At 56.7% G+C, this 42,916-nt stretch carries 38 protein-coding genes (1 of these 38 running past the window's edge); 9 read left to right on the plus strand and 29 right to left on the minus strand.

All coding sequences use genetic code 11. The annotated features are described in order from the left end of the window. The 11 genes from PEH01S_RS14395 to citZ form a co-directional block, all read right to left on the minus strand. On the minus strand, positions 1–277 hold the beginning of the coding sequence (locus PEH01S_RS14395) for an aldose 1-epimerase (RefSeq protein WP_164827841.1). 779 nt of this gene lie to the left of the window's left edge; only the first 277 of its 1,056 coding nucleotides appear in the window; its start codon is at positions 275–277; its stop codon lies off the left edge, out of view. Positions 278–279: 2 nt separating this feature from the next. Next, complete coding sequence (locus tag PEH01S_RS14400) at positions 280–1,062, minus strand: enoyl-CoA hydratase/isomerase family protein (protein ID WP_127486230.1); 783 nt, start codon at positions 1,060–1,062, stop codon at positions 280–282. 18 nt (positions 1,063–1,080) lie between these two features. Continuing rightward, positions 1,081–1,890 carry an SDR family NAD(P)-dependent oxidoreductase gene (locus PEH01S_RS14405; RefSeq protein WP_127486232.1) on the minus strand — a complete coding sequence of 270 codons (810 nt, stop codon included), beginning with the start codon at positions 1,888–1,890 and terminating at the stop codon, positions 1,081–1,083. A 113-nt stretch (positions 1,891–2,003) separates the two neighbouring features. After that, positions 2,004–3,599, minus strand: coding sequence for a response regulator (locus tag PEH01S_RS14410; RefSeq protein WP_127486234.1), 1,596 nt, complete (start codon positions 3,597–3,599; stop codon positions 2,004–2,006). After that, positions 3,592–5,379 (minus strand): sensor histidine kinase, encoded by a 1,788-nt coding sequence (locus tag PEH01S_RS14415; RefSeq protein ID WP_127486236.1) that lies wholly within the window; start codon positions 5,377–5,379, stop codon positions 3,592–3,594. Before PEH01S_RS14415 ends, PEH01S_RS14410 begins: the two co-directional genes overlap by 8 nt. Before the next feature lie 47 nt (positions 5,380–5,426). Then, positions 5,427–6,257 (minus strand): carbohydrate ABC transporter permease, encoded by an 831-nt coding sequence (locus PEH01S_RS14420; RefSeq protein ID WP_127486238.1) that lies wholly within the window; start codon positions 6,255–6,257, stop codon positions 5,427–5,429. 12 nt (positions 6,258–6,269) lie between these two features. Next, entirely contained in the window at positions 6,270–7,148 is an 879-nt protein-coding gene (locus PEH01S_RS14425) for a carbohydrate ABC transporter permease (protein WP_025852673.1), read from the minus strand. A 92-nt stretch (positions 7,149–7,240) separates the two neighbouring features. Further along, the gene (locus PEH01S_RS14430; RefSeq protein ID WP_025852674.1) at positions 7,241–8,527 is read right to left on the minus strand and encodes an ABC transporter substrate-binding protein; all 1,287 of its coding nucleotides are present in this window, start codon (positions 8,525–8,527) and stop codon (positions 7,241–7,243) included. Positions 8,528–8,750: 223 nt separating this feature from the next. Then, the gene (gene mdh, locus PEH01S_RS14435) at positions 8,751–9,692 is read right to left on the minus strand and encodes a malate dehydrogenase (protein ID WP_025852675.1); all 942 of its coding nucleotides are present in this window, start codon (positions 9,690–9,692) and stop codon (positions 8,751–8,753) included. Positions 9,693–9,857: 165 nt separating this feature from the next. Next, positions 9,858–11,153: an NADP-dependent isocitrate dehydrogenase gene (gene icd / locus PEH01S_RS14440; RefSeq protein ID WP_025852676.1), complete on the minus strand. Its 1,296-nt coding sequence runs from the start codon at positions 11,151–11,153 to the stop codon at positions 9,858–9,860. Between the two features lie 193 nt (positions 11,154–11,346). Further along, positions 11,347–12,459, minus strand: coding sequence for a citrate synthase (citZ, locus tag PEH01S_RS14445; RefSeq protein ID WP_025852677.1), 1,113 nt, complete (start codon positions 12,457–12,459; stop codon positions 11,347–11,349). Between the two features lie 403 nt (positions 12,460–12,862). Here citZ and PEH01S_RS14450 point away from each other — a divergent pair, with 403 nt between their 5' ends. Beyond that, entirely contained in the window at positions 12,863–14,404 is a 1,542-nt protein-coding gene (locus PEH01S_RS14450) for a Ppx/GppA phosphatase family protein (RefSeq protein WP_025852678.1), read from the plus strand. Here the strand turns inward: PEH01S_RS14450 and ppk1 are convergent. The 12 genes from ppk1 to PEH01S_RS14510 form a co-directional block, all read right to left on the minus strand. After that, the gene (gene ppk1 / locus PEH01S_RS14455; protein ID WP_127486240.1) at positions 14,370–16,463 is read right to left on the minus strand and encodes a polyphosphate kinase 1; all 2,094 of its coding nucleotides are present in this window, start codon (positions 16,461–16,463) and stop codon (positions 14,370–14,372) included. The genes PEH01S_RS14450 and ppk1 overlap by 35 nt on opposite strands. A 248-nt stretch (positions 16,464–16,711) precedes the next feature. Beyond that, a complete protein-coding gene (gene prpB / locus PEH01S_RS14460; protein WP_025852680.1) occupies positions 16,712–17,620 on the minus strand; it encodes a methylisocitrate lyase in 909 nt (302 codons plus the stop codon). Positions 17,621–17,659: 39 nt separating this feature from the next. Then, positions 17,660–19,120 carry a bifunctional 2-methylcitrate dehydratase/aconitate hydratase gene (locus tag PEH01S_RS14465; RefSeq protein WP_281281463.1) on the minus strand — a complete coding sequence of 487 codons (1,461 nt, stop codon included), beginning with the start codon at positions 19,118–19,120 and terminating at the stop codon, positions 17,660–17,662. Between the two features lie 25 nt (positions 19,121–19,145). Further along, on the minus strand, positions 19,146–20,276 hold the full coding sequence (gene mmgD / locus PEH01S_RS14470; RefSeq protein WP_127486242.1) for a citrate synthase: 1,131 nt from the start codon (positions 20,274–20,276) through the stop codon (positions 19,146–19,148). A 131-nt stretch (positions 20,277–20,407) separates the two neighbouring features. After that, a complete protein-coding gene (locus tag PEH01S_RS14475; RefSeq protein ID WP_127486244.1) occupies positions 20,408–21,283 on the minus strand; it encodes a LysR substrate-binding domain-containing protein in 876 nt (291 codons plus the stop codon). A gap of 158 nt (positions 21,284–21,441) precedes the next feature. Then, positions 21,442–21,843, minus strand: coding sequence for an acyl-CoA thioesterase (locus PEH01S_RS14480; RefSeq protein ID WP_127486246.1), 402 nt, complete (start codon positions 21,841–21,843; stop codon positions 21,442–21,444). Positions 21,844–21,982: 139 nt separating this feature from the next. Next, on the minus strand, positions 21,983–23,740 hold the full coding sequence (pyk, locus tag PEH01S_RS14485; RefSeq protein ID WP_127486248.1) for a pyruvate kinase: 1,758 nt from the start codon (positions 23,738–23,740) through the stop codon (positions 21,983–21,985). Continuing rightward, the gene (locus PEH01S_RS14490; RefSeq protein WP_127486250.1) at positions 23,733–24,707 is read right to left on the minus strand and encodes an acetyl-CoA carboxylase carboxyltransferase subunit alpha; all 975 of its coding nucleotides are present in this window, start codon (positions 24,705–24,707) and stop codon (positions 23,733–23,735) included. Before PEH01S_RS14490 ends, pyk begins: the two co-directional genes overlap by 8 nt. Next, positions 24,700–25,623: an acetyl-CoA carboxylase, carboxyltransferase subunit beta gene (gene accD / locus PEH01S_RS14495; RefSeq protein ID WP_025852686.1), complete on the minus strand. Its 924-nt coding sequence runs from the start codon at positions 25,621–25,623 to the stop codon at positions 24,700–24,702. The genes PEH01S_RS14490 and accD overlap by 8 nt, the downstream gene beginning before the upstream one ends. A gap of 32 nt (positions 25,624–25,655) precedes the next feature. Then, positions 25,656–25,847: a hypothetical protein gene (locus PEH01S_RS14500; RefSeq protein ID WP_010496159.1), complete on the minus strand. Its 192-nt coding sequence runs from the start codon at positions 25,845–25,847 to the stop codon at positions 25,656–25,658. 134 nt (positions 25,848–25,981) lie between these two features. After that, positions 25,982–26,470: a phosphatidylglycerophosphatase A family protein gene (locus PEH01S_RS14505; RefSeq protein WP_127486252.1), complete on the minus strand. Its 489-nt coding sequence runs from the start codon at positions 26,468–26,470 to the stop codon at positions 25,982–25,984. A gap of 106 nt (positions 26,471–26,576) precedes the next feature. Continuing rightward, complete coding sequence (locus tag PEH01S_RS14510; RefSeq protein ID WP_127486254.1) at positions 26,577–30,248, minus strand: DNA polymerase III subunit alpha; 3,672 nt, start codon at positions 30,246–30,248, stop codon at positions 26,577–26,579. Between the two features lie 142 nt (positions 30,249–30,390). On the opposite strand from PEH01S_RS14510, the gene PEH01S_RS14515 reads away from it, so the two are divergent. From PEH01S_RS14515 to PEH01S_RS14525, 3 genes are all read left to right on the plus strand, one after another. Continuing rightward, on the plus strand, positions 30,391–30,723 hold the full coding sequence (locus tag PEH01S_RS14515; protein ID WP_025852692.1) for a YtrH family sporulation protein: 333 nt from the start codon (positions 30,391–30,393) through the stop codon (positions 30,721–30,723). Then, positions 30,720–31,229, plus strand: coding sequence for a hypothetical protein (locus PEH01S_RS14520; RefSeq protein ID WP_127486256.1), 510 nt, complete (start codon positions 30,720–30,722; stop codon positions 31,227–31,229). Before PEH01S_RS14515 ends, PEH01S_RS14520 begins: the two co-directional genes overlap by 4 nt. Before the next feature lie 78 nt (positions 31,230–31,307). Beyond that, on the plus strand, positions 31,308–31,595 hold the full coding sequence (locus PEH01S_RS14525; protein WP_025852695.1) for a YtpI family protein: 288 nt from the start codon (positions 31,308–31,310) through the stop codon (positions 31,593–31,595). A 160-nt stretch (positions 31,596–31,755) separates the two neighbouring features. On the opposite strand, the gene PEH01S_RS14530 is transcribed toward PEH01S_RS14525, so the two are convergent. Further along, positions 31,756–33,102: a DRTGG domain-containing protein gene (locus PEH01S_RS14530; RefSeq protein ID WP_025852697.1), complete on the minus strand. Its 1,347-nt coding sequence runs from the start codon at positions 33,100–33,102 to the stop codon at positions 31,756–31,758. Positions 33,103–33,251: 149 nt separating this feature from the next. Here PEH01S_RS14530 and PEH01S_RS14535 point away from each other — a divergent pair, with 149 nt between their 5' ends. Next, positions 33,252–33,584 carry a hypothetical protein gene (locus tag PEH01S_RS14535; RefSeq protein WP_025852699.1) on the plus strand — a complete coding sequence of 111 codons (333 nt, stop codon included), beginning with the start codon at positions 33,252–33,254 and terminating at the stop codon, positions 33,582–33,584. Between the two features lie 85 nt (positions 33,585–33,669). Here PEH01S_RS14535 and PEH01S_RS14540 read toward each other — a convergent pair whose 3' ends face one another. Together PEH01S_RS14540 and PEH01S_RS14545 are read right to left on the minus strand one after the other, a co-directional pair. After that, entirely contained in the window at positions 33,670–33,951 is a 282-nt protein-coding gene (locus PEH01S_RS14540; RefSeq protein ID WP_025852700.1) for a hypothetical protein, read from the minus strand. 82 nt (positions 33,952–34,033) lie between these two features. Beyond that, complete coding sequence (locus PEH01S_RS14545; protein ID WP_127486258.1) at positions 34,034–35,173, minus strand: acyltransferase; 1,140 nt, start codon at positions 35,171–35,173, stop codon at positions 34,034–34,036. Between the two features lie 180 nt (positions 35,174–35,353). Between PEH01S_RS14545 and PEH01S_RS14550 the strand changes: the two genes are divergently transcribed. Together PEH01S_RS14550 and PEH01S_RS14555 are read left to right on the plus strand one after the other, a co-directional pair. Further along, positions 35,354–36,127, plus strand: a complete 774-nt coding sequence (locus PEH01S_RS14550) for a DeoR/GlpR family DNA-binding transcription regulator (protein ID WP_025852702.1) — start codon at positions 35,354–35,356, stop codon at positions 36,125–36,127. Then, a complete protein-coding gene (locus PEH01S_RS14555) occupies positions 36,124–36,939 on the plus strand; it encodes an HAD-IIB family hydrolase (protein WP_127486260.1) in 816 nt (271 codons plus the stop codon). Before PEH01S_RS14550 ends, PEH01S_RS14555 begins: the two co-directional genes overlap by 4 nt. Here PEH01S_RS14555 and PEH01S_RS14560 read toward each other — a convergent pair. Genes PEH01S_RS14560 through PEH01S_RS14570 form a run of 3 tightly spaced genes read right to left on the minus strand, consistent with a single transcriptional unit; the run spans position 36,936 to position 40,584 of the window. Then, positions 36,936–38,072: a Ger(x)C family spore germination protein gene (locus tag PEH01S_RS14560; protein WP_164827843.1), complete on the minus strand. Its 1,137-nt coding sequence runs from the start codon at positions 38,070–38,072 to the stop codon at positions 36,936–36,938. The genes PEH01S_RS14555 and PEH01S_RS14560 overlap by 4 nt on opposite strands. Next, on the minus strand, positions 38,069–39,172 hold the full coding sequence (locus tag PEH01S_RS14565; protein ID WP_127486265.1) for a GerAB/ArcD/ProY family transporter: 1,104 nt from the start codon (positions 39,170–39,172) through the stop codon (positions 38,069–38,071). The genes PEH01S_RS14560 and PEH01S_RS14565 overlap by 4 nt, the downstream gene beginning before the upstream one ends. Then, positions 39,169–40,584: a spore germination protein gene (locus PEH01S_RS14570; RefSeq protein WP_025852706.1), complete on the minus strand. Its 1,416-nt coding sequence runs from the start codon at positions 40,582–40,584 to the stop codon at positions 39,169–39,171. The genes PEH01S_RS14565 and PEH01S_RS14570 overlap by 4 nt, the downstream gene beginning before the upstream one ends. 227 nt (positions 40,585–40,811) lie before the next feature. On the opposite strand from PEH01S_RS14570, the gene PEH01S_RS14575 reads away from it, so the two are divergent. Continuing rightward, the gene (locus PEH01S_RS14575; protein ID WP_127486267.1) at positions 40,812–42,182 is read left to right on the plus strand and encodes a YheC/YheD family endospore coat-associated protein; all 1,371 of its coding nucleotides are present in this window, start codon (positions 40,812–40,814) and stop codon (positions 42,180–42,182) included. A 124-nt stretch (positions 42,183–42,306) separates the two neighbouring features. Then, on the plus strand, positions 42,307–42,916 hold a 610-nt coding region (locus PEH01S_RS14580), incomplete at its 3' end, for a YheC/YheD family protein (protein ID WP_218032702.1).

Here is a 42,916-nt window from a genome sequence, read left to right on the forward strand (position 1 = left end):
GCACGCCGTATTCGGCCGAGTACTCGGCCAGCATGGACAAATGCGGCGGCCCCTCGATCGTCTCATGTCCCTCCAAACGGCAGCGAATCAGATTGCAGCCGATCCCGGGAATAATAAAGGCTTCGCTGCCGGTCCGGTCATCGGACAAAATAACGTGTTCCCTGCCATCGCGCCATTCGCTGCAGACTCTATACCGCACAGGCGCCCCCCTCCCCTTTTCCTGCTCCTGCTTCAAGTCCCGGCATCCCGTCTGCCGGAAGACGCCTTGCGGCTTCACCGCTACCGTCCCCGGAATTGCGGCGGCCGCTTCGCTACGAACGCAGCGATGCCCTCTTTCGCATCCTCGCTGTGAAACAGGCTGGCGAGGTAGGCGCGGTCATACGCCTGCGCCGTCTCCAGACTGGCGTCGCGGCCTTCGTTGATCAGCTTCTTTAGCGCCTGTACGGCAAGCGGCGCTTGAGCGGCAATATCCTGCGCAAGCTTAAGCGCCGTCTCCAGCAGAGCTTCCGGCTCCGTCACCTGATGGACAAACTGCATGATCCGGCCCTCGGCCGCGGTGACGAACTGGCCCGTCATCGTCAGCTCCTTGGCGGCATACGGCCCGATCGCCCGGGCGATCTTCTGAATGCCGCCGCCTCCGGGCACAAGCCCCAGCTTGACTTCCGGCAAGCCGAACTTCGCTTTCTCCGAAGCGACGATAAGATCGCAAGCCAGCGCCAGCTCGAAGCCGCCGCCGAGCGCATATCCGTTCACCGCAGCAATCACGGGCTTGCCGCAACTTTCAATGGATCGGTACATCTCGCGTCCCTGGTCCTGAAAGGCAAAAAACTGACCCATATCGAAGCCGTTATACCCTTCGATGTCCGCTCCCGCCATGAACGCTTTGCCCGTGCCGGTCAGAACGACCGCACGCGCCTGATCCTGCCTGTGAAGCCAGCCGAAGCAATCCGTCAGCTCCGCCATCATTTCGCGGTTCATCGCATTCAGCTTCTCTTCCCGCCGGATCGTGACGGTGAAGACGCGATCCTGCTCCGCCACCTGCAAATACGTATATGAACGCATCCTGACTCCCCCTCCGTTCTACTCGCCACGGCTCGTTTGCCCGCCGTCCGCCACGAACGTTTGCCCGGTAATGAATGAGGCTCCGTCGCTACACAGGAACAGCACAAGATCGGCGATTTCCTCCGGGCGGCCGAACCGGCCGATCGGGTGAGCCCGATTCCACGTGTCGATGAGCGCCTGCGGATCGTCCGTTTCTTCGAAAATCTTCTCGTTCATCGGCGTCATAATCGTGCCCGGCGCAACCGCATTGATCCGAATGCCCCGGGGCGCATATTCGACGGCCATTTGCCTCGTCATAGCCACAATGCCGCCTTTCGAAGCCGCATAGCCGGCCCAGCCGAGAAAGCCATTGATCGCCTGGGTTGAAGCGCAGTTGACGATCGTCCCTCTTCCTTGCTCCAGCATATATGGCAGCGCATGCTTGCAGCCCCGGAACACTCCGCCGAGATTGACGTTTATCACCCGCTGCCAATCCTCCTCGCTCAGCTCGGCGGCTGCCCCGGGAACCGCCACTCCGGCATTGTTGTATACCGCATCGAGGCGACCCTTCCATGTATAAGCCGTCTCCATCAGATTGCGCACATCGGCGTCGACGCCGACATCCGCTTGCACGAACCGCGCTTCCAGCCCCTCGGCCGCAAGCCGGTTTTCGAGCGCCTTTCCCTTCTCTTCCGCCAGATCGGCGATGACGACCGCCGCTCCCGCTTCCGCGAACCCGCGGACCGCCGCCTCGCCGATTCCCATGGAACCGCCGGTGACGACCACCGTCTGACCGCTATAATCGAAACGCACCGCTTGCGCCAATTGAAACCGCTTCCTTTCCGTCATTGGATACGTGGCAGCCGCCTGCGGCTGACAGGTTAAGCATAACGAATTTCCGCGGACGGCATAACGGGGCTGCTTTTACTTTTCTTCCACTCTTCTGACCACCTTGCCGACTTCTACAGGTTCCGGTACTCGGCCGGCGTCAATCCGGTCAAATCCTTGAATATTTTGTTGAAATATTTGACATCCCCATAGCCGACCGCTTCGCTGATCTCGTACACCTTCAAATGCGTATTCTTCAACAGCTGCTTCGCTTTCTCAATCCGCAGCTGCATCAAATATTTCGTAAATATTTGCCCGACCTCGTCCTTGAACAGCCTGCTCAAATACGAAGGATTCACAAAAAAACGCTCCGCCAGCGTCTGCAGCGAAAGGTCTTCCCGGTAGTGCTCCTCCAGGTACGCCAGCATATCGCGAATCAGCTTGCTCATCTTCGTCTTGCGGCTCCCCGCCGCTTGAGCCGCCTGCCGCAGCACGCTCGTCACGCACGATTGAACCTCGTCGATCGTATCGTACGCGGACACCTTGGCAAGCCACTCCTCCTTCGTGCTCCCGAGCAGCGTGCCGTCTGAGTCTCCATCGTCTATGGACTCAAAGGCCATCTGAATCAACAGGAGCAGCACATGCTCCACCTGACGCACCGGTATTTTCTTCCGTCGGATTTCCCCGAACAACCCGTCGAGCAACGCATACAGCTCCTCCTCGTTTCCAGCAGCAACGCAGTGAAGCAGCCGCTGCTGAAGCTCGCGCTGAAACAACTGCCGGTCTTCTTCGTCATGCACCTGCCGGAAAAAATAAGCTTGGTCGACGCCGTGGTACATTTTCATCTTGAGCGATTTCAACGCTTCCATACTGGCGGCGAACACGTCATTCTCCGTATGATGGCGCTCGCTGATGCCTACCGTTACGGTCACCTTGAGGAAGCTGCGGATGCTGCTGCGGATCGAATGGAGCAGCTCGTCCGGCTCATCCCCGCCTGCTTCCGCCCTGCACCAGATCACGGTCCGATCCGCCGCGGCGAACAGCAGAAACGGGCGTCCGCTGTTTTTGAGATATTCCTCCGCGATGTTCCGGATGCCGAACTGCAGCAGCTCGATTTCCCGCTGCTTGTAGCGTTCCTGCAGCAAATACAGCTGATCGATCTCCATGAGGATGACGACGTAGCTGTCCGCAATGCTTGCAATATCCAGTTCGAGCTCCCTGCACTTCTGGCGGATGATTCCCGGGTCCGTCGTCCGGCCCATAAACCAATTCGCCAAAAACTGCTCGCGAAGCGCGCGCAAGCCCTGCTTCAGCATGGACTGCTCCATCGCGGCGCGGTACCGTGCCGCCTGCTGCTCGCTGCGTGCGCGGGACAGCTTCAGGAACAGCTGCATCAGTTCGTCGTCATGCACGGGCTTAAGCAGATAATCGTACGCTCCGAGCCGCATGGCGGTCCGCACATAGTCGAAATCGTCGAAGCCGGTCAGCATCACGGTTTCGATATCGGGTGCGCATTCCTTCACCTTGGCGAGCAGCGTCAAGCCGTCCATGACCGGCATGCGGATGTCCGTCAGCAAAAAGTCGATCTTCTCCTTGCGGATCAACTCCAGCGCTTCCGCCCCGTTCACGGCTTCGAAAATGCGCGTAATCCCGCATTCTTCCCAATGCGTCGACTTCGACAGCACTTCGCGCATCCAGCCTTCGTCTTCGGCTATAAGCAAGCTAAACATCCGCGCCCCCTCCTGATGTCCAAGGCAGCACGACCTCGACGGTCGTTCCTTTCCCCTCCTGGCTGTACAAGGCCAGGCCGTAGGCTTCGCCGTAATAATGTCTGATCCGCTGATTCACATTGCTGAGCGCAAAATATTCCGTCGACGGCCCTCCAGCCGACAGCTGCTTGCGAATCTGCTCCAGCCGCTTCTCGTTCATGCCGAGGCCGTCGTCGCTGACCGCAAACACCATGTTGTCCTCAAGACGGTAGCCGGTGATGCCGATGTGGCCTTTCGCGTTTTTCATTTCCAGCCCGTGAATGATCGCATTCTCGACGAGCGGCTGGAGCAGCAGCTTGAGCACCTTCTGCTCCATAAGCTCATCCTCCACGTCGATCGTCACGTCGAACTTGTCGCGGTAACGAATTTTTTGAATCTGCAAATAATAATCGAGATGTTCGATCATTTCCTTGACAGTAATCCAGTCGTCGCCCTTCAAGCTGTGCCGGAAAAAATGGGACAGCGCATAGGCCATCTCCGTCACCTCCCGGACGCCGTTCAGCTTCGCGATGGAATAGATCGAGTTGAGCGTGTTGTACAGAAAATGCGGATTCATCCGGGACTGCATCAGCTTCAACTCGAACTCCTGTTTGAGCAGCTTCTCGTGGTATAAATTTTTGACCAGCTGCTGAATGTTCCGAATCATGATGTTGAAGCCTTCGAACAAAATGCCGAACTCGTCCTTGCGCTTCTCGCGGATCTGATACGTGAAGTCGGCATGGCCGGCGGACAGCCTCATCGCCTTGAGCAGCCGGAACATCGGGTTATAGATGCTCCGCATAAAGCCGTAAGCAATAAGCAGACCGGCGGCTACCGCGATCCCCCCAACCAGTAAAATCTCATTGCGCAGCAGAACGATTTCCTTCATCCAATCTTCCCGCGGCACGAAGGTGACATACTTGAACCCGGTCGCATCCGACGTATGAAACACGACCAAATGCGGCCTGCCCGTCAGCATCGCGGCGAAACGCCCTTCCCGTTCGTTGACGATGCGGTCCAAATGCTCCAGCGCAGCCGGCCGCTCGCCGAAACCGACGGGAAGGAGCCCCTGCCCTTCCTCCGAAGCTTGAATAAGGCTGCGCCCGTCCGCCGTCAGCACCAGCGTTTGGAGGCCTTTGTCATTTCGGTTCACCTGCTTCAAATAGTCGGCAATCGTGTTTTCGTTCACATGAATAAAGAGGGTCGTGCGTCCGGTCGCGGAAGGCTCCAGCGGAATCGGATACGTCAAATAGCGGACCGGTGAAGTGATATAGGTCGAAGCCGGCCATTTGTCCACATACCAGCCTTGCGGCCCGTCCCCGATCATCCGTTCCATATGCAAGACCTCTTCGCTCGGATACAGAAAAATATTTTTCTCCGAGGTCAGCAGCAGCCGGTTCACCGGATTGTACAGACTGATGGAATACACCGAATGTCCGGCGGTTCGGATGGAGCTGAGATCCTTCAGCATTTGCATGACATTGGAGAGATCGTCATAATTTTCAATCCGTATCGTTCGCTGCAACCAATCCCGGCGGGCGCTGTCGACCAGAAAGGGCGTTGCGGCATACCGGGACTGCTCCAGCACGCTCTCAATGCTTTTTTCCACAAGCGACAAGCTCGCCGAGACCGATTCGCTGACCTTGTCTTCAATCAGAGCGGTCGCGCTGCGAAAGGTGAAATAAGAAACGGTCATTAACGGCAAGACGATAAGGATCAGGAAGTAAACGATGAGCCTGAAACGCAAACTGTGAAAGATCATGAAGCCGCCCCCTCGCTAGTTGTCCCACGTACTTCCCTTCCTTCGTTTTACCCTTTGGTCGCTCCTTCCGTCAACCCGGCCACCAGCTGCCGTTGAATAAACAGAAACAGCACAAACACCGGAATGGAAATCAGCAGGGAGGCCGCCATCATCGTCCCCCAATTCGTCTCGTACTGCCCTTTGAAATCCATGATGCCGACGGGCAGCGTGCGGAATTCCTGCTTCGTCATGAAGACCAGAGCGAACAGAAATTCCTGCCACGTAATCAGGAATACGTATGCCGCCGTAGCGCCTATGCCCGGCCTAAGCAGCGGTACGATTACATGGAAAAAGGCTTTGATCCGCGAAGCTCCTTCCATCATCGCCGCTTCTTCCATATCGTGTGGAATGCCGAGCAGGAAGCTGCGCAGCAGCCAGATCGCAACCGGTACCGTAAACGCCAAGTAAGCCAGCACAAGCCCCGCATACGAATTGAGCAGGTGAAGACTGCCCACAAGCTTGTAAAGCGGAACGACAATCGCGCTGATGCAGAACATCTGACTAACCAGAATCATGTTCAGCAGCAGCTTTCTGCCCGGGAACTCCAGCCTTGTGAAGCCGTAGGCCGCCAGAACGGCGATCACAATGACCAGCACGCACGTGATCACCGAGACAGCCAGACTGTTCAAGAAATACGTAATAAAATTCCCGTAATTTAGTGCCGCCTTGAAGTTGTCGAGGGTAAAATGCTCGGGAATCCAAGTGGTCGGCACGGTAAACATTTCGTCGGCCGGTTTGAGCGACGTCGACAGCATCTGCATAAACGGAAACAAGACGAAAAACAACAGCAGCGCTATCGCAATCGCGTACCCCGCCCCAAAAGCGATCCGTTGGGTCATTCTGCACTCCTCCTAAGTTCTCGATTCGTTTTTGTTCATTTGCCGGATGAGGGCGAGACTGATCAGCAGAACGAACAGGAAGCTGATGACGGCGATGCGGGATGCCTCGCCGAAGTTGAAATTGCGGAAGCTCAATTCATAAATATACGTAGGCGCGATATGCGTCGAACGGATCGGTCCCCCGCCGGTCAGCACATAGATCATTTCGAAATAATTGAACGTCCAGATAAAAACGAGCAGCACGACGGTTTTAAGCACGCCGGATATCGAAGGGATCGTCACGTACAGAAACTGCTGAAACCTGCCCGCGCCGTCGATCCGGGCCGCCTCATACTGGTCCTGGGGGACGCTCTGCAGTGCGGCCAGCAGCATCAGCATGGGGAAAGGAAATCCTTTCCATATCGCTGCCAAAATAACCGACCACATCGCCAGCTCCGGCGTTCCGAGCCAGTCGATAGCCGTCGGCCCGAAGCCCAGCTTGGCGATCAGCGAATTCATGAAGCCGAATTGCGCGTCGTAGATCAGCCGCCACGTCAGCGCGGCCACGACGCCGGGAAGCACCCAGGGCAGCAGCACAAGCGAACGGACAAGCCCGCGAAGCGGAAAAGCTTGGTTCAACAGCACCGCCGCCACGAGCCCGATCAAGACTTGAAATGCGGCGACACACACCGTCCAGACGACGGAATGCTTCGTCACGTTCCACAGTTCTCCGTCTGTCCACGAGGCGATATAGCCGGAAAGCCCGACAAATTGAGGCTGACCGTGCGACAGATCCGTATCCATCAATGACAATTGGAACGTATAAGCAAGCGGAATAAACAACAGGACGAGCAGTAATAGGATGGCTGGACCGGTTAAGGCGTATCCCCATAATGTGGATTGCGTTCTCATGACTCTCCTCCCGAGTAAGAAAAGGGAAGCACCGTGAATGCCGAATCCCCGCTTCCACAGTGCTTTCCTTGGATTTGCTCTTTTCAGCGATGTTATTTATTCAGAAGCTTGTTGATTTTCGCCGCCGCTTCGTCGAGGGCATCTTTCGCGTTCATTTTGCCGCTCATCACTTTCTGTGTCGCCTGCAGCTGTGCATCGGCGATTTCCGGATAATTGGCGACGTTCGGACGATAGGTTGCCGTTGTCAATTGGTTGAAGATGACGTCGGGATACTTGCGCTTCTGGTCCAAATAAGCTTTGGCCGCTTGCTTGTTGGCCGGCGTCAGCATCGTAATCTGCTTCTGGTTCTCGACATTGGTCGAATACTTAATGAATTCCCAAGCCAGGTCTTTGCTTTTGGATTTCGCATTGATCGCCAGATTGAAGCCGCCGAACGTGCCGACCGATTCGCCGCCTTCCGGCTTCGGCAGATTGGCTACGCCGTAATTCATATTAGGCGCCCGGGTTGCGATTGTATCCTGTCCCCATTCTCCATACATGGCCATGGCGGTTTGTCCGCTCGTGAACAGCGTCATCGCATCTTCTTCGTTCTTGCCTACGCTGCCTGGCGGGCTAATCGCGTTCATATTCGCCCAGAACTCCAGCGCCTTGACCCCTGCATCGCTATTGATCAAAATATTTTTCCCGGATTCATCCAGCAGCTTTCCGCCCGCTGCAACCGTGAAGCCGTCCACCATACATTGAACGGATTCGCTGCTTCCCGCCCAGTTGGAGGTTCCGTACTTGCCGTCTCGCGTCAGCTTCTTCCCGTACGTCAAAAACTCTTCCCAGGTGACCGGAGGCTTCTCCGGGTCCAACCCGGCGGCTTTAAACATATCTTTATTGTAATAGAGCACGCCCCAGACACCCACATCGAATGGTACCGCATACATTTTGTTTTTGAATGAACCGGCTTCCCATGCGCCCTTAAAGTAGTCGTCCGCTTTGATGTCGGACTTCTGTAAATAATCGTCGATGGGAATGACATAGTTGGCCGCGGCGTACTGCGCCACCCAGATCTGGTCAAGGAGCAGAATGTCCGGGCCTTCGCCGCCGGCGACCGCCGCAAGCATCCGGTCCTTCAGCTGCAGGTATGGAAACGTCGTAATTTCCACTTCCGCATTGAACTTCTCCTCGAACGATTTGGCCGCTTTCTTCTGGGCCTCTTGAATATTAACGTCAGCCTGCTGCAGCGTCCATATCGACAGCTTCTGCCTCTTCCCCGCCTCAGGCGCCGAACCGCCGGCAGCCGGAGCGCCGTTCTGGTCTTTTCCCCCGCAGCCGGAAACGAGAATTGCCGTCGTCGCCATGACCAATGCCGCTTTGCTCAGATGTCTCAAGGAATCGTCCTCCCCTTTTTCTCAATTATCGGCTCATCTCTCCGACTTGCTTATAGTATAGTCTGCCGCTCCGGCCGGGCGTATCCGTCCCGTTTTACATTTCTTCAATGATTTTGACTTTATGTAAGCGCTAGCTTTTCGTTCTTTCCTGAAAATAATAAAAAAGACCAGCTTCGGCCTTTTGGGGCAAAAACTGGTCTTTTTTTAACAAAATGATATGCGATTAACCCGTAACGACTTTGATGACGTTGCGTACGGATTCTGCGGATTTGTCCAGTGCCGCTTTCTCTTCCGGAAGCAGCTCCAACTCGAATACTTTCTCGATGCCGTCGCCGCCAAGCAGCGTCGGTACGCCCATGAACAGGTTGTCATAGCCGTATTCGCCTTGGAGCAACGCGATGGAAGGCAGAACGCGTTTTTTGTCTTTCAAGATCGCTTCCGTCATTTGCACGAGGGAAGCGGCCGGTGCGTAATAAGCGGAGCCGTTGCCCAGCAGGTTCACGATCTCGCCGCCGCCGGTACGCGTACGTTTCACGATGGCTTCAATACGGTCAGCCGGAATGAGCTTCTCGATCGGAATGCCCCCAACGTTGGAGTAACGAACGAGCGGAACCATGTCATCGCCATGCCCTCCGAGCACGAAGCCGCGCACGTCTTCCACGGAAACGTTCAGCTCTTGCGCGATGAACGTGCAGTAACGTGCCGTATCCAGCACGCCGGATTGGCCGATAACGCGGTTTTTCGGGAAGCCGAGCGTTTGGTAAGCGACATAGGTCATCGCGTCGACCGGGTTGCTCAGGATGATGACGATCGACTGCGGACTCGTTCTCTTGATGTTTTCGCAAACGGATTTCACGATGCCTGCGTTCGTGTTCACGAGGTCGTCGCGGCTCATGCCCGGTTTGCGGGCAATCCCTGCCGTGATAATCACGATGTCGGAACCGCTGGTCTCGTCATAGTTGGACGTGCCGACAATGTTCGCGTCGAACCCTTGCACCGGGGAAGCCTCGAGCATATCCAGCGCTTTCCCTTTGGTCGGGTTTTCCAGTTGAGGGATGTCCAGCAATACGACGTCGCCGAGTTCTTTTTGCGCCAGCATCAGCGCTGTTGTCGCACCTGTGAAGCCTGCGCCGACAACCGTAATTTTTTTACGTTGGATTGCCATAATCAATTCCTCCCATTGGTTTGTGCCCTATCGCACCTTAATTTTATGATTCAATTTTAGGAATTAGCATATGACTTAGGCTTAATCTTTATTTGCAACGCATGGAAGCGTGTCTGCGGGCGCCTGCTTCAGCTGGCCGCTCGCAGACCAACGCGTTCCAACGGATTAGAAATGCTTGATGATCTCGTCGGCAAACGCGGAGCATTTCACTTCGGTTGCGCCTTCCATCAGACGGGCGAAGTCGTAAGTTACCGTTTTGTTGTTGATCGCCGTTTCCATTCCTTTGTAGATCAGGTCAGCCGCTTCCAGCCAGCCCAGGTGTTCCAGCATCATAACGCCGGACAAAATAACGGAGCCCGGGTTTACCACGTCAAGACCTGCATATTTAGGTGCCGTACCATGCGTTGCTTCGAAGATCGCATGACCGGTTACGTAGTTAATATTTGCACCTGGAGCGATACCGATACCGCCGACTTGAGCAGCCAGAGCATCGGACAGGTAGTCGCCGTTCAGGTTGAGCGTAGCGATGACGTCGAAGTCCGTCGGACGGGTAAGCACTTGCTGCAGTGCGATGTCGGCAATCGCGTCTTTTACGATGATTTTGCCGGCCGCTTCCGCATCTTTTTGCGCTTTGTTCGCCGCGTCAACGCCTTGCTCTTCTTTAATTTTGTCGTATTGAGCCCAAGTGAACGTTTTGTCGCCAAACTCTTGCTCGGCGAGCTCATAGCCCCAGTTTTTGAACGCGCCCTCGGTGAACTTCATGATGTTCCCTTTATGTACCAGGGTCACGCTCTTACGGTTATGCTTGATCGCATATTCGATAGCGGCGCGGATCAGACGCTTCGAGCCTTCGGAGGATACCGGCTTGATTCCGATGCCGGACGTTTCCGGGAAGCGGATCTTCTTCACGCCCATTTCGTTTTGCAGGAACTCGATCACTTTTTTCACTTCGGCCGAACCGGATGCCCATTCGATACCGGCATAGATGTCCTCGGTATTTTCGCGGAAAATGACCATGTCCACCAGCTCCGGACGTTTCACCGGGGAAGGTACGCCTTTGAAGTAGCGAACCGGGCGGGAGCACACGTACAGATCCAGCTCTTGGCGAAGCGCAACGTTCAAGGAGCGGATACCGCCGCCGATTGGCGTCGTCAGAGGTCCTTTGATCGCTACGATGTATTCGCGGATTGCCGTCAGCGTATCGTTCGGCAGCCAGTTATTGTATTTGTTGAAGGCTTTCTCGCCGGCAAACACTTCGTACCATGCGATTTTTTTCTCGCCTTTGTACGCTTTCTCTACCGCTGCATCCAATACGCGCTTGGAAGCCGCCCAAATGTCGGGACCTGTGCCGTCGCCTTCGATGAACGGAATGATCGGATTGTTCGGAACGTTCAGTTTGCCGTTTGTGATGGTGATGCGTTCGCCTTCCGTCGGAAGTGCATATTGTTCGAATTGTGCCATGAATAGGTAAGCCTCCTTGGATTGGTTTGGAGCCGCGGCAATGCAAGCTCCGTGGAATAGGGATGTGATGATGTCAAAAAGATACGGGAGCAGCGGCGTCCGTCCCCTTCTCAGGAGACCGGTAACGCCGCAGCCACCCGTAGGATAGCTGCTCTTTTATTGCTTCCCGCAGGTGCGGGCATCCCAAGCCGGATTAGCGCTGCTCGATCGGAACGAAGGCTTGATGCGACGGTCCCGTGTATTCGGCGCGCGGACGAATGAGGCGGTTATTGTCGAATTGCTCGAGAATGTGCGCCGTCCATCCGGACGTACGGCTGATCGCGAAGATCGGCGTGAACAAGTCGCGCGGAATCTCGAGCGACGTGTAGACGGAAGCGGAGTAAAAGTCTACATTCGGCTTCAGCCCTTTTTGGCCGGTTACGATGTCTTCGATTTGAATGGACATGTTGTACCAGTTCATGTTGCCGGTAATTTTACCGAGCTCCTGGGACATTTTTTGGAGATGCTTCGCGCGCGGGTCGCCGTTTTTATAAACGCGATGGCCGAAGCCCATAATTTTCTCCTTGTTGGCCAGCTTATCGTTGATATAGCTGGTCACGTTATCGGCCGTGCCGATTTCTTCGAGCATCGCCATCACCGCTTCGTTGGCGCCGCCGTGCAGCGGTCCTTTGAGCGCGCCGATCGCGGACGTCACGCCCGAGTAAATATCGGACAGCGTCGCTACGGTTACGCGCGCAGCGAACGTCGAAGCGTTCAGCTCGTGGTCGGCATGAAGCACCAGAGCTTTGTCCAAAGCTTGGATCGCGATCGCTTCCGGCTGTTTGCCCGTAAGCATATACAGGAAATTCTCGGCAATCGAAGCACAGGATTTCGGCGCGATCGGCTCTTGTCCTTGGCGGATGCGAGCGAATGCCGCTACGATCGTCGGCAGCTGCGCTTGCAGCTTGATCGCTTTGCGGAGGTTCGATTCCGGAGTCATATCATTCGCCTCGGCATCGTACAGCGCCAAGCTGGAAACCGCGGTACGAAGGGCGGCCATGGAATTGACGTCTTTCGGGTATAGCTTCATTTGCTCGATCACTTCGGCAGGAACCGAAGCGTTGTCGCTCAGATCTTTGGTTAATTGATCCAGTTCGGAGCGATTAGGAAGCTTGCCGTACCATAACAAGTATACGACCTCTTCGAACGTGGCGTTCTCTGCAAGGTCGTCGATATTGATGCCGCGATAGGTGAGCACACCGTCGATGATGGAGCTGATGGAGGACGTTGTGGCTACAATTCCTTCCAAACCTTTGGTAGCAGTCAAGATAATCTCTCCTTTTGCGTTCAAATTCACATAAGTCTACTATAAAGTATTTAGAAACTAAAGTGAACAAATTCAGACATAAAAGTTCATTATCAGCACAATAAACAGATGCTATCTGCGTGCCGTTCCTATGTACTCCTACCGACTCACTGCCTGCTGCTTACGGATTTGCCCAGTTTCATTATACTCATATTAACTCATAAAAAATCATGCTGAATCAATGTTTTTGCAGGCGAGGAATGAAAAAAGAACGTAACGACGATAAAATACAACCGTTCATCGAAGCGTATATTTGCAACTGTAAACTTATCCGGGCTTTCGCCGTTTTACGGGCTCAGTGGACTTCCCCTTGCCGTAACGGTACAATAAAATTAACTTTCACCCGTTAGCAGGAGGATCAGCCATGAACAACAGCCGGCGAATCGGCATCATTGACATCGGCTCCAACTCGATCCGGTTGGCCGTAAACGAACAGACGACGGGCGGAGCGTACCGCGTGATCGGCGAATTCAAGGAATCCGCGCGTTTAAGTCAGCGGATCCGCGCCGACGGGACGTTGGCTCCTGCGGATATCCAGGTGATCGTGCAGATCTTGTCGCATTTCAAGCGGATATGTCACGCTCACGAAGTGACCGAATACCGGGTAGCCGCCACGGCTGCCATCCGCAACGCCGCAAATTCTCAGGAGATTCTGGACACGCTGCGCCGCGAAAGCGGATTTCACGTCGAGCTGCTGTCCGGGGAAGACGAAGCCAGACTCGGCTTCTTGGGCATGATCCAAACGATGGATATTTCGGACGGCTTTCTTGTCGACATCGGCGGGGGAAGCACCGAGATTTCGCTGTTTCGCGACCGCACCTTGATCCGCAGCGTATCGTTTCCCTTCGGCGCAGTCAATACGACGCGCAAATTTGCGCCGAACGGCGAATTCCACGAAGAACAGCTGCGGGGCATCCGCCAGATGGTCGAGGACGCGATTGCCCGCGAGCCCTGGATTCGACAGGCACCGGGCCTGCCGCTTGTCGGGCTCGGAGGCGGCGTCCGGACGCTATGCAAAATCAATCAGCGCAGGCGCAAATATTCCTTGCCGCTTACGCATAATTATACGATCTCCGCCGCCGAAGTGGACGAGCTCGCCGCCTGGCTCCCTCTGCTGCCCGGAGAGAAGCGCAAAAAAATCGACGGTCTGTCCAAAGACCGCTACGATATTATCGTCCCGGGGCTGCTGATTCTGCAGACGATCTTTCAGGCAGCGGGCGCATCGCACTATGTCGTCAGCGGCGCGGGCCTGCGGGACGGCCTGTTTTTTGAAAGCTTTTATCCGGTCGACACGGAGCTGAAGCATATGGCGGAGCGAAGCGCGGACAACCTGCTCGCCCTTCATTCCACCGCCCCCCGGAGGCATCTATCGCATGTCAGCCGGACGGCCTTGAAGCTGTTCGACGCGTTGACGGAGGCGGGAAAGCACCGCTTCGATCCGCGCGTTCGTCTGTGCCTGATCATCGCGGCCAAGCTGTACCGGATCGGCGCTTCGCTCAGCTACTACCAGTATCCGAAGCATTCGTTCCATATGATTGCGCATACCCGCATCGACGGTCTCACTCACCGCGAAATTTTGATTTGCGCCTTGACCGCCTCGTACAAAACAAAAGCACGGACCCAGCAGGCCGTGCAGCATCACAAGGATATTTTAAAAAAAACCGACACCGACCTGATCGCTAAGCTCGGCACGCTGCTTAAGCTCGCCGTCGCCCTCGATATTAGCGAGACCCAAGCGCTGGAAGTGACGAACGCGTTCTCGGAAAGCAAAGCGCTGCATTTGCGGCTGAAAGCAAAGCACGACCCCTCTGCGGAATACAGAGAGGTCCTTGGACTGCAAAAAGAATTTAAAAATACGTGGGGACAGCAGCTCAAAGTTCACGAGTCGTCGTTTTCCACGAGCTGATGCGCATGGCTTCAAATTGACTGCGAAGCTGCGGCCCGCCTCCTTCCGAGCGGACATGCTCGTACATGCCGTTCGGTTGGAGCTGCCGAGCCTTCACGTTATCTTTCAGACTCAAGCGCAATATATTGATCAGCGACTGCTGGATGCTTTTGTCAAATACGGGACACATCAGCTCGACGCGCCGCGTCAGGTTCCGGGTCATCCAGTCCGCGCTGGCGATGTACACCTCCGGCTCCCCGCCGTTCTCGAAATAAAAAATCCGCGAGTGCTCCAAAAACCGGTCCACAATGCTGCGTACCGTGATCCGCTCGCTCAGTCCCGGAACGCCGGGCCGCAGGCAGCATACGCCGCGTACGATCAGATCGATCTCGACCCCCGCCTGCGAGGCTGCATACAGCTCATCGACCATCTGCTGGTTCGAGAGCGAGTTGAACTTGGCGATGATCCGCGCCGGCTTGCCTTCGGCGGCGTGCTTCGCTTCGCGGCGGATTTTCTCGAACAACTTATCCATCATGTCCGTAGGCGCTACCCCGAACGCTTTCCAATTGTGCGGCGCCGAATACCCGGTCACCTCATTGAACAGCGCGGAAGCGTCCTCCCCGATCTCCTTATGCGAAGTGAACAAGCCGACATCGGTATACAGTCTTGCCGTGTTGTCATTGTAATTCCCCGTTCCGACGTGCACGTACCGCCTCAGCCCATCCGCTTCCTGCCGGACGACCAGCGTAATTTTGGCATGTGTCTTCAGCCCTACGAGTCCGTATACGACATGGCACCCCGCCTGCTCCAGCTTGCGCGCCCAAGCGATGTTGCGCTCTTCGTCAAAACGCGCCTTCAGCTCCACCACGACCGTGACCTGCTTGCCGGACTCCGCCGCACGGGCAAGCCCTTGAATCAGCGGGGAATTGCCGCTGACCCGGTACAGCGTCATTTTGATGGCGAGCACTTGCGGATCATAAGCCGCTTGAAGCACAAAATCGGTGACGGCATCGAACGATTCGTAAGGGTGGTACACCAGCACATCCTGCTGCCGCAGCTTGGCGAACAGATCCTCGACATCATCCAGCTCGGAAGGATACACCGGTTGGATCGGGGCGTAGCGCAAATGATCGAAGCCCTGGAGCGACGACGCCATCTTCATAAAATAGGTCAGGTCCAGCGGCCCGTCGATTTCAAAAATGTTCTCTACAATCTCGAATTCCTCCGTCAGCTGCTCCAGCGCATACGGATGAATGCCTTTCTGCACCTCGAGGCGGACCGGCGTCCCCCAACGCCGTTTGCGGAGCTGGATTTCGATCTCCTCCAGCAAATCCTCCGCGCCTTCCTCATTCAGCGTCAAATCCGCGTTGCGCGTCAGGCGGAACGCATGAACCGAGATCGGAATATAGCCGCTGAACAGCGTATGTATGTGCTTTTCGATGAGATCTTCCATGAGAATGAATTCGCGTTTCTTGCTATTCGCTCTTCCCGGCACCGCAAGATAACGGCTTAAATTCGACGGCACCTGGAGGATGGCAAAATAAGGTTCGTCCTCCGGATCGTCGCCTTCCTTCATCAGCACGACCGCCAAATACAGAGCCTGGGTCCGCACCAGCGGAAAAGGCCGCGCCTGATCGACCGCCATCGGCGTCAGCACGGGAAAAACGATGTCGTGGTAATATTCGTCCATCGCTTTGCGCTGGGTTGCATTCAAATCGTCATATTCGGTAAAAATGATCCCTTCCCTGCCAAGCTGCCGGATCATATCCCGGTACGTCTTGTACTGCTCCGTTACCATTTTGGAAGAGCGCTTCATAATCCGTTTGAACAGTCCGGCGGGCGTGTAGCCGGTGAAATCCTTCTTCGTATGGCCTGCTTTGATCTGATCCTTGATCCCGGCCACGCGTACGCTCATAAACTCGTCTAAATTGGACGAAACGATCGATAAAAATTTGACGCGTTCGAGCAGCGGCGTCTCGGGGTCCTGAGCCTCCTCCAGCACACGCCAGTTAAACTCGACCCAGCTTAAATCGCGGTTCAGATAATGGTTGGCCGTCTCACGCGCGGCAGTGTCCTTCATAAGGCAGTAAACCCTCCATGGTCATTCACCGTTTAACTACATTTTTCTGCTTCTTTCATCGTAATTCGACAATGTTAAGCGAACGCGCTCTTTTTGTTAATTTTATGTAAACGCAAGGGAAAATACACCTAAATTTTCTCTTCGTGCGCATGCAAAAAGAGCTTTATCATTATACAACGAAAAGAGCTCCCGAAGGAACTGGTCTCTTCGGGAACTCTTCATGTAACAATAGTATGGAAATCACAACGTTATTCGGTTTGCGGCAGGACGGTTTTCGCTATTTTTCCGTCCAATTCCTCGTAATCGTAATATCGGATCGTATCGTACAGCTCTTTGCGGGTCTGCATATCCTTAAGCGATCCCGCTTGCGTGCCGGTCTGGCTGATTTCTGAAAATACGCGCTCATAGGCTTTGGCTGCCACACGCAGCGAGGTTACCGGATAAATGACCATATTGAAGCCCCAAGCCTCGAATTGCTCCGCCGTATAATACGGCGTTTTACCGAACTCCGTCATATTGGCCAGCAGCGGCGCGTCGATGGAGGCGCGGAACCGTTTGAATTCCTGCTCGCTTTCCAGCGCCTCCGGAAAAATCCCGTCCGCTCCCGCCGCCACATAATGCTTGGCCCGGTCAACCGCCGCTGCGAAGCCTTCTACGCTTTTGGCATCCGTGCGGGCAATGACGACGAGCGTCGGGCTGATTTCCTTGATCGTCTTGATTTTTTGCATCATTTCTTCGGTCGAAACGAGCTTTTTGCCGTTCAAGTGGCCGCATTTCTTCGGCATTTCCTGGTCCTCGATCTGGACGGCGGCAGCTTTGGCTTCGACCATTTCCTTGGCCGTCCGGGCCGCATTCAAGATGCCGCCGAAGCCGGTATCGATATCGACCAGCAGCGGAAGCATCGAGGCGCGGACGAGCTCGCGGGCCCGGTCCGCAACTTCATTCGAATAGACCAGCCCGAGGTCCGGCAAGCCCCGGCTTGCCGTATAGGCGGCGCCCGACAAATAAAGCGCCTCGAAGCCGAGCTGCCTGGCTATTCGGGCTGCCATCCCGTCGTGCGTGCCCGGAATTTTGAGAATCGGGCCGGCTTCCATCCGTTTCCGAAAAGCGGCCGCCAGCTCCCGTTGGTCCTTCTCTTGCTCCATCAACCAAGCCATCGTAATCCTCCCGGGAAGTCATATTCCGCAGCCTTGACGCTAAATAACGTACAGATTCATATATTCGTTTACCGGCATGTGCTCCAACCGACCCAAGTCAAGCGACCGTTCGAGGATTTGCGCCGCTTTTTGCTTCGGAAATCTGGTCAGCAGATTGGCTTCGAATTTGTCGATCACCTTCGGCAGTCCTTCAGCCCGCCGTCTGCGGTGACCGATCGGGTATTCGCACTCCACGTTCGCTGTCTCCGTTCCGTCCGTGAACCGGATTTGGATCGCATTGGCAATCGACCGTTTATCCGGATCGAGGTAATCCCGGCTGTATTGCGGATTCTCCGTGACGACCATCTTATCCCGAAGCGCATCGATTCTCGGGTCGGCAGCCGCCTCATCCTCATAATGCTCCGCCGTCAACTCGCCATGCAGCAAGCCTGCCGCCACCATGTATTGAAGGCAGTGGTCCCGGTCGGCCGGGTTATGCAGCGGGCCTTTCTTATCGATGATGCGGATCGCCGATTCATGCGTCGTGATCGTAATCCGATCGATTTCGTCCAACCGGTCCTTGACCTGCGGGTGCAAAGCAAACGCACATTCGACGGCGGTCTGGGCGTGGAACTCGGCCGGAAAGGAAATTTTAAACAATACGTTCTCCATCACGTAAGAGCCGAGCGGACGCGCAAGCTTCAGCGGCTTGCCTTGGAACAAGACGTCCTGGAAGCCCCAGGTTTTGGCCGAAAGCGCGGTCGCGTATCCCATTTCGCCGTTAACGGCCATAAGAGCCAGACGGACCGCACGGCTGGTCGCGTCCCCGGCTGCCCACGATTTGCGCGATCCCGTATTCGGCGCGTGCCGGTACGTGCGCAAGCAGCCGCCGTCCAGCCAAGCGTTGGAAAGCGCGTTGATCACCTCGTCCCTGGTACCGCCCAGCATCGCCGTGACGATAGCCGTTGAAGCAATCTTCACCAGCAGCACGTGATCCAGGCCGACCCGGTTGAAGCTGTTTTCGAGTGCAAGCACCCCTTGAATTTCATGCGCCTTCACGGCGGCGTCCAGCACGTCCCGCATCCGCAGAGGGGCTTTGCCTTCCGCGATGCGGACGCGGCTGAGATAGTCGGCTACCGCCAAAATGCCGCCCAGATTGTCCGAAGGGTGGCCCCATTCGGCGGCCAGCCACGTATCGTTGTAATCGAGCCAGCGGATCATGCACCCGATATTGAACGCCCCATGCACGGGATCGAGCTCATAGCGGGTTCCCGGCACCCGGCAGCCATAAGGCACGGTGACGCCCGGCACGACCGGCCCCAGATGCTTCACGCATTCCGGAAAGCGCAGCGCCAAAATAGCCGTGCCCAGCGAGTCCAATACGACGTGCTGTGCAATGCGCCGGGCTTCCGGACTTTGGACTTCGTATTCAAGCGCGTAATCCGCGATGTCAATCAACAGTTGATCCGCAGCGGATGCGGCTCGTCCTTGTTCATAGGCCATGGATGGGTTTGCTGCCATGTCGATGTTTCCTCCTATTACCGGGTTATGAGCCGACCGAGGCCGAATGGGGATGCAGACCGCGCGGCCCCTTGTACAGGACACGGGGACGGAAAAGCCGGTTGTTCGCATGCTGCTCCATCACATGCGCGCAGACGCCGACCGTCCTGGCGGCGAGAAAGACCGGGGTGAACAGGTCGATCGGAATGCCCAGCAAATAATAAACCGGCGCGGCGTAGTAATCGAGGTTCGGATACAACCCTTTTTCGCGATTCATCACCTCTTCGCCGATGACGCACATGCGGTACAGCTTCTCTTCGTTTTTGGCGGCCGCAAGCAGGGCCAGCGCTTCTTTCATCAGCATCGCGCGCGGGTCCGGCTTCTTCATGTACACCCGGTGACCAAACCCCATAATGCGTTCCTTGCGGGTCAATTTGCCGAGGATCAGCGGCTCCATTCTGTCCTCATCCCCCGCTTCCAGCAGCATCTTCATGACCGCTTCGTTCGCTCCGCCATGCAGCGTTCCCTTCAGAGAAGCGACGGCGCCGGTCAGCGCCCCGTACAGATCGGCCTGCGTGGAAGCAATGACGCGTGCGGCAAAGGTGGAGTTGGGCATTTCATGCTCGCTGTAGACGATCAGCGACTGATCGAACGTCTTCTCTTCCATTTCGGAAGGAATCTTACCTGTAATCATGTACAAGAAATTGGCGCTGTACGAAAGGTCTTGACGCGGCTCCACCAAAGGCTGCCGCATGGACGCATGGTAGCTGGCCGCCACGATCTGGGGCACCTTGGCCAGCAGCCGGATCGATTTGCGGTAATTCGCTTCCCGCGACCGGTCTTCGATATCGCCGTCATAGCCGGCAATGGCGGAAATGCCCGTTCTCAGGGCATCCATCAGATGCGTCTGCTTCGGCAGCAGGCGCAGGATCGCCAGCGCATCCTCCGGCAGTCCGTACTCCGTCTTGAGGCTGAGTTCAAGAGCATCCCGCCGTTCGGGCGTCGGCAGGCTGCCGTCAAGCATTAACGAAACGACGTCCAAATAAGTAACGGTTCTTGCCAACTCGATAAGATCGTAACCCCGCAGCACAATTTGTTCTTTTTCGACATCCAAATAAGAGATTTCGGTCTCGCTTGCGATAACGTTTTCAAGGCCGGGCTGGAATGATCCGCTCATCGTTCTTTTCGCTCCTCCCGATGGTTTGGCTTTGCCCCTTCAGTATATCGACCCTCTGGAAATCACGTCCAATATCCGTTAAGTCCTTCCTGATATGCAGAATGTATCAAGCCGGGTACATGGACTCCCGTTCAACCGCCGAACGCTTGGCCGAGCTTCAAAAATTCGTGCAGTGCCGGCGACTTCTCGTCCTTCCGCCAAATAAACGCCGTTTCCAGAACGGCGGCTTCCTGAATAGCCCGGTACACGACCCCTTGATTTTGCTGGTGCCGAAAAGATGCGGGAACCAAGGCGACGCCCATCCCTTCGGCTACGAAGGCGACAACGGTTAAGATTTCAGGCGCTTCCAGCGCCACGTTAGGTGAAAATCCGGCTTTATAGCACAAATGGATGACGGCATCGTGATACGTGGAACCGTTTTGCCTGGGAGACAAAATGAACGGCTCGTCCTCCAGATCGCGGACGCTAAGCGATGGCCGGCCGGCCAACGGATGCGCTTCGGGAAGCACCGCCATAAACGGCTCCCGCATTAACAGCTCCGAGTTCAAATAAGGACTATGAATCGAGGCGCGCACGATCCCGAGATGGATGCTTTTTTCGTGCAGCGCTTGCAGCTGGCTTCCGCTCTTCATTTGATGAAGCTTTAATTCCACCGTTGGAAAACGCAGCCGATACTGCTGCAGCAGCGGAACGATGTGATAGGTCGCCGAACCGACGAAGCCGATGACCAGTCTGCCCGTTTGCCCCCGGCTCGCTTTCTCCGCCGCCTCGCGCGCTTGCTCCACACGTGCTAACGCCGACCGCGCTTCCTCCAGGAACACTTTCCCCGCTTCGGTTAATTCAACGTGCTGCTTGCTTCGGGAAAACAACGGAAAGCCGAGCTCTTCCTCCAGCTTGCGAATTTGCTGGCTTAACGGGGGCTGCGCCATGTTGAGACGTGCAGCCGCCCGGCCGAAATGCAGCTCCTCCGCAACGGTAACGAAATATCGCAAATGACGCAGTTCCATCCTGCCTCTCTCCTTTGATTGTTCAATCATGCGCTTTCATTAAATTATACAACAGGGACGAATCATTTTGGAAAATATAGCATAAAAAGGAATAGGACCTGACCAAAAAAAGGCCAAGTCCTTCATCTCTTCCTGAATCAGCGGAATAGGCGGCACGCTTAGTCCCTAGTTTTAGCAAGGAGAGCGTATAAATCCGGCGCTTCCCTGTCGATCCGCACCGGCTTCCAATCCCGGTTCAACCAAACATGATGCGTTCCTCCGCTGACCAGCAGCTCCTCGCCGCGTTTAATTTCATAAGCGAACCGGATCCGAAGATTGGTCGCATCGATCACCTTGGTGTCAATCGTCACCAGATCGTCGTAACGGGCAGGCGAGCGGAATTTGAGGTCCGCTTCGATCACCGGCAGCAGCAGGCCGCGGGCCTCCAGTGTCTGATAAGGCATGCCCAGCTCGCGGATCAGCTCGGTCCGGCCGACTTCAAACCAATTCAAATAGTTGGCGTGATACACGACGCCCATCTGGTCCGTCTCCTGATAGCGGACACGTAACGTATGCTGCATACGAACCCCCTAAATCCCTATGGAAGGTACCCAAGGATATCGCTCCCCGGTCGGCGAACATGTGGAAAGCAAAGGAGCGAAACCGCTGTTCGATTTCGCTCCGATGGTTCGGTTATCGTAAGGCTTCGACGACGTTCGATTACAGCACGCGGGCGCGGCCGGAATAGATAACGCCGACTTCCGGATAGATGGAGACTTCGTCGTTGTCTTTCAAAATGCTGAGCGCGTTGTCCACACCGACGATGACCGGCTTGCCCAAGCTGATGCCGACAACCGCCGCATGGGACGTGATACCGCCCGTCTCGGTAATGACCGCTGCCGCTTTCTCGAAGGCCGGCATGTAGTCTTTATCGGTCGTCACGGTAACCAGGATGCAGCCCTCGGACGTCTTTGCATTCGCTTCTTCGGCGGAGCGGGCCGTCACAACATGGCCCGTAGCGATTTGCGTGCCAATCCCCTGGCCTTTGGCAATCATTTCACCGATTTGATGAACTTTGATCAAGTTGGTCGTTCCGGAGCGGCCGACCGGCACGCCTGCAGTAATCACGACGAGATCGCCCAAGCTGACAAGGCCTGCCTTCACGCTGGCATCTACGGCATGCTCGAACAATTGGTCCGTCGAGGTGCACGTCTCGCCTTTCACCGGAATAACGCCCCATACTAGCGACAGACGGCGAAGCACGCGATCGTTCGGGGTCACCGCGATAATCGGCGCTTTCGGACGGTACTTGGACACCATACGCGCCGTATAGCCGCTTTCCGTGGAAGTCAGAATCGCTTTGGCGTTCAGATCAAGCGCCGAGTTCGCTACCGCTTGGCTGATTGCCTCGGTTACGGTCGTTTGCTGCGCGTTGCTTTGACGGATGAAAATTTCCCGGTATTCCAGCGCCGCTTCTGCACGCTCGGCGATGCGGGCCATCGTCTGAACCGACTCTACCGGGTATTTTCCTGCCGCCGTTTCGCCGGACAGCATCACGGCATCCGTGCCGTCGAAGATCGCGTTCGCCACGTCGCTCGCTTCCGCACGCGTCGGGCGCGGGTTGCGCTGCATGGAATCCAGCATCATCGTAGCCGTAATAACCGGCTTGCCGACTTGGTTACATTTTTTGATCATCGCTTTCTGCACGATCGGTACGTCTTCAGCCGGAATTTCCACGCCGAGATCGCCGCGCGCTACCATGAGACCGTCGGATACCTCAAGAATTTCGTCGAGGTTTTCCACGCCTTCCTGGTTTTCGATTTTGGAAATGATTTGAATATGCGTTGCATTATGACGGTCCAGAATTTCACGGATTTCAAGGACGTCGCTCGCTTTGCGCACGAAAGAAGCAGCGATAAAATCCACTCCCTGCTGAATGCCGAAAATGATATCGTTCGCGTCTTTTTCCGTGATGCCCGGCAGGTTGATTTTTACCCCCGGCACGTTCACGCCTTTCTTGCCTCCGAGCAGTCCGCCGTTTTTGATCCGGCACACGATATCCGTTCCGCGGATATCCTCGACCGTCAGTCCGATCAAACCGTCATCGATCAGAATGGTGGAACCGATCTTTACATCCTTGTAAAGATCTCTGTATGTGATGGAAACGCGCTCGGCGTCGCCGAGAATTTCTTCCGTGGTTAACGTGATCAGATTGTCTTGAAGCAGCTCGACTTTTTGATCGTCCTTCAGCTTGCCGGTCCGGATTTCCGGTCCTTTGGTATCAAGCAGAATGGCTACGCTTTTGCCGAGCTCCTGACAAGCTTGACGCACGTTCTTGATTCTGTTGCCATGTTCTTCGAAATCGCCGTGCGAGAAGTTCAGCCGGGCGACGTTCATCCCTGCGTTAATGAGCTTCTTGAACATGTCCAGCGATTCGCTGACCGGTCCGATGGTACACACAATTTTTGTTTTACGCATGATTTCCCTCCTGGATCGTGGTGAACCGACCGATTTGTCTGAATTTGTTATAGCGGTCTTCTATTAATTCATTCTCTGTCATCTTGAGCAGTTCCTGCAAGTGGGTCCACAACATTTGCTTGATCGATTCCGCCTGCACGGCAACATCCCGATGGGCGCCGCCCTTCGGTTCGGGAATGATCGCATCGATAACGCCGAGCTTCAAAATTTCGTCCGCCGTAATCTTCATTGCTTCGGCCGCTTCCATCGATTTTGAAGCGTCTTTATATAAAATCGAGGCTGCGCCTTCCGGGCTGATGACCGAATAAATCGCATTCTCCAGCATAAATACGCGGTTGCCTACGCCAAGCGCCAAAGCGCCTCCGCTGCCGCCTTCGCCAATAACGACGCATAAGATCGGCACCCGCAAGGACGCCATTTCCATCAGGTTCCGGGCGATGGCTTCCCCTTGGCCTCTCTCTTCCGCCGCATTGCCGGGATAAGCGCCTTTGGTGTCGATGAACGTGATGATCGGACGCTTGAACTTGTCCGCCTGCTTCATAAAGCGCAGCGCTTTGCGGAAGCCTTCCGGATGCGGGCTGCCGAAGTGACGCGCAATGTTGTCCTTCGTGTCTTTCCCTTTCTGGTGGCCGACCACCGTCACCGGAATGCCGTTAAAGCGCGCGATGCCCCCCACAATGGCCAGGTCGTCGCCAAATAAACGGTCCCCGTGCAGCTCGATGAAATCGGTGAACAAATGCTGAATGTAGTCGAGCGTTGTCGGGCGCTGCGGATGACGGGCAACCTGCATTTTTTGCCGGGTCGTCATGCCGGCATACAACTCCGTTTCGAGCCGCTCCAGCCGCTGCTCCAAGCGCTTGATCTCCTCGGAGAAATCGATCTGCTTGTCCGCTCCGAACCTCCGCAGCTCGTCGATTTTGGCGCGAAGCTCGACTAGCGGCTGCTCAAAAGGCATTTCACTAGCCATTAACGATTTCCTCCTTTACCGCATGCATGCTGAGAAGACGGGTCAGCGTACTGCGCATTTCTTTGCGGTGCGAGACCAAGTCCACTTGTCCATGCTTCAGGTTGAATTCCGCCGTCTGGAAGCCTGGCGGCAGCTTGATTTTCATCGTCTGCTCGATGACGCGGCCGCCGGTAAAACCGAACGCCGCTCCCGGCTCGGCAATAATGTAGTCTCCGAGCATCGCGAAGCTCGCGCTTACGCCGCCGAAGGTCGGGTCGGTAATCACGGAAATGTACAGGCCGCCCTGCTCGTTCAGCTTGGCGAGCGCCGCGCTCGTCTTTGCCATCTGCATCAGGCTGAGAATGCTTTCCTGCATCCGCGCGCCGCCCGATGTGGAGAAAATGATCATCGGCCGTTTCGTCCGGATTGCCTGCTCGATCGCATTCGTCACCTTTTCGCCGACTACCGATCCGAGCGAGCCGCCCATAAAGTCAAAGCTCATCACCGCCACGACAACCGGATACCCTCCGATTGTGCCTTCGCCTGTAATGACGGCGTCCTGCATGCCGGTAGCTTCGACGGCTTTGTTGTACTTGGCTATGTAATCGGGGAATTCGAGCGGGTCCTCGGATGCCATCTCGCCGTCATACTCCACAAAGCGGCCTTCATCCATCGTCATCTGGATGCGCTCTACGGCGTTCAGCTTGTAGTGGTAATCGCAGGCCGTGCACACTTTCAAGTTCTTGTCCAGCTCTTTGTTATACTGGATCGTCCCGCATTTGGGGCACTTGTTCATCAGGCCTTCCGGGATTTCGCGCTTCGGACGCTCCTCGGGAACGTCGATAGCTCCGTCCATCACCCGGTTCGGAGCCGTCCTGTCCACGGAAGGAACCGTGGCATATTTTCTTTTTTTCTGAAACAAGTCTTTAAATTGCACAATTACACCTCGCTTGCGGTATTGGGACTTGTTTAGGATCTATGCAAAATGGAGTTCAGCACTTCCTGAACCTCTTCCAATTCGCCTTCGGGAACGACGATTTCAAACTGGTTTTTGGTCATGTTGATAGCGCGGACTTGAACTAGGAAGCCTTCTTCCGTAAGTCTTTGCTTGATTCTTTCAGCGATTTTAGCGGTCGGAGCGATATAGATAACCGTCCACATGAAAAAAGACCTCCCGAACATAATGCAATAATGATATCATAAGTGCACTTTTTCCCGCAACCGAAGACGGTATGCCGGAGGGGAGGTCCTTATTCCGAAAATGTACGCCGCTTTGGCAAATCTCGACATCAGGTTTACGGCAATAGGCCGTCCGTCTCGTCCTGATGCTTGTGCGCGATCCGGGCTGAAGCCGCAGCCGCCAGCCCCGCCACCAGATCGTCCAAAAAAACGTGGATGCGCTTCGGGTGGTCGTTCAGCTCGCGGATGATGCCCGGCTTCTTCTTGTCCAAATAACCGAAGCTCGTCAGCCCGACCATGCCGTATACGTGAACGATGCCGAGCGCCAAGGTCTCATCCACGCCGTACAGGGGCGCGTCCGACTCCATCAGTCCCTGCAGCGGTTCGGGCAGCCCCTTCCGTTCGGCCAGCTCGTCCAGCGCGATTCCGGTATAAAGAACGTATTGGACCTCGCGCTTTTGGAGAACCGTCATCACGCTCTCGATGCACGCCTCCGCGGACAGCTCGGGATTATAGGGAAGCTGTAGCTCGCGCACAATGTCCGCAATGCGTTCGACGGTTACCCCGCGCTTCTTCAAACATTCGACAATCGGTTGGCAGGACATAAAAACAACGCCTCCTCCGGTTCCATTCGTAACTCGTGCAAACCGGCGAGTCTCACGTCTCGCCGACTGGGTGCGGGTTATTAAATGTATGCGGGGGAGGCGCGATTTATTTCACTTTTACACTCTCTTTGCCGAGCAGCTCCTCAATGCGGGCGAACAGCTCCGGGGACGGCTTCACCTTGTATTGATCGCTTAAGCCGAGCGTTTTCTGGGTCCGTTCGTAGTACAGTACGACCGGCAGCGGGCCGCCATGCCCGGCGATCAGCCGCTTGAGCGATTCCAGCACCGCCGGCTGCTCGCGCTGCGGGGAGATGCGCATGTAAACGCGCTGACCCGTCGTTGCAGCGCGGGAACCGCGGGCGGCAGCTTCAGCGGCCCGTGCAGGCGGGTCCGCAGCCCTGCGCGCCGCCCCGCCCGGCGAGGGCCCGGACGCTTGACCCGCCGCCGGGGACCGGCTTCGCGACTCGCGCGCAGTCTCCGCCGAAGCTGTGCCGCGGGGCGTGAACCCGGAAGCGCGCCGCTGACCGCTCCGCGAGGAGCCCGGCGGGAGCGGGGCCGGCTTGACCGCCTTCTGCTCCAGATTTGGATCGTCCAGCGCAATAAGCTGATCGGCCAGCAGCTTGTAATCTTCGTCCCCGAGCTGAAGCTTGGCGACGACGAGCACGGGCTTGCCCTTCTGTACCAGCGGTGCGTACTTTTTCCACGTTTCCGGGAACAGCACGACCTCCGCCTTGCCGACACGGTCCTCCAGCTCCATGAACGCCATCGGCTGGCCTTTTTTCGTGACGATCGTCTTGTTGGAAATGACCAGACCGGCAACCATGACGTCGCTGCCGTCCGGATACTCCTGAAGCCGGGACAGCAGGTCCGTATCCAGCTTCTGCAGCACCGCATCGTAATCGTCGAGCGGGCTGCCCGAAATGTACAAGCCAAGCAGCTCCCGCTCAAGCTCCAGTTTTTGCGTCAGCGTGAACGGAGGAATCTCGGGATATTCGACCTCCCAGCTGACCTCCTCCGTGAAGCCGTCGAGCACAAGCTGCAGATCCTCGCGGTCCTTGCGCCACTTGACCGCCGCATCGACGGCGTCCTCCAGCATCGCGAGCTGCTGGGACCGGTGGCCCGGCAGCGAATCGAGCGCGCCGCCTTGAATCAGCGACTCCATCACGCGCTTGTTGCAGACGCGAAGATCGACGCGCCGGCAGAAATCGATCAAGCTGGCATAGGGCCCCGTGCGGCGCTCTGCGATGATCGATTCGATCGCGTGCGTTCCGACGTTCTTGATCGCCGCGAGGCCGAAGCGAATCGCGCCGCCGTTCTCCGCCGCTACCGGCGTAAACAGAAAGCCGCTTTCATTCACGTCGGGCGGGAGCACGGCGATGCCCATGCGGCGGCATTCGTCGGCATACTCCGCGATTTTATGGTGGCTGCCCGTCACGGCGGTCAGCATCGACGCCATGAACGGCACGGGGTAATGGGCCTTCAGATACGCCGTCTGGAACGCCAGCACGCCATAAGCCGTCGCATGCGCCCGCGGGTAGCCGTAGTCGGCGAAGCGGACGATCATATCGTATACCCGGTTCGCCTCGGCTTCGCTGTAGCCCTGGCCTAGGCTCCCTTTCACGAAGTGATCGCGCTCCTTGTCCAGCACTTCCCGCTTTTTCTTGCTGACTGCCCGGCGCAGCAGATCCGCTTCACCGAGGCTGAAGCCGGCCATCTTCGAAGCGATCTGCATGATCTGCTCCTGATAAATGATGATCCCGCACGTGTCCCGAAGAATCGGCTCCAGCGCTTCATGCGGGTATTCCACCGGCTGCTGCCCGTGCTTGCAGGCGATATATTTCGGGATGAACTCCATCGGGCCCGGCCGGTAAAGCGCGAGCACCGAGATGATGTCTTCGAAGTTCGACGGCCGCAGCTCCTTCAGCACGCGGCGCATCCCCGCCGACTCCAGCTGGAAAACGCCCGTCGTATCGCCCCGGCTGAGCAGCTCGTACGTCGCCGGATCCTCGGGCGGCACCTTCGTCCAATCCAAGGGCGCCCCCGTCTGCTCGCAAATCCATTCCAGCGTGCGCTCGATGATCGACAGCGTCCGCAGTCCGAGAAAGTCCATCTTCAGCAGGCCGATCGCTTCCAGATGCTCCATCGTATACTGCGTCAGCGCCGTCTGCTCTGTTCCTTCCTGCAGCGGCACGTACTGCGTCAGCGGCTCGCGCGAAATGACGACACCTGCGGCGTGGGTGGAGGCATGGCGCGGCATCCCCTCCACCTTCATCGCCATCTCCAGCAGCTCCGCCGTCTTCGGCTGCTTCGCGGCGAGCGCCTTCAGGTCGGGGCTTGCGCGCAGCGCCTCCTCCAGCGTCATGCCAAGCTGATGCGGGATCAGCTTCGCGGCGCGGTCCACCTCGCCGTAAGGCATGTTCAGCACCCGGCCGACGTCGCGCACCGCCCCTTTGGCAGCCATCGTTCCGAAGGTGATAATCTGCGCCACCCGGTCCCGGCCGTACTTGCGCACGACATAGTCGATCACCTCGTCGCGCCGGAGGTCGCTGAAGTCGATATCGATATCGGGCATCGATACCCGCTCGGGGTTCAAAAACCGCTCGAACAACAGGTTGTAGCGGATCGGGTCCACATCGGTGATGCGCAGCACATAAGCGACGAGGCTCCCCGCCGACGATCCCCGTCCGGGTCCGGTCGCGATCCCCTGCTCGTGGGCGAAGCGGATGAAGTCCCATACGATCAGAAAATAATCCGAATACCCCATCCGCTCGATGACGGACAGCTCGTAATGCAGCCGCTCCTCCAGCTTGCCGCGCCACTCGGCGTCGTTCCATTCCGCAGCCGCGCCGTACCGCTGCTCAAGGCCCTGCCGACAAAGCTGAGCGAGATACGTTCCGGCCGTCATCCCATCGGGAATCGGGGCGAACTCCGGCAAAATCGACTGCCCGAATTCGAGCTCAAGGTCGCATCGCCGGGCTATTTCCAGCGTATTGGCGAGCGCCTCCGGCGCATGGGCGAACAGCTCTCCCATCTCCTCCGGGCTTTTCAAATAAAGCTGCGACGTATGAAACCGAAGCCGCGCTTCGTCATCGACCGTTTTGCCCGTTCCTATGCAAATGAGAATGTCCTGAACCGCATGGTCCGGTTCGTAAACGTAATGCACGTCGTTGGTCGCGACCAGCGGAATGCCGGTGTCGCGGGTAAGCCGGAGCATGTCCTGCATCACTTTCTTTTGCTCCGTCAGGCCGTGGTCCTGCAGCTCCAGAAAAAAGTCGTCTCCGAAGATCGCCCGGTAACGCAGCGCCGCCGCCTTCGCATCGTCATATCGCCCGTGCAGCAGATGCTGCGACACCTCGCTGCCAAGGCACGAGCTGGTGCAGATGAGCCCTTCCGCATAACGCTCCAGATGCTCCAGATCGATCCGCGGCTTATAGTGATACCCTTCCAAATGTCCGATGGAGCACAGCTTCATCAGATTTTGATAGCCGGTTTTATTTTTGGCGAGCAGAAGCAGGTGATAGATCGGCTGCTCCTGACGGCTGCCTTTTTGCCGGATGGAGCCGGAAGTGAAATAAACCTCGCACCCGATAATCGGCTTGATCCCCCGCTGCTTGCACGCTTTATAAAAAGGAATGGCGCCGTACATCACACCGTGATCCGTCAGCGCCAGCGCCTTCATGCCGAGCTCGGCCGCACGGCCGACCAAATCGTCGATGCGCGCGGCACCGTCGAGCAGACTGTATTCGCTGTGCACATGCAAATGTACGAAATCGCCCATCCGGGCCGCCTCCCTGCGTTTGAAATATTTATCCATAGTTTAGCATAATGCGAACAAGTGTGCCATATATATTAGTAAGGCGAAGTCGGCCAAGCCCCGAACGGCTGGGAACGGCTCAACAGTCCGGAAAGGATGAGGAACGATGTCTCCATTTGTATCCAGATGCTTTCTTGATTTCTTCGTGGCGTTCGGAGTCGTGCTCGGGGGGACGATGCTGGCCGGCATTAGCGCCGTATTGACGCTCGAACCGCCCGTGTACCGAATGACGAGCGTCGCGGAGCAGATCAAAGTATGGGCGATCGTCGCCGCCATCGGCGGAACGATCGATCCGATCCGCGCGATTGAGACGCATTTTATCGAGGGACACATCTCCCCGGCGATCAAACAAATCCTGTACATCGTCTGCGCCTTCGTCGGCGCGCATATGGGCTCGACCCTGATCCAGTGGATCTGCAAAGGAGGGAGCGAGGGGTGAAGGCGCCCGCTTCCGGTTCGTCCGGCGGTTTTTTGCGCGCGGCGGGCCTTCTTGTCGCCGGGATGGTCATCGGCGCCGCCCTGTTTCTGAGCGTGTACAATCAACGCTTGAATATGATGATCGAGCAGAACCGGGAGCTGCTCTCCGCCAAGGTGGACCTGGAGGTCAAAATCGCCGATTTGACCAAAACGAAAAACCAGCAGACGACGATCAATCTCCTGAACATTTATATCGAGCCCGGAGAGCACACGACGCTCGACAAGGTGACGGAAAGCGAGCTGAAGCGCCGCATTCACGGCGACTTGAAAAAAATCGTCGTCGGCCGCAAAATATCCGATTTTGCCGCGATGCCCGACGTTTACGAGCAAATTTTGACGGAAAAGCCTTTTGTCGGCGTGCTGGATAAGGATTATGTCGTGCAGGCCGTCAAATGGATCGTGCTAACGCAAACGGAGCTTAAGGTATGGGTTACGGTCAAGGAGTGGAAGCGCATCCCGCTCTCGTAATCTTCCTCAGCCGGTTGATTTCCCGGGCGGAAATCGCTAAAGTGGAAGCAGAACCCGTACATAAGGATGTGCCGCAAGATGCAAACCATTCAATGGACGCTCAGCGTACTGATCGTCATCTTCCTCGTATTGTCGTTATATTTCAGCTTTCGTTACCGCCGGGAAGCGGAACCGAAGCAGCGCGGCCTATACTCGGCACGGATGAACATCTGCATGGGACTAATGCTTGTCGTGATCGCCGTATCCCAGCTGTTCTTCTTCGAAGATTCGGCAACCCGCCGCATCTTCGGAACCGTCTGCCTGCTGCTCGGCTTGTTCAATCTGTTTGCGGGCATCCGCAATCACAATCTGTTCAGCCGGAAATAAACCGGCAGCGCCCCGCTCCCGCATAAAACGCTCCGGACGGCACCGGAGGACGATGTCCTTCCGGCCGAACGCCCAAGCCTGCCAAGCCCGTGAAGCCGATTCACACCGGCCGTATATTCACGGGCTTAATCGGCTTCGCAGCCCCTTGTTCCCGCTCCCTCTAAGGCTCGAATACTTGCGCCGTCAGCATCGCCTTGGCCACCAAAGCGCCGTCGAGATGCATCTCGACATCGATTTTGCCGAATTTGCGGCTCACCTCAATGATGCGGGGACGAATTTCCACCGCGCTGTCGATCTGCACCGGCTTGATAAAATACGAAGCCATATTGTCGAGCACAAGATCGCCCTTCTTGACGTCCTGCACCGCGTGATAAGCGGCCTGCGTCATCAGCACCGTCAGCACGCCTTCGGAGACGGTGCCGAGCCGGTTCGTCATCTGCGGGGTAATGGTCCCGCGGAAGACGGCAAGCCCGTCCTTATCCTTCTCCTCGCAGAAGCCCGACCAGATCAAATCCTCGAACGTCTCCCCGTGCTGCGGCTGACGCTGAATATGCTGCATCGCCTTCAGCACGTCCTTGCGGCTGATAACGCCGGTCAGCTTGCGGCTCATGTCGATGATCGGCAGCAGCTCGATGCCCTCCCATACCATCAGATGGGCCGCCGCCGCCACCGACGTGTTGGCGCTTGCCGTAACCGGTCCCCGGGTCATCCGCTTGTCGATCGTCTGGTCCGGCTCGGCGCCGATCAAATCCTTCGACGTAATCATGCCGATGACGCGGTTCCATTCGTCCACCACCGGAAAACGGCTGTGCCCGGTTTCCTCATGCAGCCGCTGCCAGTCTTTCAGCGTATGGTGCGTCTTCAGCGCGTACACCTGCATCGATTGCGGGACGATGTCTTCGATCAATAAAATTTTCTTCTTGATCAGCCGGTCGTAAATCGCCCGGTTGATCAAGGATGCGACCGTGAACGTATCGTAGCTGCTGGAAATGATGGGAAGCTCCAGCCGGTCGGCAAGCTCCTTGACCTCCTCGCTCGTTCCAAAGCCGCCCGTAATCAGCACGCCTGCCCCTTGCTCCAGCGCGCCCAAATGCGCCGTGCTCCGGTTACCGACGATCAGCAGGCTGCCCGGATCGATATAGCGCATCATCGCATCCTGCTCCATCGCGCCGATGACGAACTTGTTCAAGGTCTTGTCCAAGCCCGCCATGCCGCCAAGCACTTCGCCGTCGACCATATTGACGACTTCCGCGAACGTCAGCTTATCCATCTGGTCGCGCAGCTTTTTCTCGACGCGGACCGTGCCGACCCGCTCCTTCGTCGCCACAAGTCCGATCGCATCCGCCTCCTTGATCGCGCGGTAAGCCGTCCCTTCGCTGACACCCAGCATCTCGGCAATTTTGCGGACGGAGATTTTACTGCCGATTTTCAAGCTCTCGATATATTTCAAGATTTGTTCGTGCTTGGTTGCGGCTTCCTGCACGTTGGTCGTTTCGGTTTCACTCATCTGTCTCACCAATCCATTCTAATACTGTATCACTCTGTACTATATATTATCATTTTTTTTGCGCGAAAAAAACTGCGCTCAGGACTAGAAAATCAGCCCGTCAGCATACAATGAATTAGGCGGAACCCCATAGGAGGTGTGGAATCCATATGCCAGACAGCCCATTCGAAGGCGAGACGCAGACCGTCTACGAGCTTGAAACGCGCGACGCGGAGGCATTCAACCGGTGCAAGGACCGCATTCACAGCATATGCACCGAGTATTTGCACAGGCCCGTGCGCGTATATACGGTTCATGGGCACAGCTACGAAGGCACGATCGTGAATGTCGACGATCATTATGTGTATTTGCAATTGTCTCCGGAGCACGGCCGAGCCCTGCTTCCCGGCCCGTATGCTTATCCGTTTTACAACCCCTACTACAGCAATGTGATATTGCCGCTCGTCCTATTCGATTTACTGGCCATCTCGCTCCTCGTGTAGCCGGACGGTGTCGTGGAAAACATGCGCGGCCGGGCAGAAAAAAGTCCGTTTCCCACCGCACAAGGTGTGAAAACGGACTTTTTCGCTATTTTTTGATCTGCAAAAGGCTGCGCCTTCCCTGCAGCGATTGCTCCAGCCGCCATCTTTTCATTCGTTTGATCTTGAGCAGCTCCCGCTTCGTTTCCTCCTCCACGCCAAGCAGCTCGTGCAGATGCGCGGCAGTGACGAGCAGCGCAAAGGCGATCCATCCTGCGCCGAATACGGCAGCCAGCGTCCAGCCCCCGCCGAAATCGAGCCGCGGTACGGCGTAAAGCATCATGCCCAGCGTCAGGGCCAACGCCACGATACTTCGGGTCCCCTTCAACATCCCAGCCTCCCCTCGTACAACTTGTACGATACATTGTATGAGGGTCCCGGCCAAAATAGCACCTTGGTCGCGTACGCTTCGCTTAAGCGCTCCCGCCGGGGCTTGGCTTCGGCTTCCTGCGGCGGAACGGCCGCATCGCTTGCCCGTACAGGAACGTAGCGATCCACGGAATCGTCAGGCTAAGCGCGAACGCCCCCAATATATAGGCATGATAAGCCGACATCGACCCGCTCTGCGGAAGGACATGCGTTTTGTAATAGGTCAGCACCGCCGGATGCGCCAAATAAATGCCGAACGAGGCGGCTCCGAGCGCCATGAGCACGCGCGACGCCGCTTTGGCCCGCTCCAGCAGCAGCTGTCCCAGACGGATCAGGCTCATGGCGGCAAAAGCCGCATAAGCGAAAAACAGCCCCTGATACCACGGGTGGGCCAGAACGACGTTCAGCCTAACTTCCATCTGGAACAAGCCCATGAAGCCGAAGCCCAGCACTACCGTCAGCGGCAGCACCCAGACGAAGTGCTTGCGAATCCAGCCCGAGAACGCTTCGTAATGGAGACCGATCCATCCGCCCAGCGTAAACATGCTGAAATAGTTGATGCAGAGCGAGGGCATATGGCCGAACGGCTCCACCCAGTTGTGATACGCATAAAACCCGGCCTGAATCAGCAGGCCGATCCAGATCAAGCCGCTGCGGAACCAGCGGAATGCCCGGCACATCCACATCAGCAGAGGAAACAGCAAATAAAACTGGACGATGATGACCATAAAGTACAAGTGGTACGAAGCATCCGCCCACGGCAGCAAATCCAAAAATTCGCCCGTGTTCCAGTGCAGGCTGTCCCGGTAGAAAATCCATTGATTGTACAAGTAATAAAAGGCCGACCAGACCAGATACGGGTACAGCACCTGCTTGACCCGCCTCAAATAAAACTGCAGCGCCTGCTTGCCGCCGAAGTCGTCCTGATAACGGTAAAACAGCACCAGACCGCTGATCAGAATAAACACCGGCACGGCAAAATTGGCAAGCTTGTTGAGCGCCAGATACATCGCCTGGGACCCGCTGCCCGGCGGCAGCTCGACTGTCGCATCGGACGTCGAGTGAATGAGCACGACCGCAAGAATGGCGACGGCCCGGACGATGTCCAGCTCCAGCAGCTTCGGTTTCGATTTCCGTTTCGTTTCTGTCACGTGCGATTCTTTTCCCTTCTTACGTAAGTTCATAGGCATATGTACGCTCCAGCCATTGTAACATAACACCTTCGCGAAATGCATCCGCCAATGTTGAAAAATTTTCCATAAGCCATATCACTTACATTTACTTATTATTACTTGCAACATTTAAGCATTTTCACTTATAATGCGATTAAAGCTATTGTCATCCTGCATCGGGAGGAGCCTGTCATGTATCAGGAGGAACGCTTAATCGCCATTTTGCAGCACATGCAAGCGCATCAGCGTATTTCGGTGGAGGAGATCTGCGAGCTGTTTCAGGTTTCCCGGGATACGGCCCGCCGGGATATCGTCAAGCTGGAGGAGCAGGGAAAAATACTGCGCACGCGAGGGGGAGCGATCTGGCCTTCGCTGAATAAAGACATCTCGGGCTACCGCGACCGGCTGCAGGCGGAATCCGACGTGAAACGGGCCATCGGACGGCTTGCCGCTTCGCTGATCCACAGCGGCGACTATCTGTTCATGGACGCTTCGACGACGGTGCTTCATGCGGCTGAGCAGCTTCGAACCGACGGCCATGTCATTGTGACCAACTCGATCGACATCGCCGGACTTCTCTCCCCCAAGCAAGGCAGCACCGTGCACCTGCTGGGCGGGGTCGTCCACCCGCACCACCGTTTTATTTCCGGCGCGAGGACGCTCGAAATGCTTCGCGACTATCAGGCCGACAAGCTGATCCTCGGCACCAGCGGGATGACGCCTGACGGACTGACCAACGCCTTCGAGGAGGAAGGCTATGTCATGAAGGAAATGATCCGCCGCGCCGATCAAGTGATCGTGCTGGCCGATCATACGAAGTTCGGTCTCCGCCAATTTTACCGGGTGGCGGGACTGGATTGCATCGACATTGTCATTACGGACCGGCCGCCTGCAGAACCGATGAGCGAAGCGCTGCGCCGGCACCATATCGAAATTCTCATCGCCGAGGAGGAGAACGAACGATGATTAAACTGATCGTCAGCGATTTGGACGGCACGCTGCTGCTCGGGCACCGGACGATCCGTCCCGAGGACCGGCAGGCGCTGCACGACGCGATCGGCCGCGGGGCGGCCGTCGCTTTCGCCTCCGGACGCATGCGCCCGGAGATTCAAAAGGTGATGGATACGGTCGGGATCACCGCCCACTGCATCTCGCAAAACGGCGCCTACGTGCACTCAGCCGACGGAGAATTGATCCGCCACCATGTGTTCGAACGCGAATTGATCGTCGAGCTCTCGCAGGCGGCCGAAGGGCTGCCGTTTCTCACGCTGCTCGCCGGACCCGACCGTTACATGACGGAACGGTGGACCGAGCATGCGCAGCGGCTGGCCCCGCGGCTGATGGCTCCTTTCGAGGCGGTGGAGGGCCTCCGGGCGCGGCTCGGACACGACCTCGTCTGCGGTAAAATTTCATTCATGGGCGACGTCGGACGGCTTCGTGAATTTCAGCGCACGCTGCTGGAGCGATACGGCGAAGCGGTCGACGCGTATATTTCGGACATCGATTGTTTGGATGTCATGCCCAAGGGCAGCTCCAAAGGAAGCGGCCTGCTTGCCCTTCTGGAAAAGCTCGACATCCGTCCGGAAGAAACGGCGTGCTTCGGCGACGCCTTCAACGATTTGTCCATGTTTGCGGTAACGCCGCACAGCTTCGCCATGGCTTCAAGCCACCCGGACGTACAAGCCCGTGCTTTTCGTACCGTGCCGTATATTTCCGAAGCGGTGCGGTGGATCGACGGGTACAACGCCGGGGCGCTCGCAGGCGCCGAGAACCGCTAATCCGTCTGGCCGGTCCGCAAAATTGTCGTCACCACTTCGACGCGCACCTTGGCTTTCGGATACAGCTGCTTCCATTTGTCCGCAGTCAGGCCGCTGCCTCTAAGCTGCGCCCGGTACTTCTGCCCGAAGCCGACGGGATCGACGTTCAACTTCTGCGTTTTGGCGATAAACGCCATCGCGTTAGCTTGAACCGCCTTGCTGGCTTCGCGCTCCAATACTTCGATCACCTGCCGGTTCCGCAGATTGACCGGCGACGATATTTCCTGCAGCCTCCCGCTCATGTGCACCTGCACCGTGAACGCCGGCTGCTTCGCGTTGGTCAACCGGATCCGGCTTTCGCTTTTCACCGAATCGAGCACAAGATAAATCTGCTTCTGCCCTTTGGACGGGGAGGCGATGGACCTGAGCGCTTCCGGCGATAGGCCGATCTCCGTCATACCGGAGCGGAACGGCTCCCGCAATAGCCGCAGATAAAAAATTTCGCGCAGCGGCAGCGTAGCGACCATGCGGTCTCCCCGGAATAATGCGGCCCCGTATAAAATGATCTCGTTATTCCGTTGAACGATGTAGGGCAGCACCGGGTCTTTCCCCGGGGAGTACAGATCGCGGATGTATTCGTGCAAAATCGGAGAGACCATTTCCTCATTTTCTACGTTGTGCTGGATCGATTGAAACAAATATTCGCCGATATTGCTGATCTCCGGGTACCGTCTCGTCAAGAGATCGTAGGCCCGTCCTTTGGAAACGGCCAAATAGACGGCCGAGCCGACCTCCGGATCGCGCAGCATCGTATCGACCAGCTCGGTCAAGCCTTTGCGCGCCAAATCCTCATGGTAGACGATGACCCGGAGCTGGCCCGAGGTCAGCTTTTTACGCGATTCGGCGTTATTGTTGTACCGAAGCCCTTTGCTCGTATACGCGGTCGACGTAATCACATTGGAGCGCTCCCTTGCTCCCGGGTCGATCTCGTAGAGCACCGAGGTGCCAAGAATTTTGTCTCCGGGGGCTTCGTCGTATCCGGCGGCAATGACCAGCCCGAGCCGCTCCAGCACCCGGGTCTGCACGCAGCCCGCCGCGGCGGAAGCCGCCAGCAGAAGCATGGCCGCCATCATGACCGTTCGTTTCAGCTTCATCCCTCCGCTCCTTTCTTCTTCCCGCGGCCGCGCTTCCATCGGACAAGCGCAAACAGCGCGATGGGATACAGCCAAAGAAGATAAATTCCGATTTCCCCCAGCAGATTGGACATCCACTCCACATCCTCTTGCGTAAAAAGCAGCTCCGACGACAGCACGAAGATCAAGCAGCATGCATAGAGGGCATACTTTTGCTTCACTTTGAAGACGGAACGCATGCCGCGCGTCGATACCCACAGCAGCACCAGATTGTTCGGCAGCACCAGAATCATCCAATAGGCCGCCCCGACAATCTCGAAACGTTCAACGAACGGAATTTGCGCGATTTTGTACCAGGAGTAAGTTGCCCAAACCGTATGCTTAAGCTGCTCCCCTCCATAAAACACAATGGCATTGATCAGCAGCGTACAGTAAGTGAACACCGTAAAAACGATCGCCAGCTGAGAATACTTCTGCACCTTGTGCTTATCCCGGATGAACGGGTACAAAAAGCAAACAAGCTCATAGCCGAGCATCGGATAGGTTGCAGCGCGCATGCCGTTTAGAATTTGCCCGGGCCTGGCCTCGAACAGCGGAAGCAGCTGATCGACCTGCGCATATTTCCACGGAAAATAGTACAGCAGGAACACCCAGAGCCACAAAATAAACGACACGACCGCAAACCCTGCAACAACCTGGATTCCCCCGGTCACGCCGTACAGAAACAGCAGGCTCATCAGCGTATTGAACAGCCAGCTGTTCATCTCCGGAAAAAGCCAGGTATGGACGACTTCGGTATACGAATGGAGCACGGTAAAGCAAAGCATAAAAAAATAGAGCACGAACGCGAAATTGAACAGCTTGCCCAGCCAGCGGCCGAAAAGCTCCTGGTGAATCTGATACAAATCGTGGTCCGGATAATGCTCCATCGTCTTGATCATCGCATACAAGGCCGCGCTGACCAGCAAACCGTTTATAATCATGCATACCCAGGCGTCGTGGCCGGCCGCGATGTAAACGTTTCGTTGAAAGTTTTGCGCGGGATCGCCAAGCTGCGTCCCCGAAATGATGAAGAAAAGGACGTAAGCGTTGAGCGGCTTCGTCCGTTTGCTGGTCTTCACCGGGAATCACCTGCCGGTTCTTCGTAGATGTCCTGACGCAGGCTCCGCAAGCTGAGGGGCAGCTTGGTTTGCCTTTTCCCGACATGAAACGGATAGAGCGGGTACAAGTAGGACTGGCCGACGCTCTTGACACGCAGCAGATGCAGCAGAACGAAGCTGACGCCCGTCATGATCCCGACCGCCCCCCACGCCCCGGCCAGCAGCAGCATCGGAAAGCGCAAAATGCGGATCGCCGCCCCCATGATATAGACCGGGGTAATAAAAGACGAGAGCGCGGCCAGCGCGACGATGATAATCAGAATATTGCTGGTAAAACCGGCTTGAACGGCCGCTTGTCCGATGACGATACCGCCGACGATGCCCATCGTCTGACCGACCTTGGTCGGAAGCCGCGCCCCCGCCTCCCGCAGCAGCTCGATGATGAACTCCAGCAGCAGCGCCTCCATCAGCGGAGGAAAAGGCACCTTGGACCGCGATTGCGCCAGCGGCACCAGCATATTGGATGGAATCAGCTGGTAATGGTACGTCAAGGCGGCCACGTACAACGGCGTGAAAAAAACCGAGATGAAAATAGCGGCCAAGCGGAGCAGCCGCAAAAAGAACGCCATGTTTGTGCGCAAATAGCGGTCTTCGGCCGATTTGAAAAAGTCGAAAAAGCGCGACGGCCCCAGCAGTGCGAACGGACTGCCGTCGACCAGAATAACCAGGCGGCCTTCGATCAAGTTCAATACGATCCGGTCGGGCCGCTCGCTGGAAATCATTTGCGGAAACAGCGATTCGGGATTGTCGTCGATTTTTTGCAAAAGCATCGAGCTGTCGGTAATGCCTTCGAATTTCACGTTCGCCAGCTTGTCTTTCATTAAGGAAACTTCCTCGATCGGAGCAACGCCCTCCATGTAAAGCAGCATCACTTCGGTGTGCGTGCTTTCGCCGATTTGGTACGACGCATAGCGGAGTCTCGTGTCCGGCAAATATTGCCGGATCAAAGAGATATTCGTTTGAAGCGACTCGGTCAGCGCCACCTGCGGGCCCATAATCTGCGATTCGACCTCGGGGCTCGTGGCGCTGCGGTCGATCTTCAGCGCCGTGTTGAGCAAATAGCCTCCGCGCTCCGCGGTGGAGAGAAGCAAGGTCCAACCGGAGATCAACCGTTTCACCACCCGGTCGATATCCCCCGCCTTCTCCTGCTGGTCCACCGGCAAATGGCGAATGAGCGTCTCCAAGGTGAATCCTCCGGGCGCTTTTTCCTGCATGGGAGGAATCACTTGCGTCTGCAAAATTTTGGCGTCGGCCAAGTCTCCGAAGTACAGCAGCAACCATGTCCCTTGCGCATTCGGGATGCTCCGCGTCTGCAGCTGACCGTGCCGCTCCAGAACGGAACGCAAAGTCTCAAATGGATCTTGCTCCGGCATAAGTTCCCTCCTCCCGGCGATACATATCGCTTGTTAGGTTTTCCCTCCCCCGGCAAATGTATTCCAGTTAGGTGGGGAATCGGAAGGCATGCGGGCACTTGCCCGATCTGGGTGGTTTCTTTCACCAAGGGGTAAACGCCCTCATATATTGCAGTAGTTCGCTTCTCAATGTTCAAAGCATGTTGCGGCATGTCTTGCGGCAAGCCGGTGCTGGGAAGGAGTTCCGCATGAAAAGAACAAAGGTGAAGATCCACATCCAAAGCGCCGGCACTTCCTCGGACGGTTCCGTTCTGACGCTCAGCGAATCTGTCGTGAAAAAATGGAAGATTCCGCTGCAGCAGCCTCTCCAACTCCGTTTCGGCTCTGCCCGGGAGGAGGTTTCGGTCATCTCTTCGTCCAAGGCCGGCGTGCTGCGCTTGAGCGGTTCGTTAGCTTCCAGATGGGGGCTTGCCCAAGGAGATGAGCTCTGTCTTCAATACAAAAACGGAACCCGTACGATTCATCTCGGCCCGCTGATCGGTGTCATGGTCAGCCGCGTTAACGCCAATTCCGCCGACAAGCTGTTCGGGGCGAACACCGCCTTTAGCCGCGAGCTCTCCGAGGCGTGCAGGCTGTATGGCGCATCGGTGTTTTTCAGCACGCCGGAGGATTTGCGCGGACAGAGCGACGAGGTTCGGGGATGGCGCATCAAGGCAACCGGCGGCTGGGAAAAAACGGCGTTTCCGGTGCCGCACGTGCTGTATAACCGTCTGACCTCGCGCAAGCTGGAAAATCGGACCAACGTGCAGCAATTTGTGACGCAAGCCAAGAGCCGCCATAATACGTTGCTCTTCAACGAAAAGTATTTAAACAAGACGGAAGTGTTCGATGCCCTCCACAAGGAAACGAATCTGCAGCCGTACTTGCCAGAGTCGTATTTGATGCGGAACCTCCAGCTTCTCAAATCCATGTGCGCCAAGCATCCGACCGTGTTTCTCAAACCGATTACCGGCAGTCTCGGGAAAGGCATCATTCGGATAAAAAAGCAGCCGGGCGGATACATTTGTCATTTTACGAATCTGGGCGGCGCCCGCAAGCAGTCCTTTTCCACCCTTGGCAAGCTGTTCAGCGCCATCTCGGGCAAATTGAAAAGCCAACGCTATCAAATTCAGCAAGGGCTCGACTTGCTGACCGTGAACGGCCGGCCCGTCGATTTTCGGGCCTTGGTGCAGCGAGGGGACACCGGGCAATGGGGCATTACGTCCATCGTAGCCCGAATTGCCGGCACGCATCACTTCGTCTCCAATCTGGCGCGGGGCGGCACGCTGACAACGGTCAAGGACGCTCTGGGACGCTCGGGGTCTACCGTAGCGGCGGGCGGCTTAGGCAAGCTGAGACGGGCCGCCATCCAAATTGCCAAGGGCATCGAAGCGCAGGTCCCAGGCCATTATGCCGAGCTCGGCATCGATCTGGCGATCGATACGAATGGCCGGGTATGGCTGCTTGAAGTCAACTCGAAGCCTTCGAAGGAGGACAATACGCCGCTGACGGCCGGGCGCAAGATCCGTCCCTCCGTCAAGAAGCTGGTGCAATACGCCCGCTTCGCGGCGAAGTTTTGACCGGTTCGCCAAGCTTCCGGACCCGGGCGAGCCGGAAAGCAGGTCTCCCCGAAAGCCTGCCCCCTTATACGGGATATCTCGGGGTTCTACAACGACGCAGCTTCAACGGATCGAGGTAAAGCGCATGATGAAACCAGACCGCCCGAACGAAAGTACCGTCGGCATCATGACGACGCAAACCGATGAACATCCGCCTTTTGCCAACCGCGGTTTTTATCGCCGCTTGTGCATCCTCGGAAGCCGCAGCGGCTTGACGGTATTCGTGTTTACTCCGCAGGGCATCGATTGGTCCCGGCCGCAAGTGACCGGGTATGTCTATGATGCGGCGCTCAGGGAATGGGTCAGCCGGACCTTCGACCTGCCGGCCATCGTATACGACCGCTGCTTTTTCACCGTCCGAAGGCAATACGCCGATTATCGGAACGCATTGCACGGTCTTCAACGGCAGCCCTCCGTCCGACTGCTCGGCTGCGGCTTGAAGGGCAAGTGGGACGTTCAGCAAGCGCTGCGGCGGGACGGCCGGTTTGACCGCCACCTGCCGGAGACACAGCCGCTGCGCAGCATGCGCACGCTCGCCGATTGGCTCCGGCGTCGCGGCGAAGCGATTCTGAAGCCACGCGGCGGCTCCCAGGGACGCGGCGTGCTGCTCGTGCGCCGCGAAAGCGCGTCCCCTGCGGGCACGGCGAACGCCGCCGGAGCGGCGTTCACCGTCCGCGGGCGCGATCCGCGCAACC

Source organism: Paenibacillus ehimensis NBRC 15659 (assembly GCF_004000785.1).
GTDB lineage: Bacteria > Bacillota > Bacilli > Paenibacillales > NBRC-103111 > Paenibacillus_G > Paenibacillus_G ehimensis.

Bases quoted from the DNA above. Each gene is read 5' to 3' on its own strand.
- ppk1 (WP_127486240.1), bottom strand. From the start codon at position 16,463: ATGAAGGACACTGCCGCGCGTGAGACGGCCAACCATTATCTGAACCGC.
- PEH01S_RS14415 (WP_127486236.1), bottom strand. From the start codon at position 5,379: ATGATCTTTCACAGTTTGCGTTTCAGGCTCATCGTTTACTTCCTGATC.
- PEH01S_RS14420 (WP_127486238.1), bottom strand. From the start codon at position 6,257: ATGACCCAACGGATCGCTTTTGGGGCGGGGTACGCGATTGCGATAGCG.
- pyk (WP_127486248.1), bottom strand. From the start codon at position 23,740: ATGCGTAAAACAAAAATTGTGTGTACCATCGGACCGGTCAGCGAATCG.
- PEH01S_RS14505 (WP_127486252.1), bottom strand. From the start codon at position 26,470: ATGTCCTGCCAACCGATTGTCGAATGTTTGAAGAAGCGCGGGGTAACC.
- PEH01S_RS14490 (WP_127486250.1), bottom strand. From the start codon at position 24,707: ATGGCTAGTGAAATGCCTTTTGAGCAGCCGCTAGTCGAGCTTCGCGCC.
- icd (WP_025852676.1), bottom strand. From the start codon at position 11,153: ATGGCACAATTCGAACAATATGCACTTCCGACGGAAGGCGAACGCATC.
- PEH01S_RS14500 (WP_010496159.1), bottom strand. From the start codon at position 25,847: ATGTGGACGGTTATCTATATCGCTCCGACCGCTAAAATCGCTGAAAGA.
- mdh (WP_025852675.1), bottom strand. From the start codon at position 9,692: ATGGCAATCCAACGTAAAAAAATTACGGTTGTCGGCGCAGGCTTCACA.
- PEH01S_RS14425 (WP_025852673.1), bottom strand. From the start codon at position 7,148: ATGAGAACGCAATCCACATTATGGGGATACGCCTTAACCGGTCCAGCC.
- PEH01S_RS14570 (WP_025852706.1), bottom strand. From the start codon at position 40,584: ATGCCGGAGCAAGATCCATTTGAGACTTTGCGTTCCGTTCTGGAGCGG.
- PEH01S_RS14530 (WP_025852697.1), bottom strand. From the start codon at position 33,102: ATGAGTGAAACCGAAACGACCAACGTGCAGGAAGCCGCAACCAAGCAC.
- PEH01S_RS14575 (WP_127486267.1), top strand. From the start codon at position 40,812: ATGAAAAGAACAAAGGTGAAGATCCACATCCAAAGCGCCGGCACTTCC.
- PEH01S_RS14545 (WP_127486258.1), bottom strand. From the start codon at position 35,173: ATGAACTTACGTAAGAAGGGAAAAGAATCGCACGTGACAGAAACGAAA.
- PEH01S_RS14480 (WP_127486246.1), bottom strand. From the start codon at position 21,843: ATGCAGCATACGTTACGTGTCCGCTATCAGGAGACGGACCAGATGGGC.
- prpB (WP_025852680.1), bottom strand. From the start codon at position 17,620: ATGGCTTGGTTGATGGAGCAAGAGAAGGACCAACGGGAGCTGGCGGCC.
- PEH01S_RS14515 (WP_025852692.1), top strand. From the start codon at position 30,391: ATGTCTCCATTTGTATCCAGATGCTTTCTTGATTTCTTCGTGGCGTTC.
- PEH01S_RS14410 (WP_127486234.1), bottom strand. From the start codon at position 3,599: ATGTTTAGCTTGCTTATAGCCGAAGACGAAGGCTGGATGCGCGAAGTG.
- PEH01S_RS14535 (WP_025852699.1), top strand. From the start codon at position 33,252: ATGCCAGACAGCCCATTCGAAGGCGAGACGCAGACCGTCTACGAGCTT.
- PEH01S_RS14475 (WP_127486244.1), bottom strand. From the start codon at position 21,283: ATGGAACTGCGTCATTTGCGATATTTCGTTACCGTTGCGGAGGAGCTG.
- PEH01S_RS14540 (WP_025852700.1), bottom strand. From the start codon at position 33,951: ATGTTGAAGGGGACCCGAAGTATCGTGGCGTTGGCCCTGACGCTGGGC.
- PEH01S_RS14465 (WP_281281463.1), bottom strand. From the start codon at position 19,120: ATGGCAGCAAACCCATCCATGGCCTATGAACAAGGACGAGCCGCATCC.
- PEH01S_RS14560 (WP_164827843.1), bottom strand. From the start codon at position 38,072: ATGAAGCTGAAACGAACGGTCATGATGGCGGCCATGCTTCTGCTGGCG.
- PEH01S_RS14555 (WP_127486260.1), top strand. From the start codon at position 36,124: ATGATTAAACTGATCGTCAGCGATTTGGACGGCACGCTGCTGCTCGGG.
- PEH01S_RS14510 (WP_127486254.1), bottom strand. From the start codon at position 30,248: ATGGGCGATTTCGTACATTTGCATGTGCACAGCGAATACAGTCTGCTC.
- PEH01S_RS14405 (WP_127486232.1), bottom strand. From the start codon at position 1,890: ATGACGGAAAGGAAGCGGTTTCAATTGGCGCAAGCGGTGCGTTTCGAT.
- mmgD (WP_127486242.1), bottom strand. From the start codon at position 20,276: ATGAGCGGATCATTCCAGCCCGGCCTTGAAAACGTTATCGCAAGCGAG.
- PEH01S_RS14550 (WP_025852702.1), top strand. From the start codon at position 35,354: ATGTATCAGGAGGAACGCTTAATCGCCATTTTGCAGCACATGCAAGCG.
- PEH01S_RS14450 (WP_025852678.1), top strand. From the start codon at position 12,863: ATGAACAACAGCCGGCGAATCGGCATCATTGACATCGGCTCCAACTCG.
- PEH01S_RS14400 (WP_127486230.1), bottom strand. From the start codon at position 1,062: ATGCGTTCATATACGTATTTGCAGGTGGCGGAGCAGGATCGCGTCTTC.
- PEH01S_RS14525 (WP_025852695.1), top strand. From the start codon at position 31,308: ATGCAAACCATTCAATGGACGCTCAGCGTACTGATCGTCATCTTCCTC.